Here is a 41854-nt window from a genome sequence, read left to right as displayed (position 1 = left end):
ACCCCCATCCCGCCCTGGATCAGCACAGGACGCGGCGACTCATACACGCGGGACCTCCACCGGGTCGAGCACCTCGAACACGGAACGGCGCGGCACGCGCGGGACAGGTGAGCCATACCCGAACCTGACCAGCATCTGCACATGACCCAACGGCCCGGCCTGGTCGCCGCGGTGCTGCGCCGGGCGCAGGTCGAGCGGCTGGCTGAACATCGACGCCGACACACCCTGCGCGGTCGCGGCGAGCAGCACCCGCTGCAGTGCCTGTCCGGCACGCAGCCAGTCGAGCGGCCCGTCACCCCTGGTGAACAGGGCCGCGAGCTGCGGATCGGCCTCGAAGTCGGCGCTCGACCGCACGCCGTCCAGGCCGAAGTCCCGCATGGGCAGCTCCCCGTTTCGCGGGCGGGGGCCGAAAGCGTGCTCGGGCACGCCGTCGAAGCGCCGGCTCGGATCCGTCCAGCAGGCCAGCTCGACGCGGTAGGACTCCTCGGCGGCCAGCGTGTTCTCGGCCGTGCCGATCATGTCGAGCACACGCCGCGCCGTCCGCCCCTTGACCAGGACCAGCGTGGCGCCCTCCGCGTGCGCGGCGTGCACCAGGTCGACGAAGACCTCCCTGGGCAGCTGGCGGCCGTCGAACGGGAAGCGGTTGGTACGCCGGTGCGGGATCATGTCATGCAGCAGCCGCTCGTCCTGGTCGGGCGGGTCGCCCGGGGCGGCGTGCACGGTGGCCAGCAGGTCGGGGCGGGCGGCCGGGTCGGGCAGCGCCGTGACGTGGGCGTCGTGCCCGGACATCCGGACCGCCAGCCGCAGGTTGAACAGCGCGGCCCCGCAGCTGATGCCGAGCCCGCGTCCCATCGGGTCGATGACGGTCAGCAGCCGGTCGAGGTCGGCATACAGCTCCATGGTCGCGTCGTCGACACGGCGGAAGCGCCACGGCTGGGTGTTGTGCACCGACGGTGCCGCGGCGGCGGCGTGCACCAGCCTGCTCACGCCGCCGGGCGTCGCGAACGGAAGCTCCCGGGCGGCGAGCGATCCTGCGTCAGAGGGCACCGGGATCGCGCCGATTTCGGTCACCGGGACATCCCCGGCACAGGGGTAACAGCGGACATGCAATGAAGATCCCGCGCCTCGCCGTGATCACGGCAGGGACCAAAGTCCCTTGAATCGCGTCCGATGGACCGTTTCCCGGCCTGAACCCCGCAGAGTCCCTTCGGGGCGCCTGGTGAGCCGTCGATTGAGGAGCGCCTGGTGCGGCCCGCATGGGTGTCTCTGCCGCTGTAGCGCTCCATTCTCCCCCAGGCCGGCGCCGCGTCCGTGACCGTGAGCACGACGCGCGTGCCGGCGTCGCGCTCGGGCATCGGTGTTGTCGCCGAACCCATGCGCCCCGCAGGAGACAGGTTCAGGTCGCAGGCAGGGTGGTGGCCAGCAGGACGACGCCGAGTGACCCCACCAGAGAGGCCACCGCCATGGCCCGAGCCAGCCTGGGACGGGCCGCGCCGGTGGCCCACCCATGCAGCCCGGCGGCGGCCATGACCGCGCAGAACAGCACCAGCTTCGCGGCCAGGATCCGGCCATAGCCGGGGTCGGCGAGCGAGGCCCAGGTGACGCCCTTGTGCCAGGCGATGGCCACGCCGGTGGCGAGCTGGACGGGCAGGAACACCGCTGCGGTGAAGATCCCGAAGCGGCGGCCGACCGCGGTCAGCACCTCGGCTCGCCGCCGCTCGTCCAGGAGGCGGCGGGCCAGGGGCAGGACCACCAGCGACACCGTGAGCTGCCCGCCGACCCACAATGCCGCGGACAGGACGTGCAGGAACCGGACCACCGACCACCACGTCATCACGCCGCTCCACCTCCACGGGTCGCCTCGTGTGAGGCCGTCAGGCGGACGATCGTCACGGCCGGGGCCGACGTCGCGGCCGGCAGGCCAAGGGCCACGCCGATGCGCAGAACGGGGACGATGGCGGCCGAGATCAGCGGGACCGTCACCCTGCCGCCGAAGCGGTCAGTGAGCGCGCCGCCCACGACGCGACGCAGCGAGCCGGCGACCACCGGCTCCGGCTCGCTGATCCGGGTGATCGTCATCGTCCCCCTTTCCTGCCCCGCTCGCGCGGGATGCCGGCAACGCTAGCCGAACAGCGTCCAGCCGTATTTGAGCACGACGGCCAGGATCAGGATCAGGATCCAGATCGTGACGGCCATGGCGTCCAGGTCGGCGTGGATGACCCTGGTCAGTGCGGTCTGCACGCGCCGGGGCAGGAACAGGTTGCCGTCGCGAACGTTCACGTGCGTCAGGGTCGACCACACCAGCGTCGTGGACACGGTCACCAGCAGACACCACGGGCACAGTGCGCCGATCACGTACATGGACTGGTAGAACAGCCAGTACGCGAAGATCAGGCCGAGCGTGTAGACCACCTGCGCGGCGAACATGAACCAGCGCGGGAACCGCACCCGGCCCAGGCTCGCCACCGCGATCGTGATCACGACCGGTTCGGCCACCAGTCCCAGGAAGGCGTTCGGGAAGCCGAACAGGTGCGCCTGCCAGGAGCTGCCGACCGTGCCGCAGCTGACGACGCTGTTGATGTTGCAGGACAGATCCGCGCCCGGGTCGGCCGCCAGGCGCACCGCGTCGATCGACAGCACGAAGGACGCGGTCAGGCTCAGGCACGCCGAGAACAGCATGGTTCCGAAGATCCAGGTGTTGGAGTGCCGGAGCGCATGCAGGCGAGGAAGGACCGTAGGCACGACCGGCACCACTACTGGCCCTTGGCCGCGGTCACGGCCGCCGTCAGCGGGCCCGCCGTGTAGAGATCCCCCTCGAACACCTTGCCGTTGATCTTCACGGTCGGCGTGCCCGAGATCCCCGTGTTGAACACGGCCTTGGTCGAGGTCGCGATCCACGGCTCGAAGCTGCGGCCGGTGAAGGCGTCCACCACGCCCGCCGGGACCCCGGCATTACGGGCCAGCGTGGCGATCTCGTCGTCGGACAGGCCGCGGCTGCCCTCCTCGGGCTGGTTGGCGAACAGCGCCGTGTTGAGCGCCAGAACTTTGTCGGGTGCCCGGTCTGCGACGGTGGCGACGGCGTTGGCCGCCCGCGTGGAGTACTTCGCGCCGCTGGACGCCTGGTCCAGGAAGGACAGCGGGTACAGCTCCAGCCGCACCGTTCCGTCCGCCACCATCTTGTCCAGCTCGCCGCTGTTGGCCTGCTCGAAGCGCCCGCAGTACGGGCACATGTAGTCGAGGTAGACCTCGAGCTTCACCGGCGCGGCCCCGTTGCCCAGGGCCAGCGCCCCGCCGGCCGTCGCGATCGCCGGGGCCTTGCCGCCCTGCGCCGCCGGGGAGCTGTCGTTACCCGCCGCGTTGATCAAGCTGATCACGATGGCGATCAGCAGTCCCACGATGATCAGCCCGCCGCCGGCGGCGATCAGGCGGGTGCGCTTCTGCCTGCGCCGCTCGGCGGCGGCCCGGGCGTTGCGTAGCTGGTGGGACTTGATGCGTGCCTCGGTGCTCATGGTCTCGTTTTCCTCGCTGGACGAAAGATCGAGCGCCACGCGCGACCAATGCGTCGTCACCATTCCTGAACGGCGCTCGGCCCTGGCCGGATGCCTCTCACCGACGCTCGGCGTCCAGCGTGGAGCACACCGCCGCACCCACACTCGGGCCGAAGGTCCCAACCCTGTGGACCTTGGTCCTGGATCGGACGTCACCGAGGCAATCGGGCGATCTGGTCCTGGCCGCCGCGCTGGAGTGGCTGCTGGATGTCGGCGTGCCGCTGGACCCCGGCCTCCCCCACGCGAAGTTTCAATCTGTTCATCGCGCCGAGCGCCGAGCGCGGCCCCGGAACCGCCATTCTCGCGTGCGGGCCCCTGGCCACAAACAGCTGCGTCGGGGAATCCGGAACCATGTGCCCTGCGGGGTCGGGACCAAGGTCCCTAGGCCCATCGCAGTAGGTCCGAGATATTCGGACCTATGACACCCATGCAAAGAATCGATGCGTACTGGCGTGCCGCGAACTACCTGTCCGTCGGACAGATCTACCTCCTCGACAATCCGTTGCTGACCGAGCCGCTGCGGCCCGAGCACGTCAAACCGCGCTTGCTCGGCCACTGGGGCACCACACCGGGCCTGAACTTCTGTTTCGCCCACCTCAATCGGATCATCGCCGAACGCCGGCAGGACATGATCTACATCGCGGGTCCCGGCCACGGCGGCCCGGCCGCGGTCGCCCATGCCTGGCTGGAGGGCTCCTACTCCGAGAAGTACCCCGAGGTGTCCCAGGACGCGGTGGGGATGCGGCGGCTGTTTCGCCAGTTCTCCTTCCCCGGCGGCATCCCGAGCCATGTCGCGCCGGAGACGCCCGGCTCCATCCACGAGGGCGGCGAACTCGGGTATTCGCTCGCGCACGCTTATGGGGCGGCCTTCGACAATCCCAAGCTGGTGGTGGCGTGCATCGTCGGTGACGGCGAGGCCGAGACCGGACCGCTGGCCGCCAGCTGGCACTCCAACAAGCTGCTCGACCCCTACCGCGACGGTGTGGTGCTGCCGATCCTGCACCTGAACGGGTACAAGATCGCCAACCCGACCGTGCTCGCTCGCATCCCCGAGGCGGAGTTGGTCAAGCTCATGGAGGGGTACGGCTACCGCCCGCACATCGTCGGCCCCGACCACGAGCAGATGGCGCGGACGCTGGATGAGGTGTTCGACCAGATCACCGCCTACAAGGACGGCCGCGCCACCAGACTCCCCGTGATCATCCTGCGCACGCCGAAGGGCTGGACCGGCCCACGCGAAGTGGACGGCCGGCCGGTGGAAGGCACGTGGCGGGCGCATCAGGTGCCGCTGTCCGGCGTCCGCGACAACCCCGAGCACCTGGCCATGCTGGAGGAGTGGATGCGCTCCTACCGTCCCGAGGAGCTGTTCGACGCCGACGGTCGCCCGGTCCCGCAGATCTTGCAGACGGTGCCGGAAGGGCCGCTGCGGATGAGCGCCAGCCCGCACGCCAACGGCGGCGAACTGCTGCGCCCGCTGGCGCTGCCGGACTTTCGCGACTACGCGATCGAGGTCAAAGCGCCCGCGAGCCAGGTCAGCGAGCCCACCCGGGCCCTGGGCGCGCTCCTGCGCGACGTGATCGCCGCCAACCCGCACAGCTTCCGGCTGATGGGCCCGGACGAAACCGCCTCCAACCGCCTGCAGGCCGTCTTCGAGACCACCACCCGAGCCTGGAACGCCGCCGTCGAGCCGACCGATGAGCACCTGGCCGCCGGCGGGCGGGTGATGGAGATCCTGTCGGAGCACCTGTGCCAGGGCTGGCTGGAGGGCTACCTGCTGACCGGCCGCCACGGGCTGTTCAACTGCTACGAAGCCTTCATCCACATCATCGACGCCATGTTCAACCAGCACGCCAAATGGCTGCAGGCATCGAAGAAGATTCCGTGGCGGCGGCCGGTCGCCTCACTCAACTACCTGCTGTCCTCCCACGTGTGGCGCCAGGACCACAACGGCTTCAGCCACCAGGACCCCGGCTTCCTCGACGTGGTGGTCAACAAGAAGGCCGAGGTCGTACGCGTCTACCTGCCGCCAGACGCCAACACCCTGCTCTCGGTCGGCGACCACTGCCTGCGCTCGCGCGACTACGTCAACGTGATCGTCGCGGGCAAGCAGCCGGTGCTCGACCTGTTCACCATGGACGAGGCCATCGCCCACTGCACCCGCGGGCTGGGCATCCTGCCCTGGGCCTCCACCGACTCCGGCGCCGAACCCGACGTGGTGCTGGCCTGCGCCGGCGACGTGCCCACCCTGGAGACCCTCGCCGCAGCCGCCATCCTGCGCGAGCATCTGCCGCACCTGAAGGTGCGGGTCATCAACGTGGTGGACCTGATGCGGCTGCAGCCACCGTCGGAGCACCCGCACGGCATGCCCGACGCCGAGTTCGACACCCTGTTCACCACCGACAAGCCGATCATCTTCAACTTCCACGGCTACCCGTGGCTGATCCACCGCCTCACCTACCGACGGCACGGCCACCACAACCTCCACGTCCGCGGCTACAAGGAGGAAGGCACCACCACCACGCCTTTCGACATGGCCATGCTCAACGACATCGACCGCTACCACCTGGTCATGGACGTCATCGACCGCGTCCCCGGCCTCGGCACCACCGCCGCCCACCTGCGCCAGCAGATGACCGACACCCGCCTCCAGGCCCGCGCCCACACCCGCGAGCACGGCGAAGACCCCGCGGAAATAAGCTCGTGGACATGGCCGGCCGCATTCTCGTCCTGAACACGGGATCCTCGTCGATCAAGTACGAGCTCATCGACGTCGAGACCCGCGAACGCCCGGCCCGCGGCCTGATCGAACGCATCGGCGAGGCGACCGGACGGCTCACACACCGGACCCGCGACCAGCCGCCATACGTGAGGGACCAGCCCTTCCCCGGACACGGCGAAGGGCTCGACGCGATGATGGAGGCATTCGCCGCGGCGGGACCCGACCTGGACCCCGTCGCGGTCGGGCACCGCGTTGTACACGGCGGCACTCGTTTCACCGAAGCTGTGCTCATCGACGACGAGGTCATCACCGCCATCGACGAACTGGCGCCGCTCGCTCCCCTGCACAACCCGGTCAACCTGACCGGGATCAAGGTCGCGCGCAAAACATTCCCCAATGTGCCGCAGGTGGCCGTGTTCGACACCGCCTTCCACCGCACGCTGCCGCCCGAGGCCTACACCTACGCCGTGCCGCGCGACTGGCGCGAGCGGCTCGGCGTGCGGCGTTTTGGCTTCCACGGCACCTCCTGCGCCTACGTCTCCCGCCGCGCCGCCGCCTTCCTGGGCCGCGACCTCGCCGGGCTCAACCTGATCGTGCTGCACCTGGGCAACGGCGCCAGCGCCAGCGCGATCTCCGGCGGCCGCAGCGTCGACACCTCCATGGGTATGACCCCCTTGGAAGGGCTGGTCATGGGCACCCGCTCCGGCGACGTCGACCCTGCCCTCGCCGGCTACCTCGCCCGGATGGACGGCATCGACGCCCAGCAGGTCGAGCACGCGCTCACCCACCAGAGCGGGCTGCTCGCCCTGACCGGCAGTCGCGACATGCGCGAAGCACGCGGACGCGACGACGACGTGGCCCGGCTGGCCCTGGAGATCTACACCCGGCGTATCCGTAAGTACGTCGGCGCCTACTACGCGCTGCTCGGCCAGGTGGACGCGATCGTGTTCACCGGCGGCGTGGGCGAGCACGACACCGCCACCCGCGCCGCCGCCCTGGCCGGCCTCGACCGGCTCGGCATCACCGTGGACCCGGCGCTCAACGAGGCGGGCCCAGCCGGCGAACGGGCCGTCTCCCCACCCGGCGCCGAGGTGTCGGTGCTGGTCATCCCGACGAACGAGGAGTGGGAGATCGCCCGTCAGGCCCTCTCGATCATCTCATGACAGGCGGCGCGGCACGGCGGGCATCCAGAACTCCACGGTCGTCCGTGTCGACCCTGCGGATACGCCGCCAACCTCAACCCGTCCGCTCCTTGGTGCAGGGATGGGTCGGAGTTCCCGGCCTTCAGGCGGAGGAGGATGTCAAAAGGGGACGTGCCAGCGCAACCGGGTCCCGCCCTCCTCCGCGGCCTCTACTTGCGCGGTGCCGCCCAGGCGGCCGGCCCGTTCTTCGATGTTGCGCAGGCCGCTGCGGCGACCCTTCTCTCCCACGCCGAGGCCGTTGTCGGTGACCACGAGGGTGAGGTGCTGGTTCGCGACCTCGACCGAGACCCCTGCGCGGGTGGCGCGGGAGTGCCGTACCACGTTGGACAGGGCTTCGCGCAGGACGGCCAGCAGGTGCTCGGCCACAGGGTCGGGCACCAGGGTGTCGATCTGGCCCTCCATGCGCAGGCCCGGCATGAAGCCCAGGTGCGCGCCCGCGCCCTCCACCAGGTCGACGATCTGCGTACGCAGGCTCGGCGCAGCGTCCTCCCGCGGAGTCTGCAAGGCGAAGATAGAGGAGCGGATCTGCCGGATCGTCTCGTCCAACTCGTCGATCGCGTGCTGCACCCGCTTGGCCGCCTCCGGCCGCTCCACCAGCCGTACCGTGCTCATCAGCGTCATCGCGGTCGCGAACAACCGCTGGATGACGACATCGTGCAGGTCCTTGGCGATCCGATCGCGGTCCTCCAGCAGGCCGAGCCGCTCGGCGTCGCGGCGGGCCTCGGCCAGCTCCAGCGCAACCGCGGCCTGGCCCGCGAACGACTCGAGCATCTGCTGGTCCGCCCTGCTGAACGGCAGCCGCCCGCTCCTCTTGGCCAGCGTGAGCACTCCGCGCACCGTCGGCGTCGTACCCAGCGGCACTATGAGCCCGGGCCCGTAGCCCAGCCGCCGCAGCGGCGAGTCAAGGTTGGGGAGGTTCTGCAGATCCCTCTCCGACCTTGGCTCGCCTCGGGTGAACACCTCGCCGGCCAGCGTGGCCGAGATTTCGACCGTCGTCCCCAACAGCTCGGCCACCCCTTCACCCTCTGCCACGTCGACGGTCAGCGACTGTCCCGACGGCTCCGGCAGCAGCACCTGGACCGCATCAGCGTCGCACATCTGGCGTGCGTGGGCCGCCATCGTGGTGAGCACCTGGCGAGGGTCGGCACCGGACAGCAGACGCGTGGTGATCTCCGAGGATGCCTGCAGCCAGGTCTCGCGCCGCCGGGACTCCTCGAACAGGCGCGCGTTCTCCACCGCGACGCCGGCCGCGCTCGCCAGCGCGATGACGACGGCTTCGTCTTCCTCGTCGAACTCTCCACCGCCGCGCTTCTCGGTCAGGTACAGGTTGCCGAACACCTCGTCGCGCACCCGTACCGGGACGCCGAGGAAGGTGCCCATCGGCGGATGGCCGGGGGGGAAGCCGTACGACTCCGGATGATCGGAGATCCTGCCGAGCCTCAGCGGCCTGGCATCCTTGATCAGCAGGCCGAGCAGGCCGAGCCCGTGCGGCCAGTGCTCGATTCTGGCGATCTCCTCTTCGCTCAGCCCGACCGGGATGAACTGGATGAGCGTCTGGTCCTCTCCCACCACGCCCAGCGCCCCGTATCCGGCGTCCACGAGCTTGGTGGCGGTCTCCACGATGCGCCGCAGCACCGTCTCCAGGTCCAGGTCGCTGCCGACGGACACGACGGCCTCGAGCAGGGCGTGCACTCGATCGCGCGTGGCCATCACGGCGTTCAGCCTGGTCTGCAGCTCGGCCAGCAGCTCATCGAGCCGCATCTGGGGCATCAGGGCACGGCGCTCGCTCTCGGACATACCGATCAGTTTGGCACCCGGACGGCGCGACGCCCGCCCCGGGGCGTCCGGGGTGGGCGCGCGATCGTCGGCACTACTTCAGCCAGGCGTTGCGCTGCACGATCGGCAGCTTGCCCAGCCCGAGCGTGGTGCCGGCGTTGGCGAGGGCGAGGCCGACGAGGACGATCGAGTAGATGATGTGGTCGTCCATGAACGGGTTGTTTGCCAGGGGCAGCTCGGCCGCCCACATCAGGACCAGCATCAGGGTGCCGGTGACGGCGGCGATCCGGGTGCCGACGCCCAGGACCAGCGCCAGGCCGATGCCGAGCAGGCCGGCCATGAACAGCCAGTCCACCCATGCCTGCCCGGCCAGCGCGCTGAAGAACCCGCCGAGCGCGTTCTCGCCGGTGCCCTTGAGGAAGCCGGTCGTGGGGCTTCCGCCTTCGATCCAGGCGCGGTTGGCCGGGGTGGCGAAGCCCCAGCCGAAGGTCTTGTCCAGGAATGCCCACAGGAAGACCCAGCCGATCGAGATCCGGGCGATCGCCCAGACATAGTCGACGGGACGGCGCGCGGCGGTCGTGGTGTCGTTGTGCATGACAGGCTTGGCGTATGCGGTGGCCATGACGGTCCTCCGTGGGGAGCGGGTTGCTGTTCCCTTGCTGATTCCAGAACACCCGATTTGCGGCTTCGCCTGCAGAGCCGTATGTCCTGCGGCGCCGGGACCTTCGGCACATCTTGGCGCGGACGCGCGCCCTAGACCGAAGGCCGGGCATCCGATGGACTTCCGTTCCTGCGAACTTTCCCTGGCAGCGATGCCGTAGGCAGGGGATCGGCATCACGGCCTGAAGCCCGGGCTCCGCGTCCCTTGCTCGATCAGACGGGCGGCGCGGGCCCCGGCCTAGATGCACTTGGCGAGCTCCACGTCCTGGCCGGCGGTCACCTCGGGGTACCGCTCGCCCAGCGTGGCGAGCGTGTCCTTGAGCACGCGCACCCCGTCGACCTCCGTGGGGTCGAACCTGACCGGCCGGGGATAGGTTCTCGCGTGCACGGCACGCAGCCGCGCTCCCCGAAGCCGAGCCTCCGCGAAGGCGAACTCCAGCAACTCGGCGTTCTCCGCAGCGCTGATGAGGGCGGAGCGAGGGTCATCGGGCAGGAACGTGGTCTCCACGCGCTACTGACCGCAGGAGTCGTAGCGCCGAAAGACCCTGCGGGTAGGGACCTTCGGCCACAGCCGAGCTCGCTGCCGTCGTGCCGCAAGGCGCGGCCGCGAACCGACTGGCGCGAATCATGAACCCCCGCATCCCGGGGCGCTCAGGTGTTCACCACGGCGACCCGGCATGAAGCGTGCGTGACCGCGCTGGGCAGGGGCTTTCGGCAGCGAGGCGGGGCCATCCGGCACTGTCGGCGTCGCGGATCGGTGCGGAAACGTGGGTGGCAGGAGGTGCATCATGTCCACTCAACTCGCCACCGGGCTCGGCGTCCGGCGGCTGCTGGCGGCGGCCGGTCAGGCGCCTTCGGTGCTCAACACCCAGCCGTGGCGCTTCCACGTGGCCCGCGAAGATTGCGTCGAGCTGCACGCCGACCGTGACCGGCGGCTGCGGGTGAGCGACCCGCGCGGGCGCAGCCAGCACGTCAGCTGTGGTGCGGCCCTGTTCAACCTGCGGCTGGCGGTCCGGACCTCTGGGCGGCGGCCGATGGTGTTCCTCCTGCCCGATCCTGGACAAGAACCTGATCTCCTGGCCGCCGTACGCGTAGGCGCGACGCTGCCCGTCTCTGCCGGCCAGCGGGAGCTGTACGACCTCATCCCGGTGCGACGCACCAGCCGCCTGCCCTTCTTCGACCGGCGGATCCCGCACGAGGTCATGGCCGAACTGCGGCTCGCCGCCGCCCGCGAGGGCGCGGGCCTGGCCTGGCTCGACCGCCACGGCACGCTGGACACCCTCGGCTACGCCGCCCTCGCCGAGGACGAGCTCGCCCGTGACCACGACTACCGGGCCGAGCTGGCCGCCTGGACGATGCCGGGAGCGCGTTACGACGGCGTGCCGGGCTACGTGCACGGGCCCCATGCCCTGCGGGATCCGTCACCGGTCAGGGACTTCGGGCGCCAGGACGGCGAATCCCGCTTCGAGGCGCGGCCGCAGCTCGCGGTGCTGACCACGATGGGCGACGGACCCGTCGACTGGCTGCGTGCAGGACAGGCGCTGCAGCGGGTGCTGCTGGTCGCCACCAAGTACGGACTGTCGGCGTCGTTCCTGAACCAGCCGCTCGACCTTCGCGACATGCGCCACCGCAGGGACCCGCACCACCGGCGCGGCCACCCGCAGATGATCATCAGGCTGGGGTACGGGCCGTATGTGGCGCGTAGCCCGCGCCGGCCAGTCATGGAGCTCGCTCAGGCCTGACCGCCACGACACTGCCGGCGACCGCCCGCTCTAGGACTCGTGGCCCCTCCATCACGAGCAGGTCAGGGGCTGAGGCGGAGGTTTCTCGCGGCGGTGGCGTTCACCCGCGAGCGAGCCCCGCGGCCACGTCAGGCACGTGCGTTTCCAGGCGAGGCGGGCGGCGATAGCCGGTAGACGGTGGTCGCTTCGGGATCTCCAGCGGAGTGCGCTGCACCTCCCGGTACGGGATCGTGGACAGCAAGTGGGAGATCATGTTGATCCTGGCACGCCGCTTGTCCTGGCTCTCCACGTCGTACCAGGGTGCTTCCGGAATGTGGGTGTGGATCAGCATCTCGTCCTTGGCCCGCGAGTACTCCTCCCACCGCGTGATCGACTCCAGGTCCATCTCCGACAGTTTCCACTGCCGCATGGGATCCTCCAGCCGAGCGCGAAAACGCCGCTCCTGCTCGGCGTCATCGACGGAGAACCAGTACTTGCGCAGCAGGATCCCGTCCTCCACCAGCAACCGCTCGAAGATCGGGCACTGGTGCAGGAAGCGCGCGTACTCCTCCTGCGTGCAGAACCCCATCACCCGCTCCACCCCGGCCCGGTTGTACCAGCTGCGGTCGAACAGCACGATCTCCCCGGCAGCGGGCAGGCGCTCTACATACCGCTGGAAGTACCATTGCGTGCGCTCCCGCTCGGTGGGCGCGGGCAGCGCGACGATCCTGGCCACCCGGGGGTTGAGGTATTCGGTGACCCGCTTGATGGTGCTTCCCTTGCCGGCGGCGTCACGCCCCTCGAAAATCACCACCACTCGCTGTTTCTCGACCTTCACCCACTCCTGTAGCTTCACCAATTCGGCCTGCAGGCGAAAGAGCTCCTTGTCGTACGGCTTGCGCCGCAACCTCTGGTCGGCCATACAGGCACCTTTCCCATGGGCGGGCGCGGCCGGCTCGCGCTCAGCAGATGCGCGGCAGTTGCTCGCCCACGAGCATATCGACCATCCTGCTGGAGCCGACCAAGTGCGCACGGTGATCCGACCCGGACGATGCGGCCCGACAGGCAGACCTGGGTGACATCGTGTTCAGCGGCGGCGCGCTCACACAGCAACACGGTGACCGCCGCGATGGTGGCATGGAAGGCGGCGGCGATCCGGCCGACGTGCTCGCCGTCCGCCTTGGCCTCCAGCAGATGCCGCAGCGTGGCCACGCCGTCGTACACCCACAACGCGTCCCGCCGCTCCAGCCGCCAGGCCAGCGGCTCGGACCCGGGAAACGCTACAGCGGCCTGCTCCAGGCGCATCGCGGCCTCTCCCTCGAAGCCGTTCACGTCGCACAGGCCCAGCAGCGCGGCGGCCGCATCGAACAGGCGGCCCGCGCTAGGCATCCCATGGCACACGCCGGGCGACAGCACGCCGTGCCGCCGTGGGCCCAGCACGATGGGCGCGGACGGGGGCGAGAAGACGATCGGTCTCGGCGAGGTCGGCCAGCGCGCCGGCAGTGACCGTGTCCCGCACCATGACCGCCAGCGGCTTGGCGTCGCGTGCCTTGATCTCCCGCACCCGGGAGATGGGTTCGTCGTTGATGGCATCGCATACGAGCTGGAAGCCACCGAGCCCTTTGATCGCGATCACCCCGCCGCCCGCGACGACGTCCACCGCCGCTTCCCCCGTCATGGACGGGAAACGCAGCCGGGGGCCGCAGGACGCGCAGGCGATCGGTTCGGCGTGGAAGCGCCGGTCCGTCGGGTCGTGGTATTCGGCGGCGCAAGCCGCGCACATCTGAAAGCCGCGCATCGACGTGCGTACCCGATCGTACGGCAGGCTCTCGATAATGGTCGCTCTGGGGCCGCAGGCCGTACAGTTGATGAACGGATAGCGGTAGCGTCGGTTGGCAGGATCGAACAGTTCGCGCAGGCATTCGCCACAGGTGGCCAGGTCCGGCGGGATCTCGCGCGAGACGCCGGACGCGGTCTCGCTCTCCACGATCTCGAACCCGGTCACATCCCCGCCAGGCGCACCTGGAGTGACGAGCACGTCCCGGATGCGCGCCGCCTCGGGCCTGTCGGTCTTGAGACCGGCGATGAACGCCTCCAAACGGGCTGGAGGGCCCGTCGCGGAGATGACCACGTGCCCGCCGGCGTTCCGGACATGCCCACGGATTCCGATCCCGGTCGCCAGTCGGTGGACGAACGGTCGGAAACCGACGCCCTGTACGGTTCCGTGCACCTCGATCCGCCATGCCGCGTCCATGACCATCCCTTACATCAGCGGAGGGACGATGATGATGTCATCCCTGTCGCAGGCGACCTCGCCCTCCACGTCGACGACGCCCTCAACGGCACGGACCGCCTCCATGAGCGCGATGGCCTGAGATCGCCGCTGCACGCGGCCGCTGATCTTCACGATGCCCCGGTCGATCTCGACCGTGAATGCCTCGGGATCCGGGAGCAGGGCTCTGACCTCCGCTTCCAGCTCGGCGGCCGGCCGGGCGAAGACCCGCAGCACGTCGCGCTGGTGCAAGGTGCCGGTGACCCGCCCGGTCACCGGGTCGATCACGGGCAGCTGCTTGATGCGCTTGCCGTGCATCAGCCGGGCCGCGTCGCGTACCGGAGTGCCCGGCGTGACGGTGATCGCCGGAGAGGTCATGAGCTGTGCCGCCGTAACCCCCGCCGCCTTCTGGTGCTCGCGCCGCCGCCTGGCGGACTCGAACATCGACACGCTGTGCCGTACCGGGTTGCTCTCCTTGAGCAGCAGGTCGTCCTCCGACACCACGCCCACCGGACGGCGGTCGACGTCGATCACGGTGACCGCACCCACCGCGTATCGCTTCATGGCGGCCACGATGTCGGCGAACGACGCATTCTCCAGCACCGCGATGGCCACACGGCCCATGACGTCCTTGACTTCGATCGACATGATGTCCCACCTCACTTTCACTCGCACTTTCACGCTCCTCCTCGGCGGCCTCGCCCGGCAGCGGCGAACGTCCCCGATGCCGAGGTCTTAGGTCCTTGCCGGCCGGACTCCGGCCGGCAAGGACCTAAGGGCGCACCACCGCCACCGGGCAGTCCGAGTGATGCAGGACGCCTCGGCTGACCGAATCGATCAGCATCGAGCCCATGGCGCCGCGCCCGTGCGAGCCCACCACCAGCAGGTCCGCCCGCCCGGACGCCTCGGTGAGCGCGTCCACAGGGTGCGCTGAGGGGACGTCCTCGACGATCGTCACCTGCGGATAGTTCTTGCTGAGGGCTTCCAGCCGGTCGCGGATGACCTGGTGCTGCGCCGTGCGGACCTCGTCCATGTCGTAGGCGGTCTCTGGAGCGAAGGCGTGCACCGGCAGTTGCCAGGCGTGCAGCACCCGCAGCGTGGCTCCTCGCAGCTTCGCCTGCTGGAAGGCGTAGGCGAGCGCGGGCTCGCATTCTGGTGAGTCGTCCACGCCGACGACGACCTCCCCCTCCACCGGCCGGTGCTCGCCGCGCACCACCACGACGGGGCAGTGGGCGTGCCCGGCCACATGGGTGCTGACCGAGCCCAGCAGCGCGCCGGCGAACCCGCCGAGCCCGCGGCTGCCCACCACGATCTCGGTGGCGTCCTTGGACTGCTCGCGCAGGACCGCTGTGGGCGTGCCCTCGACTTCCTGCGTCGTGACCTCCACAGCGGGCTGACGCTCGTGGACGAGAGCCGCCGCCTCGCGCAAAATGCGCTGCCCCTCGCGAATCAGCACGTCCGGTATACCGACGATGGGATATCGGCCGACCTGGTACCACGAGGCGTCCATTGCGTACACGATCCGCAGCGGCACACACATCCGAAAGGCGTCGCCGGCCGCCCACTCCACGGCGGCTCGCGAGGCCACGGAGCCGTCCACTCCTACGATGATCATGATGTCCTCCTTCGTCACACTCATCCCACCCGTTGGCGCCCATCGGGTGCAGGGCCGGAGGTCGGTCGCGCCAGGGCCAAAGGGCCCTGTCTGCCGTTAGATGCAGAGCGCGTGGGTAGCGTCATCGTCTCTTCCGCACCGCCTAGGGCGGCCCCATGGACCAGGATCTGCGTACCGGACGGGAAGGAGTGGAAATCAAGATCGGTTTCGAGGTGGACCGGATCGACGAGGCCCAGCGAGAGGGCTGGAGCGTCCTGATCCAGGGCCCCGCCCACCACGTGCCACCGGACGAGGTCGCCAAGGTGATCGACGCCGACGTCACCCCGTGGGCGGGAGGCGACCGCCAGCTCTACATCCGCGCAATCCCGCATCAGATCACCGGCCGCCGTATCCACGGCCTCTGAGGAATCGAAATACGGGACGCCCGCCGGGGGACGATGACCGAGGCGTACTCGAAGGTCGGTGCGCGGGTAACGATTGTGCAGGTCTTCCATAGTCACGCGCAGACGCGCGCCTACGAGTACCAACTTGCCACGTACCTGCCGTCCGGCCCTGACAGCCGGGACCTTCGTCTCTGGGCGGGGAGTTCATTTCCTGCGAAAACAGGTGGGCGAGACGATGCGGCGCCTCGGCCGATCATCGAGAGCGCGGATCTGGGAGGAAGACGTGGTGATTCCCACACGCTCCGGATTGTCGTCTGCGGAGGCGGCGGTGCGCCTGGAGCGGGATGGAGCCAACCTGCTCCCGCAGAAGCCGCCCGTTCCGTTGTGGCGGCGGGTCGCCGCCCAGCTTCGTGATCCGCTGATCATCGTCCTGCTCGTGGCGGCGGCGTTGACCGTCGCCACGGGCGACTGGACCGACTCGGCCGTGATCATGCTAGTGATCATCGTCAACACCTCCGTCGGGGTCGTGCAGGAGGTGCGCGCCGACCGGGCCATCACGGCGTTGTCGCAACTCACGGCCCCGACGGCGCGCGTGATCCGCGACGGCTCCCAGACGGAGATTCCGGCGGCCGACGTCGTCGTGGGAGACCTGCTGGTGCTGGCCGAAGGCGACATCATCGTGGCCGACGCCACGGTGGTGGAGTCGGCGGCATTGCTCGTGGACGAGTCGTCTTTGACGGGAGAGTCCGTGCCGGTAGACAAGATCGTCGACGATCCGGCCTCCTCGGGCACCGTCGTGGTGCGGGGACGTGGCCGGGCGACGGTCACCGCCGTGGGGGCGGCGAGCGCGAGCGGCCGGATCGCATCCATGATGGTCAAGGGAGCCGGGCTGACGCCGTTGCAGCGCCGCCTGGTGGGGGTCGGGCGGTTGCTGGCGGGCGTCGCGGTGGCACTGTCCGCGCTGGTGCTGGCGCTGGGACTGGTCCGCGGGCAACCGGTCGAGTTGATGGTGGTGACCGCGATCAGCCTGGTGGTCGCGGCCGTGCCCGAGTCCCTGCCCGCGGTCGTGACCCTGAGCCTGGCCTTGGGAGCTCGCCGGATGGCCGCGCGCAACGCTCTCGTACGCAGCCTGCCCGCAGTGGAAACGCTGGGCGCGGTGACCGTACTCGCCACCGACAAGACCGGCACCCTCACCGAGGGCCGGATGGTCGCCCGGTACGTCTGGACTCCCGCGGGAGAGGCGACGATCACCGGCTCCGGATACGCACCCGACGGCGAAATCATGCGCGGCGACTCCCTCGACAGCACGAGCCTCACCGACCTGCTGGTGGCGACCGTGCTGTGCAACGACGCCAGATTGTCACCGCCCCAGGACCTCGACGGGCAGTGGACGGCGCTGGGAGACCCCACCGAGGCGGCCCTGCTCGCCGCCGCGGCCAAGCTCGGCATGGATCGCAAACAGCTCCAAGAGCGCTTCCCACGGGTGACCGAACATCCTTTCGACAGTGAACGCAAGAGGATGAGCACCGTGCATCGCCTGCCCGGCGGACATGCCCGGGTGATCTGTAAAGGCGCGCCCGAAGTGCTGCTCCGCCCACCTGCCCTGGCCGACGACCCGGCGCTGCTGACTCGCGCCGCCGAGCGCGCCGAGCAACTCGCCCAGGCGGGATACCGCGTCCTCGCCGTCGCGAGCCTCGATCTGGACACCGTTCCGGAAACAGCGCCGGAGAGCGGGTTGTCGTTGCTCGGACTGGTCGCGATCCTGGATCCGCCGCGTGCCGCGGCGGTCGCCTCGATCGCCGCCTGCAAACAAGCCGGCATCAGGCCGCTCCTCATCACCGGCGATCACTCCGGGACCGCTCGTGCCATCGCCACCGATCTGGGCATCATCGCCACCGATGATCCGGTCGTGGACCTCCGGGATCCCGGGACGCCCGACCATGCCGAGATCAGCGTGTACGCCCGGGCTGCCCCCGGGCAGAAGCTCGAGATCATCCAGGATCTGCGGACTCGTGGCGAGACCCTCGCGATGATCGGCGACGGCGTCAACGACGGCCCGGCACTACGACGCGCCGACATCGGCGTCGCCATGGGCAAACGCGGCACCGAAGTCGCCCGTCAGGCGGCCGACCTCGTGCTCGCCGATGACAACCTGGACACCGTCGTCGCGGCCGTCGAGGAGGGCCGCCGGGTCTACGCCAACATCCGCCGGTTCCTCATCTACGGCCTGTCCGGCGGAGCAGCCGAGATCGCGGTGATGTTGCTGGGGCCGTTCGCCGGCCTCGCGCTCCCCCTGCTTCCCGCCCAGATCCTCTGGATCAACCTGCTCACGCATGGGCTGCCCGGTGTGGCCCTCGGCGGCGAGCCGGCCCTGCCTGGAGCCATGGCGAGCCCACCGCGGCCGCCCAGCCAGAGCATCCTGGGCGCGGGGCTGTGGCAGCGCATAATCCGGATCGCCGTCGTCCTCACCGCTGTCACCCTCGGCGTGGCCATCTGGGCCCACCAGACCGGACGCCCATGGCAGAGCATGGCCTTCTTCGCCCTCGGCGCCACCCAGCTCGGTGTCGCGCTCGGCTCTCGTACGCGGCCCGGCTCGCTGGCCAATCCCATGCTGCTGTTCGCCGTCGCCGGTGCGCTCGTCCTGCAGCTGGCAGGACTGTACCTGCCGCCGCTCCAGGAACTGCTCGGCACCGAACCGCTGGCCCTGGGCGACCTGCTGATCGTCACCGCGCTGTCGGTCCTCGGTTACGCCGCCGTCCGCCTCGACCGGATCCTGCACCCGTCCCGCTCGCGGCGGCCCATCCAACCCCCGGACAACGCCGCCCATGCACACTGATCCCACCACGGTGATCGACAGCGAGCGCGATCGTCGGCGTTGTCCTTGCCTTTCATACGTTTGCCCTGGTCAACCACAGTCCCAGAGGACTTTGAGAAGTCAACGGGCGGGACCTTCGGCCCTACTGCGACCATCGGGGACCCGCCAGCATGGAGCGACCAGATAAGACGGTCTGCGCCCCTACGGCAGGACCCGACTGGAGGCGGATATGAACACGAAGCTTGGCCAGCCGGGCCTGTGCACAAGGCCCGTCGAGCTTTTCGAGCAGGCGGTAAACGGCACGGCGAAGGTCACGGTCTGTGGAGAGGTCGACCTCGCGACGGCGCCGCCGCTGGAGGAACTTCTCATCGCTACGATGAACCGCCCGAGTCCGATCATCGAGGTCGACCTGGGCAACGTGTCGTTCATGGACGCGTCAGGACTTACGGCGCTCATCCGGGCCGACGACAAGGCCCGAGACGTCGGCGGACGGCTGTACCTGTCCCATGTCCCCGAACGCGTCGCCCGCCTCCTCAAGATCTTCGATCTGGATCGCCGATTCTCCATCCTCAGTTGATCACGTGTGAGCGCATCCCCGAATGTCGCGATCAAGAACAGGGATGCGCCGCCGAGAGGGGGCCGCGGGTCAGGAGGCGGGCTTTAGCTCGTCCAAAGCCTCACGAAGGTAACGCGGGAAGGCCCACACATCGGGGACCCGCTCCCTGCATGCGATGATTCCGACATCGAGGCGGCCGTTGTAGGAGAAGGCCGTGATGTTCAGGGCGCCGCTCACGTCGGTGACCACGGACACCGGGTAGTGCGCGAGCAGCGTGACTCCCGCGATCCGCAGCGGAAACTGCGGGCCGGGAATGTTGGAGACGATCACGTTGATGGGTGGCGCGGTCCTGCCCACCAGCTCGAAGGCGGCGCGGTCGGCCACGCCGTTCAGCGCGGCGGGCATGCTCTCGCTCAGCTCCCGCAACCAGCCCGCCGGTGTCAGCGCGAAGCGTTCCTTGATCTGCCGCATCGCCTCGTTCACAAATTCCAGCCTGCGGCGAGCGTCGGCCACCTGGGTGGCCAGCTGTGTGATCATTATGGTGACCTGATTGCCGTCATTGGCGCCCGTCCGCCCACGCAGGGAGAACGGCACGCCCGCGACCAGGGGAACGTCCGGCAACGCCCCGTGCGCCATCAGCCAGCGGCGCAACGCGGAGGCTGCCAGCGTCATCACGACATCGTTCACCGTCACGCCGAAGGCGTTCTTGACCCGTTTGACCTCATGCAACGGCAGGTCGGCGAACGCATAGCGGCGATGTGACGAGACCGGACCGCTCAGCGGGGTGTAGGGAGCGGCGAAATCCGGCAGTTCAGGCGAGGGTCCGCGCCGCAGCAGCCGCGACAGGCGACCCGCGCCGGGCAGCCGGGAAACGCCGGGAAGCTGGTCCAGCACCGGCAGGACCTCGCCCGCGAACCTCAGCAGATGCGCGGGGTTCGCGGCGAGGTGCCAGGCGCTCCTGGCCAGCATGTGCCACAGCTCCGGCGGGGGTTCCGGCTCGCATGCGACCGCTCCAGGGCCGGGGTCCATGAGCGCGGCAAGCACCTCGGCCCCGGTCAGCCCGTCGACGGCGGCGTGGTGGAGCTTGGTGTAGATGCCGCACCGGCCTCCGGCCAGGCCGTGAATCAGGTACATCTCCCACAGCGGACGGGAGCGATCCAACAGCCGCTCGTGCAGGCGGGCCACCTGCTCGCCCAGCTGCGCATCGTCGCCGGGAGCCGGCAGGGCGAGCTCCCGGACGTGATACTCCAGGTCGACCTCACCGTCGTCGGCCCAGTACGGGTGGTCGAGGCCGAGGGGCACGTGGACCAGACGTTGCCGTAGCTGCGGCACCCCGGCCATGCGCTCGGACAGCCTGAGCAGGATGCTCTCTTTGGACAGGTCCGTTTCGAGAACTGCCAGTCCGCCGATGTTCGCGACGTTGGTGGCGGTCTCGAAGTTGAGAAACTGCGCGTCCAGCGCACTGAGCTGCCGCATGTTTCGATGGTCGCTGTCACACGGGCGAGGAGATCAGAGCAGATCTTCCCTTTCACCGAGGACTTTCGTCTCTTTCTCCATTATCCGACGCTCCACCAGTGGCTGAGGAGGCCGGGGCGGCTGGTGCGCGCCACGTGCCGACGCCCGATGAGGCGGCCCACACGCTCGGAGTCGTCGATCGCGAGCTTCCGTGCACTACGCGACGGTACGGCCGGCCTCATCAGTTCCGTACCACTGCCACGGTGCAGCGGGCGTGGTGCAGCACGCCGTGCCCGACGAGCCGAGCAGCGCCGAGCGGATGCCTCCGCGCCCGTGCGAGCCGACGACTACCAGCGCGGCCTGCGCCGAAGCGGCCACCAGGGCATCGACCGGATGTGCGCGCCGCACGTCCTCGATCACCTCTACACCCGGATGCGCCTGCCGGAACCGGGCGGCGACCCTGACGGCGGCGCTCGCGCAGCTCGGCCTCGCCCTGGACGAAACGGAATATGCGGCGGCGGTCCAGGGCCGCCCCCGTACCGGGTGAGGAGCCGGCGCTCATCGCCCTGGCCCCGAAGAGAGGCACGCGCGGCCGGACGAGGCCAGAGCCTCACACCTGCGTTCGAGGCCGCACCACGGCGATCGGACAGGTCAGGTGATGCAGCACCGCGTGGCTGACCGAGCCGAGCACCGCACAGGCGAAGCCTCCCAGGCCACGCGAGCCCACCACGACGAGGTCGGCCGTGCTGCCTGCCTTGATGAGGACGCTGGCCGGGTGGCCGATCACCTGCTCGCTGGTGATCTCGACATCCGGGTTCTTCTCCCGCCAGGGCACCACGCGCTCGGCCGCCGCGCGGATGTCCTGCTCGTAGGCGTCCTCCAGCAAGCTGCTGAATGCGGCCGCATATGCCGAGAAGACCGGCGTCTGCCAGGCGAAGACGACGTGCAGGGGAACCTCGCGAGCCCGGGCCTGCTCGACGGCGTACTGCATGGCGGTCTCGGAATGCGCCGAGCCGTCATATCCGACGACCACCCGCCCGTGCCGCGTCACGGAAGACCCGCGGACGATCACTGCCGGACCGGCGGCGTGCCCGGCGACGCCCAGGCCGACGGAGCCGACCACCAGCCCTTCGAACCCGCCGAGTCCTCGGCTGCCCAGCACCACGCTGTCCGCGGACGCCGACTCGGCGATCAGGGCGTCTATCACGTTCCCGGGCAGCAGCTTCGTGGTGACCTCGACGTCGTGCGTCAGGTCCCGTGCCCGATCGGCGGCCGCGGCGAGCGTTCCGGTGCAGAATTCCGTCCCGAGTTCACCGAGCCACTGCTCGCACACGTGTACGATCCGCAGCCCCAGTCCTCTGCGCTGGGCGTCTGCGGCGGCCCATTCCACGGCCGCCGTCGCCGGTGCGGATCCGTCCACTCCGACCACGATGGGTCTGGCCATCACGCACCTCCTCTGCTCTCACCTCAAGTCTCGCGCGCCGGCCATCGGCTGCTCACCGGGACTAGGTCCCCCATGCGAGGGACGTTGGTCCTGCCCGTGAGCGCTGTTGGGCCTGGCCTTGGGTGTCGGAAGGCCCTGCCCTCGCCGGCCGGGCCGGTTCAGGCTGGGAGATGAGGGACCGCCATCAGTGGTCTTGGAACCAGGGAGTCGAGATGAGACGGTCAGTAATCGCGGGGATCGCCGCCGGGTCGGTGTTGGCCACCGCCGTGGTGACCGGCGTCGCCGTCGCCGCGGGCAACGCCCAGCCACCGCACGCCACCAGGTGGCAGCAGCAGAGCTACGGACATGACTTCGGCCCGATGAGCGGGATGTGGCCGATGGGCCGGATGCACCCCACTAGCGTCGGCAGCGAGTTCGACTACCTCGCCGAGATGGTGGCCCACCATCAGGAGGCGGTCACCGCGGCCCGGCAACTGCAGCGCTCGGGCCGGGCGGAGATGCGCGCGCTGGGCGCCTCGATCGTGAAGACCCAGACCGCCGAGATCGCCACCATGAAGACGTGGCTGGCCGCCTGGTACCCGGGACGCTCGACAGTGGTCGACTACCAGGCGATGATGCGCGATCTGTCCCGGTTGTCGGGCGATGCGCTGGACGAGGCGTTCTTGCAGGACATGATTCCCCACCACATGGTGGCGGTGATGATGTCCCAGCAACTACTGATGCGCGGGCAGGCAGAACACGGGGAGGTAAGGGCGTTCGCGGCCGGCGTGCGCGATGCCCAGCACACCGAGATGTTCCAGATGCGGCACTATCTGAGCGACTGGTTCGACGGCACCTGGGGAAACATGCCTGGCATGCCCGGCGGGATCTGGGGCCCTCACTGATCACCGGCGCCGTTGCCGGGGATGGCTCGTGAGGGTACAGCGGGATGGCAGGCGCCGCATCGCGGGTATCTCGTGATCGCATCCCGAGATTTCGTCCCGTTTGTGGCCCAAATCCGCAAACTAAAGGCCATTCGCCGGTGTCGCCCGGCCGCGGGGACGTTCACGCTGGAATCAGGAGCACCCACGGGGAAAAGAGATGATCATAATGCTCCCGATTCGCCCCCTTATCGCCACCGCGATGGTGGCCTCGGCCACGGGACTGCTGGCCGTGCCGGCGCAGGCCACCCAGCAGGCCGTCACCCCCACGCTGGTGGGGATCCGGGCCGCGCACCACTACGGCTTGGACCGGCTGGTCTTCGAGTTCCGCGGCCGGGTGCCGGCCCAGCGCGATGTCCGCTACGTGTCCAAGCTGATCGCCGACGGCTCCGGGCAGACCGTCGACGCGGTCGGCAGCGCTCTGCTCCAGATCCGCTTCAGCCAGGCCGACGGCCACGACCGCCGCGGCGACATCACGTACGGCCCTGCCCGCAGGACCTACGCGCTGCCCGGAGTCATCCAGGTCGTCAACACCGGCGACTTCGAGGCGACGTTGACCTTCGGAGCCGGGCTCGCCAAGCGGGCGCCCTTCCGGGTCTACGCGCTCACCCAGCCGAGCCGGGTCGTCGTCGACATCGCCACGCCCTACCGGACGGTGCCGGTGCGCGACCACTTCCTCAACATGGCCAACTACAACACCGGTCGCAAGCCGTACACCACCGCCGTTCGGCGTCCGGTGATCGCGCCGGTCACCGCCTTCGGCGCGCTGCAGCGGCTGTTCGCCGGCCCCACCCAGGCCGAGAAGGCGCAAGGGCTGCGTTTCGTGGCCTCCAAGGCCACCGGCTTCAGCAAGCTGACGGTCAAGAACGGCATCGCCAGGGTCTACCTGACCGGGCGTGTCACCAGCGGGGGATCGACGTTCACCATCGCCGATCAAATCAGGCCGACGCTCAAGCAGTTCCCGTCGATCAAGTGGGTGAAGATCTACGATGCGGCGGGCGGAACCGAGCGCCCGACCGGCCCGTCGGATTCCATCCCGCAGTCCCTGGAGCCGTAGCACGGCCGGTTCCACACGTCGACAGGCGGCCACGTCGAGTTCCGGCACAGGAGCAGTGACCTGTTGATCGCCAGGGTGTCCATGGAGGACAGCACGCCGGAGCCCACGGTGACGTTGCCGCCCCCGCACACGCGATCAGATCGCCCGTGGAGGCCGCACCAGCGATGGCCGGCTCCTGGCCAAGATCCACGCGCCTTGCTGATGATGGTGTGCAATGACCACCGACGTCAGCAAGGCCGCAACCCAGACGAGGCGTTGCCCCGGGCGGGACGGCGGTGGGCAGGCTGACCCTTACTATGATCGCGCGGACGATGATCGGGAGTCCAGCCAGCATGTGCCCGAAGGCGCCGACGACGTGGAACGGTCATCGCGTGGCGTGGACGAGACGCGCGTCTGGTCCCGGGAAAACGAGGGTCTCGCGCTCGGAGTCGAGCCAGCGAACCACATAGGGCGGCGTGCCGTCCGGATGAGCCACCTCCACGATGAACCCTTCACGGCGTGTACTGCTGCCACGTGTGCTTTCCACAATCAGCCGATCCCCCACTGTGGCCTTCATGTCGATCTCCTCGTAATGGCGGCCTGGATGCACCTTCACCATGCAAGGCCCGGCACCGAGCCCGACAGGGCCTGAAGTCTCCGCAGAAAGGGACCTTCGGCCTTCACGAGTGTGGTCTGAGATGCTGGTCGAAGAACGCGACGATGCGCTCGCGCGCGTACGGCTCGTGATAGGCGGTTCTGGAGACCTTGCCCAGCAGCACCAGCAGCCGCGTCATGTCAGCGGCGGCCAGACATCCCGCGCCTGCCAGCCGGTCAGCCTGACGGCGCAGGCCATGGCTCATGCCGGGGAAGTCGTGGAGCACCACCACCCCCGGCCACGGTTCACTACCGGCCGGAACCGCCACATACGTGGGAACATGCCCGATTTCGACTTCCATTCGTCGTTCCATCAGGCAGCGTGCAGTTCGAGCATGAAGGCGGCTGCCAGTGCGGGGGCGCATGGCCACGCAGCGGCACAGGAGACGCACGCGTGCCCTGAATCCGCGCGGTGAACATCCAGCGCACCGGCGGCTCTCACGAAATATGTCTCGTTCAGCGGGTCGGTCTCGGCGCGCGTCGTACCCAGGAGAACGGCCATCTCGATCACCCCTCGTTCACTCATGACTTCATGGTGACCTCACCTTCTCTCCGGTCCTCTTCGCGTACCGGAGGCGAACGACCCGAGGCTGTGTGACCTAAGTCATACGACGCACCGATCCCCGCGGGCGCCGTCTGCGATGACCGCCGCCGTAGTGATGCCGAGCACGAGTCCCGCTCGTGGGCACCAGGGCGCCGAGGGCAATGGAGGCATCCGTCCCGGATCGCGTCTCGATCCGTCTCCACGCTGGAGACCAACGGCCCCGTTCATCCATGCCGCAAGGCTCTGCCTGATCGCCGCCGGTGGGTAAGGGCTCGAATTGCCGGATGTGAGAGAGGAGTGTCCGATGGCGGCGTATTGGTCGCTCTGCGGAGTAGCGGCCAGTTGAGTCAAAGCTCTGATCAGGAAAGGCAAAGCCTTCAAGACCAAGCCGTTGTGGCCTGCCGTACGGCGCCGTGGTCTGCCAAGAGTGGAGATGTGAACGAGACAAGGGGCGTGGTCATCGGCTACGACGGCTCCGACCACGCGATGCAGGCGCTGGACTGGGCGATGGACGAGGCCGAGCTCCGCAAGCTTCCCCTCACCGTCTGCCACGCGTGGCAGTGGCCGTATGGCGAGGGGGATCAGGCGGCTCGTGACTCGCTGCGCCATGCGGCCGAGCACGTGCTGTGGCACGGTGCCGACTGCGCACGAGCCAGTTCCCCCGGGCTGGATGTGCGACCCGACTTGTACGAGGGCTCGGCGACCGCCCGGCTGGAGGAGCTCTCATCTGATGCCGGACTGCTCGTGGTCGGCTCCCGCGGGCTGGGCGCGGTGGCCCGGGCGATGACCGGCTCCGTGGCAACCCATACGGCCGCCCACGCGCAGTGCCCGGTCATCGTGGTCCGCGGCAGGGGCCCACTGCCACGCAGCCCCCAGCCGGGGCCGATAGTGGCGGGTCTGGCGGACGACGACAAGGCCGACGCGGTGCTCGGCTTCGCCTGCACAGAAGCGGCCCCGCGAACATGACGCCACCTCCTCTTCCAGTTCAGATCCGGAGGTCTACCACCGCCAGGGCCGAAGGAACCTTCCGCCGGGAACACCCGGCACGAGGCCTGAAGGCGACGCCGGACCCGACGCTCGGCGGTGGAGAGCGCATCACGGTCCGCGACCGTCTGGTACAGCCGGAAGTCCTGGTCAAAGCCGGCTTTCGGTCACCACCGCAACAGGGCCGGGCGCGTGCTGAAGGAGGAAGTTCGCGGTGCCGAAACGTGCGGCTCGCTTGCGTCCGACGACCGTGAGGGTCGCGCGCTCATGAGCATCGCCCCGCTGAACCTGGATCCCCGGGTGGCGCGCCACCCAGCCGGTCAGATCCGCCTGCGCGGTGACGGGGACCTGGCGTATGGCAGCCTCGGTGAACGCGAACTCGAGGACGGACGCGTCGGGCTCCTTGTCGGCCACCACGATCGGCCCGGGATTCGCCGAGGCGGGCAGCGGTCCCGGACCGCGTACGATGATCACCGGGGATTCGGCGTGGGCGGCGACATAGCCGGCCACCGAACCGACGACCGCCCTGGGCAGCGCGCTCAGGCCACGGGAGCCGACGACGACGAGCGCAGCGCCGCTGGAGAGCTCGACGAGGCGCTGGGCGGCGGGCCCTTCGTACAGGTCGGTTTCGACGCGGACACCCGAGCTGCTGGCGCGGGCGCAGTCGGCGCCATGCCACAACACGTGCTCGGCCGCCTTGCGTAGATGCGCCTTGGCCTCCTCCTCCGCCTCACCGTATGGCCATTGCCAGGCGTGGGAAACGGTCAGGGGGAGTTTCCTGAGCTCGGCCTCGTCGAGTGCCCAGTCCAGGGCCTGCATCGCGAAGTCCGAGCCGTCGTAGCCGAGAACAATGTGATTCATGTCAGTGGGCTCCCTTCAGGTATCCCTGCACCCAGCCTCCGCTTCGACAGCTTCGTCACGTAGGGCTGAGCGGCCCTGAGCTGAAGGACGTTGGTCCCGACGAGCTCTCCCGCTTCAGGCGCGCCTGGCTCGCCAGCCTTTGTGCGCGGCGTCGGCCAGGATCATGACGGGGATCGCGAGTGCGGCCAGCGCCCAGCCGGCCGGTGGCGGAAACGCGCCGCCGAGCACGCCGGCGACGGCTGGCAGGCCGAGGAAGAGCAGCAGCATGATGGCCTCGAAGGCGAGCGCACCGAGCAGCAGCGGGTTGGTGCGCCAGCTCAGCCGCCCGATCCAGCGGGATTCGCTGCGGCAGGCGAAGGCGTTGGCGAACTGGCCGAGCACGACGGCGGCAAAGGCGGTGCCGGAGGCGGCGGCGAGGAGCGCAGGGCTCGGGGCAGCGCCGAAGTACCAGCCGCCCAGCAGGAGGACGGCGATGAAGGCGCCCATCTCGGCCAGCGCCTGGGCGGGACCGAGGACGCCGAAGACGCGGCCGATCAGGCGACGGTCGACGAGGTTACCGGTGCGGGCTGGGCCGTGCATGGTGCGGGGGTTGGCAGGTTCCGCGCCGAGGGCGAGGGCGGGCAGCAGGTCGGTACCGATGTCCAGGGCGAGCACCTGCAGCACGCTCAGCGCGAGCGGGATGGTGCCGCCGGACAACGCCCAGACGGCGAACGGGGTGAGCTCGGCCACGTTGTCGGTCAGGTGGTAGGTGAGGAAGCGGCGCACGTTGGCAGAGGTCGCGCGGCCCAGCTCGACGGCGGTGACGATGGTGACGAAGTGGTCGTCGAGCAGCACCAGGTCGGCGGCCTCGCGGGCGACGTCGGTGCCGGAGGCGCCCATGGCGATGCCGATGTCGGCCTCGCGCAGCGCGGGCCCGTCGTTGACGCCGTCGCCGGTCATCGCCACGACGTGGCCACGGCCGCGCAGGGCGCGGGCGATGCGCAGCTTGTCCTCGGGGGTCACGCGGGCGACGACGACACCGTCGCGGTCCAGCAACTCGCCCAGCGCCGCGTCGTCGCCGGGCAGCTCGGCGCCAGTGAGCACAAGTTCGTCCTCGCCGAGCAGGCCCACTTCCTTGGCGATGGCGCGGGCGGTGCCGGGGTGATCGCCCGTGACCATGGCGAGCTTGATACCGGCGATCCGGCACTTCCAGATGGCTTCGGCCACGTCGTCCCGGGGTGGGTCGTGCAGGCCGATCAGGCCGAGGAATTGGAGATCGCGTTCCTCTGCCGTGTCCGCCCGGGCGACCGCCAGCACGCGCAACCCCTGCGTGCTCATCCGGGCCAGTGCCTCCTCCACGCCCGATACGTCGCCGCAGAGCGGGATCACGGTGTCCGGGGCGCCCTTGAGGTGCAGGTGGCCGTCGGCCACGACGGAGGCGCGGCGCCGTACCGGGTCGAAGGGGAAGCGCCCGGTGATCTCGCCGGACAGGTCGGCGCCGAGCTTCAGCGCCTCGACGTGTAAGGCGACCTCCATCGGGTCGCCCACCGGTTTGCCGTCGCTCATCCGGCCGGTGGAACTCAGCACGGCCGAGCGCATCACCTCGGCCCGCGCATGCGCGGGCGTCCACACATCAGCGACGGTCATCTCGTTGCGGGTCAGCGTGCCGGTCTTGTCAGTGCAGATGAACGTGGCCGAGCCGAGCGTCTCCACCGCCTCCAGGTGGCGGACCAGCGCATTCTTAGCCGCCATGCGTTGCGCGGCGCGAGCCAGCGACAGGGTGACGGTAGGCAGCAACCCTTCGGGAACCAGGGCCACCGTGACGCCGATGGCGAACAGGAAGCCCTGGCCAGGCTCCATGCCCAGCAGCAGGGCCAGCCCGAAAAACACCGCTCCGACCGCCAGCGCGATTCCGGCGACGATTCTGACCACCTTGCCGAGCTGCACCGCCAGCGGGCTCGGCGGCCGGCTGGCCTCCCGGGTGAGCTTGGCGATCGCGGCCAGTCTGGTGTGCGGGCCGGTGGCCACCACGACAGCTTCGGCCTGCCCTTCGACCACGAACGTGCCCGCATGGGCACGATCTCCGGTCGCAGGCCGGACCGGGCGGCTCTCCCCGGTGAGCATCGACTCGTTGACGGCGAGCGCGTGTACGTCCGTCAGCTCCAGGTCGGCCGAGACACGATCGCCGGCCTCCAGCAGCACCACGTCGCCGGCCACGAGATCGGCCGCGCTGACCAGCACACGTCTGCCGTCCCGGCGGACCACCGCGTTGGCCGGAATGAGCTCGCCCAGCCGCTGGGTGGCCTTGTCGGCGCGGTACTCCTGGGCGAAGGCGAACGCCCCGTTCAGCAGCACGACGATGACAATGGCCACGGCCAGCAGCGGCATCCCGGCCAGCAGCGCCAGCACGGAGGCGCCCCACAGCAGCAGGGCGAAGAAGTGCACCATCTGGCGCAACAGCAGCACCGCAGGAGGGGTACGGCGAGCGGCCGGCAGCGTGTTGGGCCCGTCGGCGGCCAGCCGCGCCCCAGCCTCGGCAGCGGTCAGCCCGGATCTGGTCCGCGACACGGTAGTCATGTCGCCAGCCTCACCTTTCTGCGATGCGGCCTGGCAGGGACTTTCGGCCTCAAGGCCGGGGACGTCCGGCACTCCTGTCGCGCCGGCCTGTGGGAAAGCCTTGGTGGTGAGAGCCACGCCACGTCCACGTCTATGGGACCTGCGCGACATGTGAGGAACGGGAGATCCGGTATGTCTGAGGGCTACGACGTTCTGCTACGTGACGGCGGCATCGCCCACGTGCGCCCGCTGCGTCCCACCGATCGCGAAGCCCTGCACGAGCTGGTCGCCCGCTCGTCAGAGCGCTCCGCGTACCTGCGCTTCTTCACCGGGGGCCGCAACACCGCGCATTCCTATATGGACCGCGTCACCGGTGAGGAGTATCGGGGGCACGCCCTGGTGGCCAGCGTGAAAGGCCGGCTGGTCGCGGTCGCCGAGTACATCCCCATGGATGATGGCCGCGCCGACCTGGCCATTCTTCTGGACGATGCCGTCCACGGAAACGGCCTGGGCACCTTGCTGCTGGAGCACATCGCGCTGGACGCGGCCGCGCACGGGGTGCGCGAGCTGGTGGCCGACGTGCTGGGTGAGAACCGGGCCATGCTGCGGGTGTTGCGGGATCTCGGCCTGGAGGTCTCCCAGCATTTCGATGGCGGCACGCTGCACCTCGACATCGCCGCCGTGCCCACCTCCCGGCTGCGCGAGGCCATCGCGGCCCGCGATCACGAGGCCGGGCGGGCGTCGCTGGCGCGGGTGCTCGCGCCCCGCTCGGTGGCGGTCATCGGCGCGAGCCGCAACGAGCGGGCAATCGGGCACAAGGTGCTGCGCAACCTGCTCGACGGCGGCTTTGCCGGGCCGATCTACCCGGTCAACCCCAACGCCACGGTGGTGGCCGGGCTGGCCTGCCACACCAAGGTGCCTGAGGGGGTCGACCTGGCGGTGGTGGCAGTACCCGCCCGGCACGTGCTGGGAGTAGCGCGGGACTGCGCGGCGGCCGGGGCGGCCGGGCTGGTGGTGCTGACGTCAGGGTTCGCCGAGGCCGGGCAGCGTGGCGTGGAGTCGGAACTGCTGACGATCTGCCGCGCGGCCGGGATGCGGCTGATCGGCCCGAACTGCCTGGGCGTGGTGAACACCGCGGCGCGGCTGAATGCCAGCTTCCTGCCGCACCGTCCCGTCCGGGGGGCCGTGGCGCTGATGTCGCAGTCGGGCGCCGTAGGAGCGGCGTTGCTGGAACGGCTGGATGTGTCGTCGTTCGTGTCGGTCGGCAACAAGGCCGACGTCAGCGGCAACGACCTCCTGGAGTTCTGGGAGGACGATCCTGACACCGACGTGATCGCCCTGTATCTGGAGTCGTTCGGCAATCCGCGCAAGTTCGCCCGCATCGCCCGCCGGGTCGGCGCGCGCAAGCCGGTCCTGCTGGTCAAGAGCGGCCGCAGCGGGGCGGGTGACCGGGCGGTGCGCTCGCACACCGCCGCCGCGGCCACGCCCGATGTGGCGGTGGACGCGCTCACCCGGGCCGCCGGCGTCATCCGTCTCGACAGCGTGAACGAGCTGATCGATGTCGCCAAGCTCCTGGCCGGCCAGCCCCTCCCCCGGGGACGCCGGGTGGCCGTCGTCGGCAACTCGGGCGGCCCTCAGGCCATGGCCGCCGACGCCTGTGAGCGCCACGGCCTTGTCGTACCCGAGCTGCCGCCCGGCCTGCTGGAGGCACGTGCCGCCGCCGCGCTGGGCAACCCGGTGGATCTGACCGCGGACGCCACCGCCGCCGAGATCGGCGCCGCCGTCGCGGTGCTCGCCGCCTCGCCGGATGTGGACGTGGTCCTCGTCGTCTACACCCCGCCCTTCGGTGACGGGCTGGACGCGACCCGCCAGGCTGTCGCGGACGCCACCAAGGGTGCGGACAAGACCGTGCTGGCCTGCGTCGTCGGCCACGACGGCGTGATCGACGGCCGGGTCCCCAGCTACGCCTTCCCAGAGCAGGCCGTCCAGGCCCTCGCCCACGTCGTGGGCTACGCCGAGTGGCGCCGCCGCCCCGTCGAACCACCCACCGCACCGCCCTCAGTCGACGAGAGATCGGCGCGAGAGATCATCGATGCGGAGCTGGAGGCGTTCCCGGACGGCAGCTGGCTGTCCCCGGCGGCCACCGCACGGTTGCTCGGCTGTTACGGCGTGAGACTGGTGGAGTCGATCGACGTGGACGGCCCCGACGCCGCTGCCAGGGCCGCCGCGCGTGTCGGGTTGCCCGTGGTGCTCAAGGCCACCGGTCCCGTGCACAAGAGCGACGTCGGCGGTGTCCGGCTCAACCTGCGGACCGAGGACGACGTACGGCTGGCATATCGCGAAATGTCGGCCCATATCGGCGACGACATGACCGGCGCGATCGTCCAACCCATGCTCCCGGGCGGTGTGGAGATCATCGTGGGCGGCGTCAACTACCCGGCGTTCGGGCCGCTGGTCATGGTGGGCATGGGCGGGGTGATGGCCGACCTGCTGGCCGATCGGGCCTTCCGGGTGCCACCCGTCACCGACGCCGCAGACATGATCGGCGAGCTGCGCTGCGTCCCGCTGCTGCACGGCTACCGCGGCTCACCGCCCGCCGACGTCGACGCCCTGGCCGACCAGGTCACGCGCGTCGGCAAGCTGCTCGAGGACCTGCCGCAGGTGGCCGAGCTCGACCTGAACCCCGTCATCGTCACCCCGGACGGCGCGACCACGGTCGACGCGCGGATCAGGGTCGCCCCGTGCGAGCCGCCACCCTCGCCGCTGCTGCGCCGCCTTCGCTGACCAACGACTACCCCGCTCGGGACTTCCGCCCCTAATCCCCATCCCTCTCACGGGATGTGATGAAAGCAACCAAAGGACCTCTTCCTACAGAGGCCAGAAAAGAGCTGACCACCATGCGCATGACCGTCGCGGACGTGATGACCGCCAAGGTCGTCTCCGTCACCGCCGCCACCCCGTTCAAGGACATCGCCCAAGCGCTCATCACCGGCGGCATCAGCGCCGTCCCGGTCGTGGACGACGACCAGCACGTGATCGGCATGGTGTCCGAGGCCGATCTGCTGCGCAAGGAAGAATTCCGCGAGGAGTTCTACCGCGAGGGCTACCGCCCGCCGCTGCGCGCCCGGCTGCGCCACCCCAAAGGCCGGCAGAAGGCCGCCGGCGACACCGCCGCCGACCTGATGACCAGCCCGGCGATCACCATCTCTCCCGAGGCGTCGGCGGTCTCGGCCGCCCGCCTCATGGACGCCCACGACGTCAAGCGGCTCGCCGTCGTCGACTACAACGGCCGCCTGCAGGGCATCGTCAGCCGCCGCGACCTCGTCAAACTGTTCCTGCGCGGCGACGAGGAGATCGCCGCCGAGATCCGCGACGAAATCCTCGACCGCGCCCTGTGGGTGGACACCGACGGCGTCCAGGTGGAGGTGCACCAGGGCGTCGTGACGCTGTCCGGCTGGATGGACCGCCGCACCGAGACCGGCATCGCTGTCCGCATGAGCGGCCGGGTCAACGGCGTGGTCGACGTCGTCGACAAGCTGACCTGGAAGCAGGACGACAGCGCGTGGGAGGCCAAGTAGCCATGCTGGTGAGAGAGGTCATGAGCAGCCCGGCCATCACCGTCCGCCGGGCCGACCCGGTGCGGCAGGCCATCCGGACCCTCTACGGCCACGACATCACCGCCGCTCCTGTCGTCGACGACAGCGACCGTCTCGTTGGCGTGGTCAGCGAGCTGGACCTGCTGCGCGGCGAGTTCGAGCCCGACCCCCGCGCCACCGTGACGCCCACCAGTCCGCCGACCGAGCCACCGCCGCGCCGCGTCATGGAGGTCATGACCGGCGACGTCGTCACCGTCACCGAAACCACCGACGTCACCACCGCCATCGACCTGATGGTGGGCAAGCGGATCAAGAGCCTGCCCGTCGTCCGAGGCGATCGAATCGTCGGCATGGTCAGCCGCCGCGACCTGATGGCGATGCTCGCCCGCCCCGACGAAGACCTGCGCCAGGCGGTCATCACCGCGCTCTGCGAACAGTATCCCTCCGGCCCGAGCTGGGACGTCGCCGTGCACAACGGCGTGGCCGAGTTGAGAGGGCCGCCACATGAGCACGCCGACCACATCGCCGGCCTGCTCGCCCGCACCGTGCCCGGCATCGTCCGGGTCAGGCACATGAGGAGATCCCCATGAGAACCACTGTCCAGGACGTGATGACCACCGACGTGGCCGCCGTCAACCAGACCGCTTCCTTCCACACCGTGGCCGACCTGCTCATCAACCGGGGCGTCAGCGGCGTGCCCGTGCTGGACGACGACAACCGGGTCAAAGGTGTCGTGTCCGAGGCCGACCTGTTGGCCAAGCAAGAGTTCAAGGCACGCTACTACGGCGACGGCTACACCCCACCGCTGCGTGCCCGCATCCGCCACACCGTCAGCAGCGAGGGCAGCGGCTTCTACAAGGCGCTCGGCGAGACCGCCGGCGCGCTGATGACCTCCCCCGCGCACACCACCACCCCTGACGCCTCCGTCGTGCTGGCCGCCCGGCTGATGGACAAGTACGGCGTCAAGCGCCTGCCCGTGGTGGACGACGGCGGCCGGCTCGTCGGCATCGTCAGCCGCCGCGACCTGATCAAGGTCTTCCTCCGCGCGGACATCGACATCGAGCGCCAGGTCCGTGAGGCCATCGGCGGCGACGTGCACATCACGGTGGCCGAGGGTGTGGTGACCTTGTCCGGGACCCTCGACGAGCACAGCCACGCCATCAAGGCCGTCCGCCTGGCCGAGAACATCGACAGCGTCGTGGCCGTGCACGACGAGCTCAACTGGAAACACGACGACATCGTGCAACTGCCCGTCTGGGGCGGCGCCTGACATGGACGCCGCCGTCCTGGACTCGCTGGACCCGCTGATCGAGGCACTGCGCGAGCGCGGGTACGCCGTCGTGGGCCCCACTGTCCGCGACGGCGTGATCCGCTTCGCCGAGCTGGACTCGGCCGCCGGCCTGCCCGCCGGCTGGACCGACGAGCAGGCGCCCGGGGCATACCGGCTCCACAAGGACGAGCGTCAGGACCCGCCGCAGGACGGTGCGCTGGTCTTCGGTTTCGCGGCAAGTCCCGACTCCGTCAAGCGCTTCACCCACCCGCCCCGATCCACGCTGTTTCACATGCGCGACGGCGTGCCGGAGGCGGCTCCTGTCGAGGCGCCCAAGGTGGCGCTGCTGGGCGTGCGGGCCTGCGACCTGGCCGGGCTGGCCGTACAGGATCGGGTGTTCCTGGGTGGGCGGCATCCGGACGAGGCCTACCGCGCGAGGCGCGAGGCACTGTTCCTGATCGCGGTCAACTGCGCGGTCCCGGGCGGGACGTGCTTCTGCGCCTCCATGAGCACGGGCCCGCGCGCGACCTCCGGCTTTGACCTTGCCCTGACCGAGCTGACCGGCCCGCACAGGTTCCTGGCCGAATCAGGCAGTGAGCGCGGCGCCACACTGCTGGAGGTCCTGCCGTGCCGGCCCACCACCGAAGCCGACCACGAGGCCGCCCGGCAGGTCAGCGAGACCGCCGAGCGGCGGATGGGCCGCCACGTGGACCTCGACAGTGTCAAGGAGCGACTGACGGAGCGGCGTGAGTCCCCGGTCTGGAACGACATCGCCTCCCGCTGCCTGACCTGCGCGAACTGCACGATGGTCTGCCCGACCTGCTTCTGCGTCACGATCGAGGACGGCACCGACCTGGCCGATGGCTCCGCCACGCGTACGGAACGTTGGGATTCCTGCTTCACGCTGGAGTTCACCGAGCTGGGCGGCGCACCCGTGCGCTCGTCCGGGGCCGCGCGCTACCGGCAGTGGCTCACCCACAAATTCTCCACCTGGGTCGACCAGTTCGGCTCCTACGGCTGTGTCGGCTGTGGCCGGTGCGTCACCTGGTGCCCGGCCGGCATCGACATCACCGAAGAGCTGGAGCGGCTGCGATGATCCCGATCCCGCACCGTGTGCGCTCGCGCCGCCCGGACCGGGCCGACACCGTCACGCTCACCCTGGACCCGATCGACGGCGAGTGCCTGCCTTTCCTGCCCGGCCAGTTCACCATGCTCTACGCGCCCGGCGTCGGCGAGATCCCCATCTCCATCAGCGGCCGCGCTCGAGCGGGCGGCTACGTGCAGACCATCCGCGCGGTCGGCGCGGTGAGCCGCGCACTGTGCCGCATGCGGCGCGGCGACATCGTGGGCGTGCGGGGCCCGTTCGGCACGCACTGGGACATGACGCGGGCGGCGGGCCTGGACGTGGTCGTGGCGGCCGGCGGGCTCGGGCTGGCGCCGCTGCGGCCGGTGATCCGCGAGCTGGAGGCCCACGGCGCCCGCTACGGCCGGATCAGCCTTATCGTCGGCGCCCGCACTCCGTCCACCGTGATGTACCCGCGCGAGCTGGCCCGCTGGGCACGCGACCTCGACGTTCAGGTCACCGTGGACCATCCGGACCGGGCGTGGAACGGCCACACCGGTTTGATCACCAAGCTGGTGAGCCGAATCGTCTTCGAGCCGCGCCGCACCTACGCGTTCGTGTGCGGTCCCGAGATCATGATGCGTGCCACGGCCGAAGAGCTCATACGGCGCGGCGTGCCACCCGAGCGCATCGCGCTGTCGCTGGAACGCAACATGAAGTGCGGCATCGGCCGGTGCGGGCACTGCCAGCTCGGACCCCTGTTCACCTGTGTGGACGGGCCCGTGCTGACCTACGACAAAGTCGCCGGGCTGCTGGAGGTGAAACAGCTATGAACAAGCTCGCGGTGTGGAAGTTCGCCTCCTGCGACGGCTGCCAGCTCACCCTGCTGGACTGCGAGGACGAGTTGCTGTCGGTGGCCGCCCGGGTGGACATCGCGTACTTCCTGGAGGCCTCCAGCGCGCGGGGCAAGGGCCCTTACGATCTTTCGCTGGTGGAGGGGTCGATCACCACACCGGACGACCTGGAGCGGATCAAGCACGTGCGCCGGGTCTCCAAACACCTGGTGACGATCGGCGCCTGCGCCACCGCGGGCGGCGTGCAGGCGTTGCGCGACCTAGCCGACGTGCGGGAGTTCGCAGCGGTCGTCTACGCGCGGCCCGACTACATCGAGACCCTGGACCGCTCGACGCCGATCTCCGCGCACGTGCCCGTCGACTTCGAGCTGCGCGGCTGCCCCATCGACAAACGGCAGCTCCTAGAGGTCATCGGCGCGTTCCTGGCCGGCCGGCGACCGGTCGTGCCCGCACACAGCGTGTGCGTCGAGTGCAAGGCCCGCGGCAACCCGTGCGTGCTCGTCGCGAGCGGTACCCCCTGCTTGGGCCCGGTGACCCAGGCCGGTTGTGGCGCGCTGTGCCCGGCGTTCAATCGCGGCTGCTTCGGCTGCTTCGGTCCCATGGAGACGCCGAACGCCGCCGCGCTCAACGCCCGCCTGCGCGCGGCCGGCATGGACGACGACGAGCTCGGCCGCATCTATCGCACCTTCAACGTTTCCTCGTTCGGGAGCAGCGGTGACGCATAAGACGATCAGAGTCGGCGGTCTCACCCGTGTGGAGGGCGAGGGCGCACTGCTGGTGCGCGCCAGGAACGGCCGCATCAGCGACCTGCAACTCAAGATCTACGAGCCGCCCCGTTTCTTCGAGGCCCTGCTGCGCGGCCGCGCCCACACCGAGCCGCCCGACATCACTGCTCGCATCTGCGGCATCTGCCCAGTCGCCTACCAGATGAGCGCCTGCCAAGCCCTGGAGTCGATCTGCGGCATCACGGTGGACGGCCCCCTGCGCGACCTGCGGCTGCTGCTCTACTACGGCGAATGGATCGAATCGCACGCCCTGCACATCTATCTCCTGCATGCCCCCGACTTCCTCGGCTACCCCAGCGGCGTCGCCATGGCCGCGGACCACCGCCCGCTGGTGGAGCGCGGGCTGGCGTTGAAGAAGGCGGGCAACGACCTCGTCGCCGCCGTCGGCGGCCGCGCCATCCACCCGATCAACGTCCGGCTGGGCGGCTTCTACCGCGCGCCCACCCCCGCCGACCTGGCTCCCGTCGCCGAACGCCTCCAGAGCGCGCTGGAGACCGCCCTGGCCACCGTCGAATGGGTCAGCGGCTTCGACTTCCCCGACGTCGAACACGACTACCGTTTCCTGGCACTGCGCCACTCCAGCGAGTACGCCATCCTGTCCGGCGACGTCGCCGTCAGCGACGGCACCACCTTCCCCGTCGACGATTGGCCACGCCACGTCGTCGAGGAGCAGGTGCCGCACTCCACCGCCCTGCATGCACGCCTCGACGGCCGCCCCGGCTACCTCACCGGCCCGCTCGCCCGCTACGCGCTTAACGCGCTGCGCCTGTCACCTCTGGCTCTGCACGCCGCCGCCGACGCCGGACTCGGACGCGTGTGCCGCAACCCGTTCCGCAGCATCATCGTCCGCGCCGTCGAGATCGTCCATGCCTGCGAGGAAGCGCTGCGGCTGATCGACGGCTACACCACGCCGGATCCGCCCTTCCTGCCGGTGGAGGCCCGGCCTGGCGTCGGCCACGGAGCGTCGGAGGCCCCGCGCGGCACCCTCTACCACCGCTACCGCATCGACGACAACGGCCTGATCGCCGAAGCCGACATCGTCCCCCCGACGGCCCAGAACCAGGCGCGCATCGAAGCAGACCTGCGCGCCCTCATCCAACCCCGGCTCAACCTGCCCATCTCCCGGCTCACCGAGCTGTGCGAGCGCGCCATCCGCAACCACGACCCATGCATCTCCTGCTCGGCCCACTTCCTCGACCTGCGCCTCCACCATGACTAGGACCGTCGTCATCGGGCTCGGCAACGACTACCGCGGAGACGACGGCGCCGGGCTGAGCGTGGCCCGGCTGCTACGCGACCTGGGCGTGGCCGCGATCGAGAACGGCGGCGACCCGGCCGAGCTGATCGAGACCTGGACGGGCGCTGATGTGGCCATCGTGATCGACGCGGCCCGCTCAGGCGACCCTCCGGGAATCGTCCGCCGCTTCCGCGGCACCCCTTGCCTGGCCCATGGCGGCTCCAGCACCCACGCCCTGTCCCTCGCCGACGCCGTGGAGTTGGCTCGCTCGCTGGACCGGATGCCGGGCGAACTCATCGTCTACACCGTCGAAGGCGCCGACTTCGCCCTCGGCGCCGGCCTGTCGGAGGCGGTGTCGGCGGCGGCGTGGAACATCGCCCGCACGATCCTGCGGGATGCCCGTTGACCTCTGCTCAGCAGATGCGCGGCAGTTGCTCCCCGACCAGCATGTCGACGACCCTGTGGGAACCGACCAGGGTCCGCATGGTGACGCGGCCGGGATGATCGGCGACGACGGTGCCGATGCGGGTGGCGGCGGCGCCCTCCGGCCGTTCGCGCATCGCGGCGAGGACGACGTCGGCCCTGGCCGGATCCACGAACGCCACCAGGCAACCCTCGTTGGCCACGTGCATCGGGTCCAGCCCCAGCAGGTCGCACGCGGCGGCCACCTGGGCGGGCACGGGAATGACCGGCTCCTCCAGCTCCACGCCTGTGTGAGAGGCGGCGGCCAGCTCGTTCAGCGCACTGGCCAGGCCTCCTCTGGTGGCGTCGCGCATGGCGTGCACGCCATGGCCGCCCGCCGTGATCATCGCGGCGACCAGGCGGTGCAGGGGCCGGCTGTCGGAGGCGAGCTCGCTTTCGAAGCCGAGCCCCTCGCGGGTGCTGAGGACGGTGACGCCGTGCAGCCCGATCGGGCCCGACAGCAGTACGGCGTCCTCAGGGCGGCCGTTCGAGGCGGCCGGTGCCGCGCGGGGCAGGCGGACGCCGATCCCGGTCGTGGTGACGTAGAGGCCGTCCGCCGCGCCCCTGCCGACTACCTTGGTGTCGCCGGTCACGACGCGAACGCCGCAGGCACGGGCCGCCTCGGCGACCGAGGTCGTGATGCGGCGCAGCTCGTCGAGCGGAAGCCCCTCCTCGATGATGTAGGCCAGGCTGAGTGCCACCGGTGCGGCGCCCATCATGGCCAGGTCGTTGACGGTGCCGTGCACGGCCAGCGAGCCGATGTCACCACCCGGGAAGAAGCGCGGCGTGACCACAAAACCGTCGGTTGACATCACCACCTCCGGCGCGCCGGTGGTGACGAGCGCCGCGTCGTCGAGCATCGGGGCGCCGAGACGCGGCGTGAGGTCGGCGAGCAGCTCGGCCATGAGCTGACCGCCGGAGCCGTGCCCGAGCAGCACCCGCTCGGTCTCGGCCAGCGGCATGGGGCACGTGGCGGCGATCGGATCCAAGCCCGTGGTCATCACATCTCCTGTCTCGTACGACCGGCGTTGTGGAAGGCCGCGCACGTGCCCTCTGCCGAGACCATCGGTGCTCCCAGTGGCCGACGCGGCGTGCACACGGTCCCGTAGGCGGCGCAGTCGAGCGGGGTGCGCGTGCCTCGCAGGATGTCACCGGCGATGCAGTCGGGGTTCTCGTCCGCGCTCACACCGCCGACCCCGAACCGGAGCGCTGCGTCGTAGTCGATGAACTCCGGCGCCAGCACCAGCCCGCTGGCCGGGATCTCCCCGATGCCCCGCCACGTCTGGTCGCCGACCCTGAACACCCGCCGGACGGCGTCCTGGGCGAAGGTGTTGCCGGTCCGCCGCACCGCCCGCGCATACTGGTTCTCCACCTCGAAGCGCCCCTCCTCCAGCTGGCGCACCGCCATGAGGATGCCTTCGAGCAGGTCGAGCGGCTCAAACCCGGTCACCACGATCGGCACCCGATACCGCAGCGCCAGCGGCTCGTACTCGGTCCACCCCATCACCGCGCACACGTGCCCAGCCGCCAGGAAGGCGTCGACCGACGCCGACTCCATGATCGCGGTCATCGCCGGCGGCACCAGGACGTGGCTCACCAGCACGCTGAAGTTGTCCAGCCGCTCCTCTGCCGCGCGCAGCACGGCCATGGCGTTGGCGGGGGCGGTGGTCTCGAAGCCGACCGCGAAGAACACCACCTGCCGATCGGGGTGCGCGGCAGCCAGTCGTACTGCGTCAAGCGGTGAGTAGACGACACGCACGTCCGCGCCACGGGCCTTGGCCGACAGCAGGTCAGCGCCGGAGCCAGGCACTCGCAGCATGTCGCCGAACGACGTGAAGATCACCTCTGGGCGGGCGGCGATGGCCAGCGCCCGATCGATGGTCGCCAGCGGCGTCACGCAGACGGGACAGCCGGGGCCGTGCACCATGCGTACCGGGATGAGCTCGTCGATGCCCTGGCGGACGATCGTGTGCGTCTGCCCGCCGCACACCTCCATGATCGACCACGGCCTGGTGGCGGCGGCGCGGATCTCCGTGACGAGGTGGCGGGCCAGCACGGGATCGCGGTACTCAGCGAGATACTTCATCCAGCCCTCCAGGGATCGCACGCAGCACCGCCAGTGTGCGCAGCGCCTCGTCCTCGTCCAGCACGGAGATCGCGAACCCGACGTGCACGATCACGTAGTTCCCGATCCCGGCCTCCGGGGTGTAGGACAGGCACACCTCGCGGCGCAGTCCGTCGAAGTCCACGGTCCCCATCTCGCCGTCGCGAACCACGATCCGGCCCGGCACTCCTAGGCACATGACGGCTCCCATCTCGCTTTCACCTCCCACGGTCGCCTTGGCCCACCCCCAGCGCACAGCGGCGAACGTCCCGCGCCTTGGTGACTTAGGTCCTCAAGGCGGCCACCTACCTCCAGCGCCAGGCTCGGACAGGGACCAAGGTCCTTGTCCGGTAGGTGCCAAGGACCACCCCGCTCCGCGCTGCCGTACTGATCGCGCCTTGGGCGCTCATCGGAACAGCGCACCGTCAAGGGTGAAGCGGATGAACTCGCCGTCGGGCCAGCGCGCCGTTCCCGGCCACCAGCCACCCCGTATCCGTGCAGGCAGAGTGAACCCGTCGAAGACGGTCTCGTCCTCGCATTCGATGCCGAACAGATGCTGGCGATAGGCGCCCTTGTCGGGATTGCCCCAACGATCCATGGTGACGCTCTCCAGCCGGCCGTCGGGTGCGATGGTCAGGGTCACGTCGTGATCCTGGGAGCCGACCGGAAGACTGGCGACCGCCCGTCGCTCGTCGAGCGCCTTCCACCGCACGCGCGGGTCGAGCGCGACCGCGGGCGCCAGCACGAACTCGCAGGCGAGTCTCCCAGCGGCGCTCCTGGTGA

42 protein-coding genes and 1 pseudogene (1 of these 43 only partly in view) are annotated in these 41854 nt (G+C 69.8%); 18 read left to right on the top strand and 25 right to left on the bottom strand.

Translation table 11 applies throughout. The annotated features are described in order from the left end of the window. Window positions 1–39: 39 nt before the first annotated feature. The 5 genes from EJK15_RS03090 to EJK15_RS03070 form a co-directional block, all read right to left on the bottom strand. Window positions 40–1071: an Acg family FMN-binding oxidoreductase gene (locus EJK15_RS03090; RefSeq protein WP_240776737.1), complete on the bottom strand. Its 1032-nt coding sequence runs from the start codon at window positions 1069–1071 to the stop codon at window positions 40–42. Between the two features lie 325 nt (window positions 1072–1396). Further along, window positions 1397–1834, bottom strand: a complete 438-nt coding sequence (locus EJK15_RS03085; RefSeq protein WP_171074076.1) for a hypothetical protein — start codon at window positions 1832–1834, stop codon at window positions 1397–1399. Beyond that, window positions 1834–2079, bottom strand: a complete 246-nt coding sequence (locus EJK15_RS72585) for a hypothetical protein (RefSeq protein WP_206060627.1) — start codon at window positions 2077–2079, stop codon at window positions 1834–1836. The genes EJK15_RS03085 and EJK15_RS72585 overlap by 1 nt, the downstream gene beginning before the upstream one ends. Window positions 2080–2121: 42 nt before the next feature. Further along, complete coding sequence (locus EJK15_RS03075; RefSeq protein ID WP_240776736.1) at window positions 2122–2742, bottom strand: vitamin K epoxide reductase family protein; 621 nt, start codon at window positions 2740–2742, stop codon at window positions 2122–2124. An 11-nt stretch (window positions 2743–2753) separates the two neighbouring features. Further along, window positions 2754–3509: a DsbA family protein gene (locus EJK15_RS03070; protein ID WP_138708794.1), complete on the bottom strand. Its 756-nt coding sequence runs from the start codon at window positions 3507–3509 to the stop codon at window positions 2754–2756. Window positions 3510–3975: 466 nt separating this feature from the next. Between EJK15_RS03070 and EJK15_RS03065 the strand changes: the two genes are divergently transcribed. Both EJK15_RS03065 and EJK15_RS03060 read left to right on the top strand, forming a co-directional pair. Then, window positions 3976–6279: a phosphoketolase family protein gene (locus EJK15_RS03065; RefSeq protein ID WP_240776735.1), complete on the top strand. Its 2304-nt coding sequence runs from the start codon at window positions 3976–3978 to the stop codon at window positions 6277–6279. Then, the gene (locus EJK15_RS03060) at window positions 6255–7430 is read left to right on the top strand and encodes an acetate/propionate family kinase (protein WP_138708792.1); all 1176 of its coding nucleotides are present in this window, start codon (window positions 6255–6257) and stop codon (window positions 7428–7430) included. Before EJK15_RS03065 ends, EJK15_RS03060 begins: the two co-directional genes overlap by 25 nt. 138 nt (window positions 7431–7568) lie before the next feature. On the opposite strand, the gene EJK15_RS03055 is transcribed toward EJK15_RS03060, so the two are convergent. The 3 genes from EJK15_RS03055 to EJK15_RS03045 form a co-directional block, all read right to left on the bottom strand. Next, a complete protein-coding gene (locus EJK15_RS03055) occupies window positions 7569–9266 on the bottom strand; it encodes a sensor histidine kinase (RefSeq protein WP_138708791.1) in 1698 nt (565 codons plus the stop codon). Between the two features lie 73 nt (window positions 9267–9339). Next, window positions 9340–9867 carry a DoxX family membrane protein gene (locus EJK15_RS03050; protein WP_138708790.1) on the bottom strand — a complete coding sequence of 176 codons (528 nt, stop codon included), beginning with the start codon at window positions 9865–9867 and terminating at the stop codon, window positions 9340–9342. A gap of 276 nt (window positions 9868–10143) precedes the next feature. Further along, the gene (locus EJK15_RS03045; RefSeq protein ID WP_138708789.1) at window positions 10144–10413 is read right to left on the bottom strand and encodes an adenine nucleotide alpha hydrolase family protein; all 270 of its coding nucleotides are present in this window, start codon (window positions 10411–10413) and stop codon (window positions 10144–10146) included. 280 nt (window positions 10414–10693) lie between these two features. Between EJK15_RS03045 and EJK15_RS03040 the strand changes: the two genes are divergently transcribed. Then, complete coding sequence (locus EJK15_RS03040; protein ID WP_138708788.1) at window positions 10694–11647, top strand: Acg family FMN-binding oxidoreductase; 954 nt, start codon at window positions 10694–10696, stop codon at window positions 11645–11647. 100 nt (window positions 11648–11747) lie between these two features. On the opposite strand, the gene ppk2 is transcribed toward EJK15_RS03040, so the two are convergent. The 5 genes from ppk2 to EJK15_RS03020 all read right to left on the bottom strand — a co-directional run bounded on the left by ppk2 (window position 11748) and on the right by EJK15_RS03020 (window position 15513). After that, window positions 11748–12548 (bottom strand): polyphosphate kinase 2, encoded by an 801-nt coding sequence (gene ppk2 / locus EJK15_RS03035; RefSeq protein ID WP_138708787.1) that lies wholly within the window; start codon window positions 12546–12548, stop codon window positions 11748–11750. Continuing rightward, window positions 12479–13015: a Kae1-like domain-containing protein gene (locus EJK15_RS70070; protein WP_171074061.1), complete on the bottom strand. Its 537-nt coding sequence runs from the start codon at window positions 13013–13015 to the stop codon at window positions 12479–12481. The genes ppk2 and EJK15_RS70070 overlap by 70 nt, the downstream gene beginning before the upstream one ends. Continuing rightward, window positions 13008–13880 carry an acylphosphatase gene (locus tag EJK15_RS70065; protein WP_171074075.1) on the bottom strand — a complete coding sequence of 291 codons (873 nt, stop codon included), beginning with the start codon at window positions 13878–13880 and terminating at the stop codon, window positions 13008–13010. Before EJK15_RS70065 ends, EJK15_RS70070 begins: the two co-directional genes overlap by 8 nt. Before the next feature lie 9 nt (window positions 13881–13889). Continuing rightward, the gene (locus tag EJK15_RS03025) at window positions 13890–14546 is read right to left on the bottom strand and encodes a CBS domain-containing protein (protein WP_138708786.1); all 657 of its coding nucleotides are present in this window, start codon (window positions 14544–14546) and stop codon (window positions 13890–13892) included. 124 nt (window positions 14547–14670) lie between these two features. Continuing rightward, the gene (locus tag EJK15_RS03020) at window positions 14671–15513 is read right to left on the bottom strand and encodes a universal stress protein (RefSeq protein ID WP_138708785.1); all 843 of its coding nucleotides are present in this window, start codon (window positions 15511–15513) and stop codon (window positions 14671–14673) included. Between the two features lie 155 nt (window positions 15514–15668). Here EJK15_RS03020 and EJK15_RS03015 point away from each other — a divergent pair, with 155 nt between their 5' ends. From EJK15_RS03015 to EJK15_RS03005, 3 genes are all read left to right on the top strand, one after another. After that, the gene (locus EJK15_RS03015) at window positions 15669–15917 is read left to right on the top strand and encodes a pyridoxamine 5'-phosphate oxidase family protein (protein WP_138708784.1); all 249 of its coding nucleotides are present in this window, start codon (window positions 15669–15671) and stop codon (window positions 15915–15917) included. A gap of 262 nt (window positions 15918–16179) precedes the next feature. Beyond that, window positions 16180–18732 carry a cation-translocating P-type ATPase gene (locus EJK15_RS03010; RefSeq protein WP_240776734.1) on the top strand — a complete coding sequence of 851 codons (2553 nt, stop codon included), beginning with the start codon at window positions 16180–16182 and terminating at the stop codon, window positions 18730–18732. 208 nt (window positions 18733–18940) lie between these two features. Then, on the top strand, window positions 18941–19288 hold the full coding sequence (locus tag EJK15_RS03005) for an STAS domain-containing protein (protein WP_138708782.1): 348 nt from the start codon (window positions 18941–18943) through the stop codon (window positions 19286–19288). 69 nt (window positions 19289–19357) lie between these two features. Here the strand turns inward: EJK15_RS03005 and EJK15_RS03000 are convergent, their stop codons facing one another. The 3 genes and pseudogenes from EJK15_RS03000 to EJK15_RS02990 all read right to left on the bottom strand — a co-directional run bounded on the left by EJK15_RS03000 (window position 19358) and on the right by EJK15_RS02990 (window position 22166). After that, window positions 19358–20743 (bottom strand): WS/DGAT/MGAT family O-acyltransferase, encoded by a 1386-nt coding sequence (locus EJK15_RS03000; RefSeq protein WP_138708781.1) that lies wholly within the window; start codon window positions 20741–20743, stop codon window positions 19358–19360. A 195-nt stretch (window positions 20744–20938) separates the two neighbouring features. Beyond that, window positions 20939–21172: pseudogene (locus tag EJK15_RS02995) on the bottom strand (universal stress protein); the annotation flags it as partial. Window positions 21173–21332: 160 nt separating this feature from the next. Next, window positions 21333–22166 (bottom strand): universal stress protein, encoded by an 834-nt coding sequence (locus tag EJK15_RS02990; RefSeq protein ID WP_138708780.1) that lies wholly within the window; start codon window positions 22164–22166, stop codon window positions 21333–21335. A gap of 212 nt (window positions 22167–22378) precedes the next feature. Between EJK15_RS02990 and EJK15_RS02985 the strand changes: the two genes are divergently transcribed. After that, window positions 22379–23050, top strand: a complete 672-nt coding sequence (locus tag EJK15_RS02985; protein WP_171074074.1) for a DUF305 domain-containing protein — start codon at window positions 22379–22381, stop codon at window positions 23048–23050. Between the two features lie 196 nt (window positions 23051–23246). After that, window positions 23247–24143 carry a GerMN domain-containing protein gene (locus EJK15_RS02980; RefSeq protein WP_138708778.1) on the top strand — a complete coding sequence of 299 codons (897 nt, stop codon included), beginning with the start codon at window positions 23247–23249 and terminating at the stop codon, window positions 24141–24143. Window positions 24144–24507: 364 nt separating this feature from the next. Here the strand turns inward: EJK15_RS02980 and EJK15_RS02975 are convergent, their stop codons facing one another. The 3 genes from EJK15_RS02975 to EJK15_RS70060 all read right to left on the bottom strand — a co-directional run bounded on the left by EJK15_RS02975 (window position 24508) and on the right by EJK15_RS70060 (window position 25302). Next, window positions 24508–24741, bottom strand: coding sequence for a DUF1918 domain-containing protein (locus tag EJK15_RS02975; RefSeq protein WP_240776733.1), 234 nt, complete (start codon window positions 24739–24741; stop codon window positions 24508–24510). A gap of 61 nt (window positions 24742–24802) precedes the next feature. Beyond that, the gene (locus EJK15_RS02970; protein ID WP_206060626.1) at window positions 24803–25078 is read right to left on the bottom strand and encodes a dienelactone hydrolase family protein; all 276 of its coding nucleotides are present in this window, start codon (window positions 25076–25078) and stop codon (window positions 24803–24805) included. Window positions 25079–25089: 11 nt separating this feature from the next. Next, the gene (locus EJK15_RS70060) at window positions 25090–25302 is read right to left on the bottom strand and encodes a hypothetical protein (protein ID WP_171074060.1); all 213 of its coding nucleotides are present in this window, start codon (window positions 25300–25302) and stop codon (window positions 25090–25092) included. Window positions 25303–25755: 453 nt separating this feature from the next. Here EJK15_RS70060 and EJK15_RS02965 point away from each other — a divergent pair, with 453 nt between their 5' ends. After that, entirely contained in the window at window positions 25756–26286 is a 531-nt protein-coding gene (locus EJK15_RS02965; RefSeq protein ID WP_240776732.1) for a universal stress protein, read from the top strand. Between the two features lie 168 nt (window positions 26287–26454). On the opposite strand, the gene EJK15_RS02960 is transcribed toward EJK15_RS02965, so the two are convergent. Together EJK15_RS02960 and EJK15_RS02955 are read right to left on the bottom strand one after the other, a co-directional pair. Continuing rightward, complete coding sequence (locus EJK15_RS02960; protein WP_138708777.1) at window positions 26455–27165, bottom strand: universal stress protein; 711 nt, start codon at window positions 27163–27165, stop codon at window positions 26455–26457. A 114-nt stretch (window positions 27166–27279) separates the two neighbouring features. Beyond that, window positions 27280–29721 (bottom strand): cation-translocating P-type ATPase, encoded by a 2442-nt coding sequence (locus EJK15_RS02955; RefSeq protein WP_138708776.1) that lies wholly within the window; start codon window positions 29719–29721, stop codon window positions 27280–27282. Window positions 29722–29892: 171 nt separating this feature from the next. On the opposite strand from EJK15_RS02955, the gene EJK15_RS02950 reads away from it, so the two are divergent. From EJK15_RS02950 to EJK15_RS02910, 9 genes are all read left to right on the top strand, one after another. Next, window positions 29893–32484, top strand: a complete 2592-nt coding sequence (locus tag EJK15_RS02950) for a bifunctional acetate--CoA ligase family protein/GNAT family N-acetyltransferase (protein WP_138708775.1) — start codon at window positions 29893–29895, stop codon at window positions 32482–32484. 113 nt (window positions 32485–32597) lie between these two features. Then, a complete protein-coding gene (locus tag EJK15_RS02945; RefSeq protein ID WP_240776731.1) occupies window positions 32598–33278 on the top strand; it encodes a CBS domain-containing protein in 681 nt (226 codons plus the stop codon). 2 nt (window positions 33279–33280) lie between these two features. Then, window positions 33281–33886: a CBS domain-containing protein gene (locus EJK15_RS02940; RefSeq protein ID WP_138708774.1), complete on the top strand. Its 606-nt coding sequence runs from the start codon at window positions 33281–33283 to the stop codon at window positions 33884–33886. Continuing rightward, the gene (locus tag EJK15_RS02935) at window positions 33883–34566 is read left to right on the top strand and encodes a CBS domain-containing protein (protein WP_138708773.1); all 684 of its coding nucleotides are present in this window, start codon (window positions 33883–33885) and stop codon (window positions 34564–34566) included. The genes EJK15_RS02940 and EJK15_RS02935 overlap by 4 nt, the downstream gene beginning before the upstream one ends. 1 nt (window position 34567) lies before the next feature. Beyond that, window positions 34568–35662, top strand: coding sequence for a 4Fe-4S dicluster domain-containing protein (locus EJK15_RS02930; RefSeq protein ID WP_138708772.1), 1095 nt, complete (start codon window positions 34568–34570; stop codon window positions 35660–35662). Then, window positions 35659–36462, top strand: a complete 804-nt coding sequence (locus EJK15_RS02925) for an FAD/NAD(P)-binding protein (protein WP_138708771.1) — start codon at window positions 35659–35661, stop codon at window positions 36460–36462. Before EJK15_RS02930 ends, EJK15_RS02925 begins: the two co-directional genes overlap by 4 nt. After that, window positions 36459–37208 carry an NADH-quinone oxidoreductase subunit B family protein gene (locus EJK15_RS02920; protein ID WP_138708770.1) on the top strand — a complete coding sequence of 250 codons (750 nt, stop codon included), beginning with the start codon at window positions 36459–36461 and terminating at the stop codon, window positions 37206–37208. The genes EJK15_RS02925 and EJK15_RS02920 overlap by 4 nt, the downstream gene beginning before the upstream one ends. Then, window positions 37198–38487: a Ni/Fe hydrogenase subunit alpha gene (locus tag EJK15_RS02915; RefSeq protein WP_138708769.1), complete on the top strand. Its 1290-nt coding sequence runs from the start codon at window positions 37198–37200 to the stop codon at window positions 38485–38487. Before EJK15_RS02920 ends, EJK15_RS02915 begins: the two co-directional genes overlap by 11 nt. Then, window positions 38480–38911 carry a hydrogenase maturation protease gene (locus EJK15_RS02910; RefSeq protein ID WP_138708768.1) on the top strand — a complete coding sequence of 144 codons (432 nt, stop codon included), beginning with the start codon at window positions 38480–38482 and terminating at the stop codon, window positions 38909–38911. Before EJK15_RS02915 ends, EJK15_RS02910 begins: the two co-directional genes overlap by 8 nt. A gap of 7 nt (window positions 38912–38918) precedes the next feature. On the opposite strand, the gene hypE is transcribed toward EJK15_RS02910, so the two are convergent. The 4 genes from hypE to EJK15_RS74165 all read right to left on the bottom strand — a co-directional run. Beyond that, the gene (gene hypE / locus EJK15_RS02905) at window positions 38919–39968 is read right to left on the bottom strand and encodes a hydrogenase expression/formation protein HypE (RefSeq protein ID WP_138708767.1); all 1050 of its coding nucleotides are present in this window, start codon (window positions 39966–39968) and stop codon (window positions 38919–38921) included. Beyond that, window positions 39968–41053 (bottom strand): hydrogenase formation protein HypD, encoded by a 1086-nt coding sequence (hypD, locus tag EJK15_RS02900; protein ID WP_138708766.1) that lies wholly within the window; start codon window positions 41051–41053, stop codon window positions 39968–39970. The genes hypE and hypD overlap by 1 nt, the downstream gene beginning before the upstream one ends. After that, window positions 41037–41282, bottom strand: a complete 246-nt coding sequence (locus tag EJK15_RS02895) for a HypC/HybG/HupF family hydrogenase formation chaperone (protein WP_240776730.1) — start codon at window positions 41280–41282, stop codon at window positions 41037–41039. The genes hypD and EJK15_RS02895 overlap by 17 nt, the downstream gene beginning before the upstream one ends. A gap of 195 nt (window positions 41283–41477) precedes the next feature. After that, window positions 41478–41854, bottom strand: partial view of a DUF6544 family protein gene (locus tag EJK15_RS74165; RefSeq protein WP_338089843.1) — the 3' portion only. The gene runs 43 nt beyond the window's last position; only the last 377 of its 420 coding nucleotides appear in the window; its start codon lies off the right edge, out of view; it ends in the stop codon at window positions 41478–41480.

It is taken from the genome of Nonomuraea basaltis, from assembly GCF_005893125.1.
Taxonomy (GTDB): domain Bacteria; phylum Actinomycetota; class Actinomycetes; order Streptosporangiales; family Streptosporangiaceae; genus Nonomuraea; species Nonomuraea basaltis.
This window is presented reverse-complemented; position numbering and strand designations above follow the sequence as displayed.

Bases quoted from the DNA above. Each gene is read 5' to 3' on its own strand.
- EJK15_RS03085 (WP_171074076.1), bottom strand. From the start codon at position 1,834: ATGACGTGGTGGTCGGTGGTCCGGTTCCTGCACGTCCTGTCCGCGGCA.
- EJK15_RS72585 (WP_206060627.1), bottom strand. From the start codon at position 2,079: ATGACGATCACCCGGATCAGCGAGCCGGAGCCGGTGGTCGCCGGCTCG.
- EJK15_RS03070 (WP_138708794.1), bottom strand. From the start codon at position 3,509: ATGAGCACCGAGGCACGCATCAAGTCCCACCAGCTACGCAACGCCCGG.
- EJK15_RS03065 (WP_240776735.1), top strand. From the start codon at position 3,976: ATGCAAAGAATCGATGCGTACTGGCGTGCCGCGAACTACCTGTCCGTC.
- EJK15_RS03060 (WP_138708792.1), top strand. From the start codon at position 6,255: ATGGCCGGCCGCATTCTCGTCCTGAACACGGGATCCTCGTCGATCAAG.
- EJK15_RS03055 (WP_138708791.1), bottom strand. From the start codon at position 9,266: ATGTCCGAGAGCGAGCGCCGTGCCCTGATGCCCCAGATGCGGCTCGAT.
- EJK15_RS03050 (WP_138708790.1), bottom strand. From the start codon at position 9,867: ATGGCCACCGCATACGCCAAGCCTGTCATGCACAACGACACCACGACC.
- EJK15_RS03040 (WP_138708788.1), top strand. From the start codon at position 10,694: ATGTCCACTCAACTCGCCACCGGGCTCGGCGTCCGGCGGCTGCTGGCG.
- ppk2 (WP_138708787.1), bottom strand. From the start codon at position 12,548: ATGGCCGACCAGAGGTTGCGGCGCAAGCCGTACGACAAGGAGCTCTTT.
- EJK15_RS70070 (WP_171074061.1), bottom strand. From the start codon at position 13,015: ATGCCTAGCGCGGGCCGCCTGTTCGATGCGGCCGCCGCGCTGCTGGGC.
- EJK15_RS70065 (WP_171074075.1), bottom strand. From the start codon at position 13,880: ATGGACGCGGCATGGCGGATCGAGGTGCACGGAACCGTACAGGGCGTC.
- EJK15_RS03025 (WP_138708786.1), bottom strand. From the start codon at position 14,546: ATGTCGATCGAAGTCAAGGACGTCATGGGCCGTGTGGCCATCGCGGTG.
- EJK15_RS03020 (WP_138708785.1), bottom strand. From the start codon at position 15,513: ATGATCATCGTAGGAGTGGACGGCTCCGTGGCCTCGCGAGCCGCCGTG.
- EJK15_RS03015 (WP_138708784.1), top strand. From the start codon at position 15,669: ATGGACCAGGATCTGCGTACCGGACGGGAAGGAGTGGAAATCAAGATC.
- EJK15_RS03005 (WP_138708782.1), top strand. From the start codon at position 18,941: ATGAACACGAAGCTTGGCCAGCCGGGCCTGTGCACAAGGCCCGTCGAG.
- EJK15_RS03000 (WP_138708781.1), bottom strand. From the start codon at position 20,743: ATGCGGCAGCTCAGTGCGCTGGACGCGCAGTTTCTCAACTTCGAGACC.
- EJK15_RS02990 (WP_138708780.1), bottom strand. From the start codon at position 22,166: ATGGCCAGACCCATCGTGGTCGGAGTGGACGGATCCGCACCGGCGACG.
- EJK15_RS02985 (WP_171074074.1), top strand. From the start codon at position 22,379: ATGAGACGGTCAGTAATCGCGGGGATCGCCGCCGGGTCGGTGTTGGCC.
- EJK15_RS02980 (WP_138708778.1), top strand. From the start codon at position 23,247: ATGATCATAATGCTCCCGATTCGCCCCCTTATCGCCACCGCGATGGTG.
- EJK15_RS02975 (WP_240776733.1), bottom strand. From the start codon at position 24,741: ATGGTGAAGGTGCATCCAGGCCGCCATTACGAGGAGATCGACATGAAG.
- EJK15_RS02970 (WP_206060626.1), bottom strand. From the start codon at position 25,078: ATGGAAGTCGAAATCGGGCATGTTCCCACGTATGTGGCGGTTCCGGCC.
- EJK15_RS70060 (WP_171074060.1), bottom strand. From the start codon at position 25,302: ATGAGTGAACGAGGGGTGATCGAGATGGCCGTTCTCCTGGGTACGACG.
- EJK15_RS02960 (WP_138708777.1), bottom strand. From the start codon at position 27,165: ATGAATCACATTGTTCTCGGCTACGACGGCTCGGACTTCGCGATGCAG.
- EJK15_RS02955 (WP_138708776.1), bottom strand. From the start codon at position 29,721: ATGACTACCGTGTCGCGGACCAGATCCGGGCTGACCGCTGCCGAGGCT.
- EJK15_RS02950 (WP_138708775.1), top strand. From the start codon at position 29,893: ATGTCTGAGGGCTACGACGTTCTGCTACGTGACGGCGGCATCGCCCAC.
- EJK15_RS02945 (WP_240776731.1), top strand. From the start codon at position 32,598: ATGCGCATGACCGTCGCGGACGTGATGACCGCCAAGGTCGTCTCCGTC.
- EJK15_RS02940 (WP_138708774.1), top strand. From the start codon at position 33,281: ATGCTGGTGAGAGAGGTCATGAGCAGCCCGGCCATCACCGTCCGCCGG.
- EJK15_RS02935 (WP_138708773.1), top strand. From the start codon at position 33,883: ATGAGAACCACTGTCCAGGACGTGATGACCACCGACGTGGCCGCCGTC.
- EJK15_RS02930 (WP_138708772.1), top strand. From the start codon at position 34,568: ATGGACGCCGCCGTCCTGGACTCGCTGGACCCGCTGATCGAGGCACTG.
- EJK15_RS02925 (WP_138708771.1), top strand. From the start codon at position 35,659: ATGATCCCGATCCCGCACCGTGTGCGCTCGCGCCGCCCGGACCGGGCC.
- EJK15_RS02920 (WP_138708770.1), top strand. From the start codon at position 36,459: ATGAACAAGCTCGCGGTGTGGAAGTTCGCCTCCTGCGACGGCTGCCAG.
- EJK15_RS02910 (WP_138708768.1), top strand. From the start codon at position 38,480: ATGACTAGGACCGTCGTCATCGGGCTCGGCAACGACTACCGCGGAGAC.
- hypE (WP_138708767.1), bottom strand. From the start codon at position 39,968: ATGACCACGGGCTTGGATCCGATCGCCGCCACGTGCCCCATGCCGCTG.
- hypD (WP_138708766.1), bottom strand. From the start codon at position 41,053: ATGAAGTATCTCGCTGAGTACCGCGATCCCGTGCTGGCCCGCCACCTC.
- EJK15_RS02895 (WP_240776730.1), bottom strand. From the start codon at position 41,282: ATGGGAGCCGTCATGTGCCTAGGAGTGCCGGGCCGGATCGTGGTTCGC.